This window comes from Thalassospira profundimaris, from assembly GCF_003326675.1.
GTDB lineage: Bacteria > Pseudomonadota > Alphaproteobacteria > Rhodospirillales > Thalassospiraceae > Thalassospira > Thalassospira aquimaris.
The window spans coordinates 230,687-288,357 of sequence record NZ_JPWF01000006.1; the positions used below are offsets into that span (position 1 = coordinate 230,687).

Genomic DNA, 57,671 nt, shown 5'->3' on the forward strand with positions numbered 1-57,671 from the left:
CAGGATGACCGGATCAAGATTGCCATAGTTCGACAGTTTGGATTTGTCGATCGGCTGGAAGATCTTTGCCTTGATCAGGCGTTCCGCGTCGGCCAGGGTCGGCACAACGATGTCATAGCCGGAATTGCCGGCCAGAAGCTTGGCTTCAACAACCTGGTTGCTGTCATATACGTCGTAGTTAACCTTGATGCCGGTTTCTTTCTCGAAATTGGCAATGGTTTCTTCGCCGATATAGTCAGACCAGTTGTAGATGTTCAGAACATCTTCGGCATGCGCCGCACCGGCAAAGCCGACAGACGCAAGCACGACAAGGCTTGAAGATTTAAGAAGTGATTTCATTTCGCTGAGCCTCCCATGTGGCAGCGTTTGAAAAGTTTGTGATCCTGTTGTTGCATTCCTCCAGGATCCGAGGACACGTTCAATATCCTTCGAATGCATCAGGATATTGTCAAACACAAGATGGAAAATTGTGCATTTTTCGCATCAAGTGAAAAATTAGGCATAAGTGATGCAAGAATCTTGCGCCGGGCTTCGTTTCCCGGCGCAAAATTCGATAAGCGAAATTAAACGTTCAGCAACAGGTGCTCACGCTCCCAGGCGCTGATCACGGTCTGATAAGCATCCCATTCCGCTTCCTTGACTGCAAGAACCGCGGCCGAGAATTCCTCGCCCAGAAGTTCCTTGAGCGGCTTGCAACGCTGGAATTTCGCCAGCGCTTCGTGGATGTGACGGGGCAGGGAATGTGCCCGGTCATAACCCGAACCCTCAATCGGGGATGTCGGGTCGATTTCCTCGATAATGCCCAGCAGGCCACAGGCAAGCGATGCGGCAACCGCAAGATACGGGTTGGCATCCGCACCCGGAATGCGGTTCTCGATACGACGTGCCGAAGCCGGGCCATTTGGCTGGCGCAGGCCTACGGTGCGGTTATCAAGCGACCAGTGCATGTTGATCGGGGCATCCGACCAGGGCTGCAAACGACGATAACTGTTCAGATTCGGTGCCAGAAGCGGCATGGCAGCGGGCAGGTAACGCTGCAAGCCACCAATATAGTTCAGGAACATCTTCGAGTTTTCGCCATCATCATCGGCAAACAGGTTCTTGCCGCTATCGATATCGACAAGGCTCTGGTGGATATGCATGGCACTTCCCGGATGGTTGCCCATCGGTTTTGCCATGAATGTCCCATAGACTCCGTGCTTGAGTGCTGTCTCGCGCAGCGTGCGCTTGAACAGGAACGACTGGTCGGCCAGTTCAAGCGGCTCGCCATGGTTAAAGTTCATTTCAAGCTGGGCCGGGCCGGATTCGTGGCTCATGGTATCGGCATCGATATCCATGGCTTCGCAATAATCATAAAGATCTTCGATCAGCGGATCGAACTCGTTGATCGCGTCGATGCCAAAGGCATTCGATGCACGTTCCGGGCGGCCCGAACGGCCAATTGGCGGCTCAAGCGGGTTATCGGGGTCGGTATTCTTTGCCACCAGATAAAATTCAAGTTCCGGGGCGATAACGGGTTTCATGCCGCGTTCTTCAAAAGCCTTGAGAACGCGTTTAAGAACCCCGCGCGGCGAGGTCGAAACTTCCTCGCCAGAGAAGTGATAGCAATCGCAGATGATCTGGGCAGTCGGCTCCTCGTACCACGGCACAACGCGGATGGTTTCGGGATCGGGAACCATCACGACGTCTTTTTCGGCCGGGTCAAGGAATGCATCGGTTTCTTCCGGGTATCCGCCGGTCACAGTCAGGCAGAAAATTGCTTCCGGGATGGCAAGGCTTTTGGCTTCGAGGCCGCGCAGGAACTTCTGCGTCGGCAAGACCTTGCCGCGGGCAACCCCTGACATATCCGGGACAATGCATTCGACTTCTTCGATTTTTCGCTCAGATAGCCACTTCTTGAGATCGGTGCTCATATGTAGTCGGGCGCTTTCACGCCAGTCCTTCAAAATTGCATTTTCTTGCGTTTTTCGGGCCATTCCCGACAAATTTCACAAGAAAGAATGTTGGTATTCGAAGAGTTTTGTATTTAATTTTCTTATTGGTCTTATTTTTAGAATTATAGTCGAAATATTGGTGATATCGTCGCATATATCAATTCATATGACTGGAACGGCTCCACCATATTGCGCTATAGTCTCCCCAGATTATAAGGGCAGCGTTTGGACGCTGGTCAAGGAGGTATTATGAAAATCGAACATCCCTATCTTATGTTTCTTGGTGACGCGCCGGACGAACTGGCGGCAAAAACCGCAATTGGCATCAAACAGTGGCGTCCGGAATGGTGCGTCGGTCAGCTCAGCCTTCCGGGCTGCAAGGCTGATCTTGGCCTGCCGGAAATGACCATTGCCGACGCCAAGGCCGCTGGCGTCAAGACGCTGGTTCTTGGTGTTGCTAACCGCGGCGGGATCATCGGCCCGGCCTGGATGGAAACCATTCTTGCCGCGATTGAAGCCGGCATGGATGTTGCCAACGGCCTTCATACCCGTCTTACCACGAATCCTGAACTTGCCAAAGCAGCCGCTGCCAAAGGTGTCAGCCTGTTTGACGTTCGCCATTTCGATGGCCAGGTTCCGGTTGGTAACGGTGAAAAACGTTCCGGCAAGCGCGTTCTTGCTGTTGGTACCGATTGCTCGGTCGGTAAAATGTATACCGCGCTTGCAATCGATGCTGAGATGAAAAAACGCGGCATGAAGTCCGACTTCCGTGCCACCGGCCAGACCGGTATCTTCATCGCGGGCGAAGGCATTTCTGTTGATGCCGTGATTTCCGACTTCATTTCCGGCGCTGTTGAAACCATCGCACCGGCCAATGATGAAGATCACTGGGATGTTGTCGAAGGGCAGGGCAGCCTGTTCCACGCTTCCTATTCCGGTGTGACCATGGGCCTGATCCACGGTTCCCAGCCCGACGCGCTTGTTGTTTGTCACGAGCCGACCCGTGCGCACATGCGCGGCCTTCCGGGCTACAAACTTGTTGATCTCAAGACCTGCATGGATGTCAATCTGATGCATGCCAAACTGACCAACCCGAATTGCGTGGTTGTCGGTTTTGCAATCAACACCAAGGCACTCGACGAAGCAGCAGCAACCAAGTTGCTGGCTGATATCGAAGCCGAGTTCGGTCTTCCGGCTGTTGACCCGGTTCGTACCGGTGTCGCTTCGATCGTCGACAAGCTTCAGGAGATTTAAGTTGCCCCAACTCACTGTGATTTCCGAAGTCTTTCCCCTTGCACAGGTTTTCAAAATCTCGCGCGGGGCACGGACCGAGGCATATGTGGTCAAGGTGACCCTGACGGACGGCACGCATACGGGCTATGGGGAATGCGTTCCCTATGCCCGTTACGGCGAAACTGTCGACGGTGTCATGGCTGACATCACTGCACAGGCCGATGCGCTGTCACGCGGCATGACCCGTCTTGAACTTCAGGACGCCATGAAGGCCGGTGCAGCACGCAATGCTGTTGATTGTGCCTATTGGGATCTTGAAGCCAAGCGTACCGGACGTCGCGTCTGGGAAATGATTGGTCATAAGGCACCTGAAGGTCTGGTCACGGCCGAAACGCTTAGCATCGATACACCTGACAATATGCGCGAGGCGGCACGTAAAATTGCCCATGCACCGTTGTTGAAGGTCAAGCTGAACGGCGAAAACGTTCTCGAATCCGTTCGTGCGGTTCGTGAAGGTTCGCCCAAGGCCCGTATCATTGTTGATGCCAACGAAGCCTGGTCGCTTGATCTGCTGTCCGATATCGGGGCCGAGCTTGATGCGCTGGGTGTTGAAATGATCGAACAGCCACTGCCTGCCGGGCAGGATGACGGCCTGATCGACATTGATTGCCCGGTTCTGCTTTGTGCAGATGAATCGGTTCATACGGTTGCTGACATTCCGCGTCTGGCCAACCTGTATGACATGATCAATATCAAGCTCGACAAAACCGGCGGTCTTACCGGCGCGCTGGAGCTGGCAGAAGCCGCCTCCAAGGCCGGGATGCAGTTGATGACCGGTTGCATGGTCGGAACGTCGCTTGCGATGGCGCCGGCCATGATCACCGGTGCGATGTCGCGCATTGTTGATCTTGATGGCCCGATCTGGATGGCCAAGGATCGCGAAAATGCCCTGACCTTTGATAAAGGGGTTATGGGTCTTCCTGATCGGGCTCTCTGGGGCTGATCACGGTTCGGGTTTCATCGCTTTGGTGATGTGATCTCAGGGCAAAAAATCAAAGGCCGCGTCGGTTTATCCGGTGCGGCCTTTTTTGATTTTTGCGATACCGTGGATTGGAGTGATACTTCCTGAAACTCGAAAAGGTTAAGTTTTTTCCAATTCGTTCCAAAATTTTGCGTTGAAAATTTACGTATATTTTTCAATTGTTTGCGCGATAATTTTTCCCGAAATTGTGATGTTGTTCTCTTTTTTGGGTGCTTCCACCTCTAACGGATAGTTGTATCTTTGGTTAAATAAGTGAACCATGATGATTGTAAGCAGGGACAGGTACGTCCTTGAAAATAATAATGCTGGAGCTGTTCTGCGTGCTATCCGACTCCCACAGAGATGGTAGGCGCACTGCCGGGGCTTTGCGGTGTTGCTATCGTGACTTCTTCTATACGCCTAGGCATGCCGAGCTCATGCATCTCCGGCGTAAGGAATCGATTCAGCTCTCCGCCCGTTTTGCAGCTCTTTTCGTTCTTGTGTTATTGATTGCCGCCCCGTTCTGGGATGGTGCTTTTTCCCTTGATATCTGGTCTTCGCAAACTGTCTTGATGCGCATGCTGGTTTCGGCTGTTGCGGTTGCGGTGATTACCAATCGTGCGGTCAATGCGCGGTTGCGCCGTCGTTTTCCGTATTTGCCGATGCTGATGCTTATTCTTGCGGGCTGCTTGCTTGCGGTTTTTGCGGGCAACGATGCCGGTGCAACGTCACGGATGCATTCCACGCACAGTTTCCTGATGCTGGGGCTTGTCTTGATGATTGCCATCATGCCAGTGACCCTGGTCGAGGCGGTGGCACTTTCCTTGCCGATCCTTGGTCTTTTGTTTGTCGGGGCACATGTGTCCTTGGCGACCGGGGCTGTTCCGCTTGAAATGTTGCTGGCGGTCTTGCTGCCGCTTGCGGTGTTCTCGGCGCTGGTACAGCTTTATCGGACTATCGTGGCGGCACAGGAAATTGCGATTGATCCGTTGACGGGCTGCTATACCCGCGCCTTTGGCATGGAAATGATCAAGGTCAGTTTCGACGGGGCGTTGCGCAAAAAGGCCCCCTATACGGTGGCTTTCATCGATCTTGATGACTTCAAACAGATCAATGACCGTTATGGTCATGATTACGGCGACCGTATTCTGGGCGAGGTCGGCGAAAACCTTGTGACCCGTTTCCGTCGTTCAGACCTTGTTGTGCGCTGGGGCGGGGAGGAATTCCTTGTTCTTCTGCCGGAACTGGACCGCACGCGCGCGGCCGAGGTTCTTGATCGTGTTATGGCGCCGGGATTGGCGGCCCTTGAAAACGGGCAGGTTCAAAAGGCCAGTGTCGGTTTGTCCGAGCGGATCGAAGATGCGATTGCCTTGCCGCAAAACCTGATCGAGCTTGCGGATCGTCGGATGTACGAGGCCAAGAAGCGTCGCGATCATGATGAACTGATCTCTAATGGTCTGTCTGGTCGTCGAAGCGCTGCGCGCAAGCTTTCAAGTCCTTGTGCAGCGCAAGTGCCTGTTGATCGCACAATTAACTGACGGACCTGCTTTCGGCCCCTGGCTGTGTCAGGATTTGAGCCGATCTTGGTCGTGCTGCTTTTCCCCTGTATCTTATCTCTGATTCGCGTACGTCTTCCTGTGGGGCGTGCGCTGTTTGTCTTGGTGTGTCTTGGCGGTGTGATCTGTCCGGCCATAGGGCAGGGTAGAAGGTGCCGGGGCGTTCGCCCTGTGTCCTGATGTGGAAACTGGCACGTGTTTCAGGAATCGCGGCTGTGATGTCGGGAAACTTTGGTCGGGATTCGGGATGGATTCGCGACGATTCGTGTGTTGCGGATGTCGGGGTTCTTTTCTTCGGTGATCAAAAAATAACCTCGATCTGAGGATTTCCCGAGCGATTGGCGTGCATTGTCATAAAAATGTGATGAAAAAATATGCATCTAAATTTTTGACGAAAAAATAGTCAAAAAGCTATTGCGTCCTCCCCGGCAAATGAGTAATCTCCATTTGTGCGCTGCGGTAGGACGCAGTGCATTCCGGCGAGCGACTTGTCGCTCGTTTCTTGGACGTTTCCTCCCTAGACTTGGGCCGCTGTCACAGGCGGCCTTCTTTTTTGCCTGAATTCAGCCATTTCGCGCGAATTTCCGGGCGGTAATTAACCATCACGTTAAAAATGAAAATCCGGATGTGGGTTATTGTGCGCTGCAAATCAACCCGCGGGCGTTGCGTGCATTTCCAATAGGTGTGCGCTGGGGGCGGCCGTTCTGTCTTGACATAAAAAAGGCGCTGCCGCCGGTTTCCCGGGGAAGCGCCGTTTTAAGGGCTGGGCTGTTGACGGCTTACTGTCCGCAGTCGGTCTGGCTGATCCTGAAGGTGTTCAGGTGCTCGTGATCGGTGACATAGTTTTCAACAAACACCGCACCGGCCTTCACCAGTATTTCGATTTTCGGGTCATTGCACAGATAAGCCGCGATCTGCTCGTGGGCATCGGATGTAAATTCAAAGCCCGGCTCGTAAACGATATAGGTCCGCTGCAATTCGTTCTGGGCGGCCTTGACCATCACCAGATCCACTGTTTCGCCGGTCGTAATCGGCAGCATGGGCTGAAGCTCGTCCGCGATCCGGCCAAGCTGGGCGCTTAACTGTTTCTGGTAATTCTCGGTGATCAGGGTCGTTTTGATATTAACCGACGTATAAATACCAAGCGCAAAGATCATCAGGCCAACTGCGACGCCCTTTCCACCGGATAAAAACGGGGTGGTGCCGGGGCGCAAAAATCCTGGTCGGTTACGTCCGCCTTTCAAAAGAAGATAAAGATTGGCAAGCGGGATAAATCCCAGAATTGCCAATTGCTTTTGTCCACCGATATCGATCGCCCGTGCGACTGAAACACGACCAAGGATAAATCCGGTCAGTGTGATGACAATCAGGGGATATCCCGTCGCCAGCCAATAAAGATTATGTTCGATTGCGGGCAGGGTAAAAAGCGTTCCGATCCCGGAAACTGCATTGGCAAAGGCCAAAAGCGAAAGGCTGACGAAATACTGCGCCCTGGTGATCGAAAGTTTGCTGTTACGTGATATCGCCCCCAATAAACCTGCCAGGGCAAATATCCCGAAATGGAGGACCCGGACGGTTTCATCCGGCAAGCTGGCATAGCTGGTCGCGAGATCGTTCAGCATAAAATCGTTCTTCTCCCCGTATGGTCTTCAGGCGACGGAGAATAAGAACGTTTCGGGCGTTGCGAAACTAGCTGGAAGAGTAGGTTTTGCTAATGAATGCGCGGATTTGAATGGCTCATATCCGGTATGAGCCATTCCAGGATCTGGTTTGGTCTATTTTTCGCGCTTTGGATTGCTTTCCGGGGTGGTGCCGTCACCATCGCCCAAGCCGCGCTGCATGATCACGCTATCGACCCAGCGGCCCAGTTTAAAGCCCGCCGACTGCAATGTTCCGGCAACCCGGAAGCCAAGCCGTGCATGAAGGCCGATGGATGCGACATTGGCGCTGTCGCCAATCACCGCCACCATCTGGCGATAACCAAGCGCTGTGCACCGTTTGATCAGTTCTGAAAGCAATGCGCGCCCGGCACCCTTGCCGACAACATCGGGCGCGATATAGATCGTGTCCTCGACCGTAAAACGATAGGCCGGGCGCGTCCGGTAGGATCCGGCATAGGCAAATCCTTCGACCCGTCCGTCAAGCTCCGCCACAAGATAGGGCAGGCCGCGTTCGCGCACATGTTGCCAGCGCGATGTCAGTTCGGCAATTTCAGGGGCGCGTTCCTCGAACGAGGCAAGGCCATGCAATACATGATGGCCATAGATTTCCGTGATGCGCTCGAAATCATCGGGTTCGGCATCGCGAATCACCAGATCGTGCAAAACATCGCTGGTCGCAGTATCGGTCGGGGTGGTCATTAAAACGGGTTCCCGTCGAGATCGTGGAAGGACGCGATCAAGGCAGTCATCTGATCGCGCAAAATGTCAAATCCGCGATGCGGGGTGATTGTGGCTTCATCCATATAAAGGGCACGCGACAGCTCGATCTGAAGGCTGTGCACATGCTCCTCGGGGCGGCCATAATGGCGGGTGCAATAGCCCCCGGCATAAGGATCATTATGGGCCGGGCCAAAGCCCATATCGCGAAGACAATCATCCACAAACCGCGTCAATGACGGGTGGCAGGAACTTCCATAGCAATCGCCAAGCACCAGATCAACGCGGTTTTTCATGCTGTCTGCGGAATCGCCGGGCATCGAATGGCAATCAATCAGGATGCAATAACCAAACGTATCACGCGTTTGATCAATCAGTTTCTGCAAGGCCCGGTGATAGGGATGGTAATAGGTATCAATACGTTCAAGCGCCTCTTCGACAGGCAGGCGGGATTTGTAAATCTCGACCCCGCCACTGACCACACGCGGAATCGACCCAAGCCCCGAAAGGGCCCGCATCGAATTGATTTCCGCATCATGGGGCAATTGTCCGTCAAACATGCGCGGATCAAGTTCCATCGCAGCCCGGTTCACATCGACATAGGCCCGTGGAAATGTCGCGCACAGCAACGGCGCGCCCAGCTTGGGCGCGGCCAGAAAAAGCTGATCGACAAAGGCATCTTCCGATGCGCGCAGTTCAAACGATCCGATCCGCGCATTTTCAATCAGGTCCCTGGGATAGTGGCGACCCGAATGCGGGGATGCAAACACCACCGGCAATGTTTGCTCTGGTGGCAGGATAACAGTAGCAGGCCCGCTAGAGGCAATTTCCGAAGGCAACTGGTTCATTGTCGTTCGTAATGTCCATCCCTGTATGGGTTGTTGAATATCCCGCGATCCTTCCCCTAGCATATGGTAATTGGAGCAGAATTGATGAAGATTTTTTGTCAAAATTCCATTTCTGGGGTTGCGCCTTTGTCTGCCTTGGGCTAAATACCGCCTCGCCGACGCAAACGGCACGGACCGAACCTTTCACCCTGATCGGGGCGGTCTTTTAAAAGATGGATTTGCGGGCCTATAGCTCAGTTGGTTAGAGCGTTCGCTTGACATGCGAGAGGTCACAAGTTCGAGTCTTGTTAGGCCCACCATCTTTTACACCCATAGGGGCCTATAGCTCAGTTGGTTAGAGCGTTCGCTTGACATGCGAGAGGTCACAAGTTCGAGTCTTGTTAGGCCCACCATTCCCACCCCGCCGGGTTGCCGCGCGGGGTTTTGTGTTTTAGCTCTTCCTGTACCTATCTCAATCAGATTTGAGTGAGTTTCGGTGTGGGGGCCATATACTGGATGATATTCATCATATTGGTTTGGTCGGAGGGCCGATGGCGGGAATAAAGCAGCATTACATTCCTCAGCTTCTACTCAAAGGATTCGGGCGTCCACGTGGACGAAAAGTTGTTCAAGTCGTTGTTTTCAGCCGTGAGAATGTTTTCTCCACAGCTACCGACGGAGTAGCCGCCCAAAGGTATTTCTATTCGAGGCCTGATGGAACAGGGGAAACCCTTGATGATCGTATTACGAGTTATGAGAACGGTTTGAACTCAATGCTCGTACAATTAAGAGCTACGCAGCGAATTGATGCAGGATTGAAGCTGAAGTTAGGTGAACTTGTTGTGCATCTCTGTGTGAGGGCTGCCGTAGTTCGTGAAAGCTTTGGGTTCGCTGCAAAGCGTATTGTCGGTCGTTTCGAAAGCGAATTCTCAAGCCCTGCGTTGGCCCGAAAAGCACTTGGAATAGACGCCCTTGTGCTACCGAAATTAGTTCGAGACGAATTCGACAGCATTTACGAGCGTTACTCAGTGGAGTTCTCACTAAAAGGTATTAGTAAGCTTGGGTTTCGCGAACTAGCATCACAATGGACCCGCAAAAACTTTAATGAGAACTTCCAGAGAAACTTGGGTCGTATTACCGAGGAGTTGGAAGGTATTCAGCGAGGTATCAATGAGGTCGTTGAAAACTCTCATCGTAACGTGTTGAAGCAAGGTTTGGCTCCCAGTCAGCGCGTGCGTGGTCTTGAGCGTCTGGAATGGCGGGTAGTGCCCTGTCAAAATTCTGACTTGGTACTACCTGATTGTGTCGCTATTGCCTCAGATAATGATGGGAATTGGGGGCCGTACGTATTTTTCAAACTAGATGCAATCTCGCGCGTAATCATGCCGATTTCTAATCAGTTTGCACTTTGTGGGGCTGTTAATCCATCTGATCGATGTTTACCTGAAAACTACAACAAGCTGCTTGCTAGCTGTTCGTGGCAGTTCTTTGTTTCAAGAGATCAAAACTCATTTTTAGATCAGTTCAGACCGATCATCGGAGCTGCTGTAGTTGAACAAATGCGTCACGCACTTGTTAAGCCAATTGCCTTGACATCGTAGTGCTCACCGCATCTGCGCGATGCTCTTTCTGAACCGCATGGCGCTGAATGCAAAGAACGCGCTGGCGATGATGAAGACCAAAAGAAATTCCGGCCACACCACATCAATGCCCGCCCCGCGAAACAGGATGGCTTGCGCGTATTTCACGAAATGCGTTGATGGCGCGATCTGCATGATGTTCTGAAGCGTTTCGGGCATGCTTTCAATCGGTGTGGTGCCGCCCGAAAGCATCCGAAGCGGCAGGACCACAAGGATAAACAGCAACCCGAATTGCGGCATGGATCGCGTCATGGTCGCCAGGAAAATGCCAAGCGCGGTGGCAAAGAACAGATACAGGATCGTACCCGCCATGAATAAAAGCTTCGATCCGATCACCGGCACCCCAAGGATCAGCTGAACCACGAATATCAGTGACAGCGTGCTGGCAATCAGGATGACAAGCCCGTTGGCCCAGACCTTTGCCATCATGATTTCAAACGGATCAAGCGGCATCACCAGAAGATGCTCGATCGTGCCATGTTCGCGTTCACGAATTAATGCGGCACCCGAAAGAATGATCGACAGCATGGTAATGCCATTGATGATTTCCATGGTCGCAGTAAACCACGAACTTGTGGCGTTCTGGTTATAGGCATAGCGCGTGACGATCTGGGCTGCCTGTTCGCTATTGCGTCCGGCATAAGCCGATTTGCCACCAAGCCAGGCGGTAATTTCCTGTGCGATGATGTTGCTGACATAGCCTTGACCGATCCCGGCCTGCATCATTGCCGTGGCATCGATATTAAGCTGCATTTCCGGGTTGCGTCCGCCAATCAGATCGCGCTCGAACCGGGGCGGAATGACAAGGACAAAGGTAAACTCGCCGCTATCCATCACCGCATCAATATCGCGTTCGTCAATCTGGACTGGCGTCTGGAAAAACGGGGGCAGGAACGAATCCCGGATGCGCAGTGAAATGGCCGATCCGTCCTGATCTGAAATCGCAATCGATGCGTTATGCAAATCGTGCGAAAAGCCGGTCGCTGCATTATAGATTGCAAAGGAAAACGCCCAGCAGATCAGGATCATCAAAACAATGTCACGCTTAAGGCTGTATAGCTCCTTGATGCCAAGGCGATAGATATTGCCAATCCGTCTTGCAAACATCTCTTACGCCTCCTGCTTTTTCAAAAGCAGCATCGATATGATGCTCAGTGCCGGGAAGAAAATCGCAAGCTTGATCAATTCGGGATAAAGCTCGGCAAAGCCCAGCGCCTTGGTGAATGTCCCCACACTGATCGACATGAAATGCGATGTCGGAATGATGGTCGAAAGGACGGCGGGTGCGCCGCTCAGCGTCGAGACCGGCTGCATCATCCCCGAAAACATCACCGATGGCACCATGGTAATGATTGCGGTGCCAAAAAGCGCTGCGATCTGTGTGCTGGTAAAGGACGAGATCAAAAGCCCAAGTCCGGTGGTCGCAATCACAAACAGGATCGCACCAACCAGAAGCGTCAATCCATTGCCGCGCAACGGCACCTCAAACCAGAAAAGCGCCATCGCCGTCATCAGGACAAAGTTGATCAGGCCCAGCCCGATATAGGGCAATTGTTTGCCCAACAGGAATTCAAGCTTGGAAACCGGCGTCACATAAAGATTGGTGATCGATCCCAGTTCCTTTTCACGCACCACGCCAACTGCCATCAGGACGGCCGGAATAAACATCAAAAGCAGGGCAATGACCGACGGCACCATGGCATAGATGCTTTTGAAATCCTGATTATAGAGATACCGGGTTTCGATTTGGGCGGGCAGGGTGCTGGTGGTGCTGCCGCTTTTGCGAAGCGCGCTCTCGCTCAGATAGCGCTGATGGATACCTTCGACATAGCCATGAATGGTTTCGGCGCGAAACGGCATGGTGCCGTCAATAAACGCCCCGATCTCCGGGCTGGCACCCCGGCCAACATCGCGCCCGAAGCCGGGCGGTATTTCAATGGCAAGGGATATGTCCCCCGAAAGCAATCGTGCCTCAAGATCGGCATTGCTGATCAGTGGTTCCTGTTCGCGGAAATACCGCGATCCCGAAAGGTTTTCGATATAGGTCCGGCTTTCGGGTGTCTGGTCACGATCCAGCACCGCATAGGTCAGGTTTTCGACGTCAAATGTAATCCCGTAACCAAAGACCGGCATCAGGATCGCCGTCCCGATCAGGGCAAACATCAAACGGATCGGATCACGGATCAGTTCCATGGTCTCGCGCAGTGAATAGGCCCATAACCGCCGCGGGCTGAAGATCGATGCCTTTGCCGGTTTCCAGTGATCGGGCTGAATGTCATCCCCCGCAATCTGATCTGGCTCCGGTTCGGGGGCGTTTTCCTGTTCGCCGCTGGCTTCGACCAGATAACTGATAAAGGCTTCTTCAAGGGTTTCTGATCCGCGTCCCTTGGTGATTGCGTCGGGCGTGTCGCTGATCAAAACCTTGCCGGCATGCATAAGCGAAATGCGATCACACCGTTCCGCCTCGTTCATGAAATGGGTGGAAATAAAGATCGTCACACCCTGCTTGCGCGAAAGTTCGACCAGCAATTCCCAAAAACCGTCACGCGCCACCGGATCAACACCCGATGTCGGTTCATCAAGGATCAGGATTTCCGGGTCATGAATGATCGCAACCGCAAGAGACAAGCGTTGCCGCACACCAAGGGGCAGGCGCTCGGCCAGATCATGGTGATATTCACCAAGCCCGAACCGTTCGGAAAGCTCGGCAATGCGCGGCTTGATCTGGTCATTTGGCAGGTGAAACAGCCTTGCATGCAGTTCAAGGTTCTGAAGAACCGTCAGCTCGGAATAAAGTGAAAAGGCCTGGCTCATATACCCGACCCGACGGCGAAGCTCGATATCCTGTCCGTCAACCGGCTTGCCAAAAAGCTCTGCCGTGCCTTCGGTTGCCGCCAAAAGCCCGGTCAGCATCTTCATGGTCGTGGTCTTGCCACAGCCATTTGATCCGAGAAACCCGAAAATCTCGCCTTTCTCGATGCGGAAACTGACATTGTCGACGGCGGTAAAGCTGCCAAATCGCTGGGTCAGATTTTCGGCAACAATGGCCGGTGTATCACCATGTTCGGTGCGCGGCGGAATGATCAGTTCATGATGCCCGCTGCGTTCTTCTTCGGGCAAAAGGGCGATAAAGGCGGCTTCAAGGCTGTCAGTGCCGGTACGGCCCAGAATGTCGTCGGCACTGCCGGTCGCAAGAACCTTGCCGTCATTCATCGCGATCAAATGATCAAACCGGGCGGCTTCATCCATATAGGCGGTGGCGACAAGAACCGTCATTTCACGCCGTGTCTGGCGGATCGCATCAATCAGTTGCCAGAATTGCCGGCGCGACAGGGGATCAACCCCGGTGGTCGGCTCATCCAAAATCAGGATATCGGGATCATGAATAAGCGCACAGCAAAGACCAAGTTTCTGCTTCATCCCGCCCGAAAGCTTTCCGGCGGGGCGTTCGGTAAACGGCGCCAGTCCGGTCGCCCTGGTAAGGGATGCGATCCGCTCGTTGCGTTCGCGCTTGCCCTGACCAAATAACCGGCCAAAGAAATCAAGGTTCTCGCGGATCGTCAAATCCATATAAAGGTTCTTGCCAAGTCCCTGCGGCATATAGGCAATCCGGGGCAGGGCCGCATTGCGGTGCGTGCGGTCCCCCATTGATCCACCAAGCGTTTCAACCAAGCCATCCTGAACCTTGCGCGCCCCCGATATCAGGGCAAGGGCGGTGGATTTGCCCACACCATCCGGGCCGATAAAGCCCACGGTCTGTCCTGTCGGGATTTCCAGATTGATGTGATCAAGGGCCGTGACCTTGCCATAGTGATGGCAAACATCCTGCAGCCGCACGGCATGGGGGCTGTTTCCGCTCTGTCCGGTGCCGTGATCGGGGTGCGCTTCCACGCCCGCCATTATTGCATGCTCTGACGAAGGGTGGCGTCATCGGGCACATTCGGGGTGAATTGCGGTGGCCAGTCATTGTGATCGGCCAGCATGATATAGGCCTCGCCGGGAAGGCCGGTTTTGACCCGCTTGATATGTTCGGCAAGCAATTCCCGATCAATGCGCACCTTGACCCGGAACATCAGCTTGTCACGCTCGGACCGCGTTTCGACCTCGCGCGGGGTGAATTGCGCATCATCGGCAACAAACGATACCTTGGCCGGGATTACAAAGCCCTGTGCAGCATCAAGAAGAATGCGGGCTTCGTTGCCGACAAAGGCCAGGCCTGCCTGACGGGTGGGCAGGAACACATTCATGTAAACATCACTCAGATCAATCATCGTGATCACCGGCCCGCCGCCCGACAAAACCTCGCCCGGTTCGGCAAGACGATATTGCACGCGGCCATCACGCGGCGCTTTCAGGACCGCGTCATCAATCTGAACCTGAATACGTTTCAGTTCGGCCTCGGTCGCCTCGACATTGCGCTTGGCACTGACAAGCTTTGCCTCCGATGCGCTAAGAGCTGCCTGCGCCACATCGCGGTCCGCCCGGCGCTGATCAACCTGTTCACGTGAAATATTGTTGTTTTTTACCAATTCATTGGCGCGTATCAATTGCTGCTGGGCAAAGGAAAGCTCGCTTTTGCGCTGAACAATCAATGCCTCTGCCTCGGCAATGCCCTGTTCTGCCCCGGCAACCTCGGCGCGCGCACGCGCCTGACTGGCCATCAGTTCGGCAGTATCCATACGTGCCAGAACCTGACCGGCGCTGACCATATCGCCCTCGTCAACAAGGACTTCATCAACCCGTCCGGCATATTTGGTTGCAATGCGGATTTCTTCGGATTCAATCCGGCCATTGCCCGACGCGATATAGGATGGAAGTTCGGATTGCTGCGATTTCCAATAGGCAAAGCCGCCACCGGCCGCCACAACAATCACCACAAGAACAATCAGCACAGAACGCAGGTTCTTCATTCCATTCTCCGAGAAACGGGGCCAGGGCAATTTGGCAAGGGATCTACAATCTCTGATCGTAATATCTGACCAGAGTTCGCTTACGCTTGCAATGTCCGATTTTCTGGAATGATCCTAAAGGGTTGTCCGCAGGTGTTCTTTGATGTTGCGCAAAGTATTTTATTACACTTTCGGCTGGTTGCGATCTTCCATGAAATCGAGACTGACCGATGGGCTATCAAAGAATGTATCCCACAAATGATCGACCGAGATAATTTGACCGTTTGAGGCATTCGTAGCTATCTCGACGTTTTTTGTGTCGTTTGGTAAATCGATTTCTTCCGGTGGTCGAGTAGCCGGATCGTTTTTATTTATGATTAAGGAGGTCTCTTTCATCGGAATCCTTTCGGAAGAAAGCCAAGCCTGTAATCCAAAATCTCAAAGTAATTTGTCTTGTCTGATGCTTTCTGTCGTTTTGATTGGATGAAATCCGGAAAACAATTTATGCGTTTTGTTGCCAATCTACTGCTAAATTAGGTTGTAATCCGGGATGGTTTGGAGAAGATTTGCAAAATGATTACGAGGTCGAATGAAGTTACGCCATTGGTTTTTGGCGGAGCATTGCTTGGTGTTGTTTGTTTTGGCTTGCTCGTTGAAATCTCGTCAAGAACGAACTTGATGAAATGGGTTTACGATCATGAAACACTAGCAGCCGGTGTGTTGGGCGTGTTGGCTGCTGCTGTCACTGCTTTGCTGATATTATGGCAAATTCGACAGCAATATAAAGTAGTGAATGATGAGCGAGAAAGGCAACTTGTCGCAACTAAAAGCGCAATGCCTTTGGTGATTGCTGGGCTACATGATATTTCCATAAAGTCATTTGTGACGTCTTTGGATATGTGTAAGGGGCGAAACATAAGCCCGGAGTTGCCTGAGCTGGATCCAACCTATGTTGAAGCCCTGAAAGTGTGCATAGAACACTCTGATCAAGCTCTACAGAAGTCCTTGTCTAAGTTTATTCGGGAGGTGCAAGTGCAACGATCTCGCCTAAGTCGGGCGATTTCGGAATACAAGCCTTGGCCTGTATATAAGGTTGCACAAAACCAATCTCAACAGAATGCGATAGCAGACAAAGCCGCAAGAACGAAAGGAGGTTATCTATACAGTTCTGCTTTGGTTGTGATGATGGTAGACGAACTTTGGCCGCAGGTTGGGCCGTTAGAGGGTGGCAAGGAAATCGGCAGTAGAGCTAGCAGAATTGAAAATCTATTCATTTTTCAAGGTAAAGAGCCCCCGGAAAATTGGCCTTTGTTCATTGGGCACTTTCAGCGCACAGCCGACCAGTTTCATTAGTCTAGTAGTTCCTTGATTTTTATACTTCAAGATCAAACACCACCAACCCCGCCAAACCACCGTCAAGCATCCCGACCAGTTGCCCGCCAAGTTTCTGATGTTCGGGATGTTCAAGATAGGCGTCGCGTGATGCGGCATCATCAAAGTCGATGCAGAACCCGTGGCGGAAACCCTGTTCAAGGTTTTCCGGGCTGACCGATATGCCGCCGTCAAAGCCCCGCATGCCGGGAATAAGGGTGCCAAGATTGGCAAGGGCATCAAACAGGGACGTGATGTCATCCTGTTTGATGCCCGATTGGAATTTGACCAGAACGATATGGCGGATCATGACAAGACCTTTGTGAAGGTTGGCTTTGCCTGATTTCACCTTTGTTTCGTCCGGTCTGTCAACTGATGTGAAGGTGATCAGCGACCAGTAAGGCTTGCGGCAATGCTGTCCCCGATGATCGAAATGCCAAGATCAAGTTCTTCTTCGGTAATGGTCAGGGGCGGGGCAATGCGGAACACACCGCCCATGCCCGGAAGCTTGACGATATTCATGCTAAGCCCGCGTTTAAACGCCTCGCTCGCAATCGCGGCCCCCAGATCATGATCGGGCGCACCGCCATCCTTGACGATCTCCATGCCAAGCATAAGCCCGCGTCCGCGCACATCACCCACGCATGAATACTGGTCTTTCAGTGCGGCCAACCCGTCAAACAGCCGTTTGCCCATGTGACCTGCCCGGGCCACAAGATTTTCCTCGGCCACCACATCCAGCACCGTCACGCCAACTGCGGCGGGCAGAGGGTCGGACACATGGGTTGTATAGAACAAATAGCCCTTTTCATGGGCGGTATCTTCGATTTCCGGCGTCGTCATCACAGCCGAAAGCGGCAATCCGGCCCCGATGGTTTTTGAAAGGGTGAGGATATCGGGCATCACGCCATCCCGTTCAAAGGCAAACATGGTTCCGGTGCGGCCAATGCCGGTTTGCGCCTCATCCAGGATCAAAAGCATCCCGCGTTCAACGCATTTCTGCTTGAGTGCGGCAAGGTAACCTTTGGGAAGTTCCAGCATCCCGCCGCTTGATAAGATCGGTTCGGCGACGAAAGCTGCAAGATTGCCGGTTGATTGCGCATCAATCAGGTTAAAGGCGTCATCAAGTTCGGTCTGCCAGTCAAGCGACCCGTCGGCATTTTTAAACCGCGGACGAAATGCATTGGGGGCCGGAATGGCAAGCGATCCGACCGCCGCCGGGCCATAACCCTTGCGTCCCGCACTATAGGTCGCCGATGCCGCAACCCCGGTCATCCCGTGCCAGCTTTTGGAAAACGCCACAATTTCATGCTTGCCGGTCACAAGCTTTGCCATGCGAATGGCGGCTTCGTTGCTTTCGGCCCCTGTGGACAGCAACAGCACGCGATCAAGCCCCGGCGCAAGCGCGGCCAGTCGTTCGGCCAAGGTCACCACCGGGCGGGTCAACATGCCGCTAAACAGATGGGCGACCGTTTCGACCTGGCGCTGCACGGTCTCGACAATTTTCGGATGGCCATGGCCCAGAACCGCGCTCATTTGCCCGGATGTGAAATCAAGGATTGCGCGATTATCGGCATCATACACAAACGATCCCTTGGCACGTTCAATGATGGCTGGTTCGAACGTTCCGCCATAGCGGATCAGGTGCTTTTTGGCGGCATCCCAGAATTTCGGATCGGCATTGTTTGACATGGTTGGCTCCCTGCAGGCGTGTGTCTTTGATGGATACAGGGTATCGGCTGTTGATATCTTCGTAAAATTGATAATGATGGCATTCCGGTATTGGAAAAATTGATATGCGGTGGCAAAGCCATGCAAACCTTGCTTGATCTCAAACTGCTGACGACCTTTGTGCGCGCCGCCCATTCCGGGACGCTCAGTGCCACCGCCCTTCAGGTCGGGCGCACGCAATCAACTGTCAGCATGCAGATACAGCGTCTTGAAGATGCGCTGGGCCAGACGCTTTTTCATCGCAGCGGCAGTGGCGTTACCCTGACCGGAAGTGGTGAACGGTTTCTTGGCTATGCCGAACGGATTTTGAAATTGCATGACGAGGCGGTTTTTGCCTTTTCCGACCGGGGTCTGCGCGGTTCCATGGTGTTTGGCTGTCCCGAGGATTACCTGATCGCCTTTTTCCCGGCCCTGCTTAAAAGCTTCGGGACGATCTACCCGGATGTCGAAATCAAGGTGGTTTCGGCCCCGACGCCGGAACTTCACAAAATGCTGCGGGCCCGCCAGATTGATCTGGCACTGGTCTCGGTCGCCAACCCGGACGGGGAACCCGATATCGCAAGGACCGAACAACTTGCCTGGGTCGGTGCCAAGCCGACCCTTGATCTGCATGATTTCGGTACAGGAATTGGAACCGGGATCGGAAACACTATCAGCGATGGATCAGGGGCAGGCGACAGCCCGACAACCGCCCGAACCATCCCGCTGGCCTTGCCCGCATCAAACGCCCTTGATCACAAGGCCGCGTGTGATGCCATCGAGGCCGTTCAAATTCCCTACAAGATTTCCTATGCCAGCAGCAGCCTGACCGGACTGATCGCCGTGGCCCGTTCGGGTCTTGCCATCAGTGTGATGATGCAAAAGGCGGTGCCCAATGACCTGTATATCCTCAAGGCCCCGCTGCCTGCCTTGCCCAAACTTGGCCTGAAAGTCATCGCAGGCGAGGGCACCCAAAACCCGGCCACAACCGCCTTTGCCGATCACGTCAAAAACATGCTGCCGTTTTTATAAGGGAACAGGTGTTGGGGGCTGATCAGGCCTGCAAACCAGCACAGCGTGCGGTGTTGCGGACATGGGTTTGCATTTCCTTGCGGGCGCGTTCCGGGTCATTGTCGCGCAGGGCCGCCATGATTTTGCGGTGTTCGCCAATGGATTCGCGCATGCGTTCCGGGTCGGTGATCGGAATCGGCTGGCGCTGGGTTTCGGTGATCTGGTCGCGCACGGTCTTGTAAAGATCGCGCAACATGCTGTTGCTGCATGCCGCAACGATGGTGCCGTGGAATTCAAGATCGGCCTCGACATTGGCAATAAGGTCCTGATCAGCCCAGCATTTTTCCATGCGGTTGGTGGCGTCTTCCATTGCGTCAAACTGGGTTGCGGCCAATCGCCCGCAGGCAAGGGCGGCAATTTCGCTTTCAAGGATCATGCGGGTCTGGAAAACGTCAAAAACGCTATGGGTTTCCGAATAGCGCCAGGGGGCCATATCGCCTTCTGATTTACCGCCGCCTGCGGTGACAAAGGTGCCTCGACCGGCTTCGGTCTTGATCAGGCCAAGGGTTTCAAGCGTTAAAAGGGCTTCGCGGAGCGACGCGCGACTTACCCCGAATTTCTGCGCAAATTCGCGCTGCGAGGGGATCTTTTCGCCGGGCTTCAGGGTGCCATCCTGAATCATTCCCTGAATTTCCCGCGCCACAGATTGCGGCAATAGGGTCCTGTTGAACATTGCTCTTCCCTCGTTCCTTGTTCTTAAAGCGAATACCGCGCTGGTTGTGTGCTTGTCACGATTTTTCTCCAACCCACTTGCAACGGTTTCGGATTTATGTTTCCTTGTGGTCTAACTGGTCAGACCAGTTAGACCAGTAGTTATCAGGGATAGCAAAAAACACAAGGGTAATAAGATGAAGTTCTTTTCATATGTTGCGGCGTCTGTTGTTGGTGGGGTGTTCGCGATGGGTGTCGCAAGTTCCGCCAATGCCGCCGATCTGACCGTTGGCGCCAATATCGGCAACGTTCCGTGGGAGTTCGAGCAGGCAGACGGCACCGTCGTCGGCTTTGAAGTCGATCTGGTCAACGAAATCGCCAAGCGTCTGGGTAAAAGCGTCGAATTCGTCAATATTCCGTTCAACGGTCTGTTCCCGGCAGTGCAGTCGGGCCGCATCGACATGGCGGTTTCGTCGATCACCATCACCGACAAGCGTCTTGAGTCCGTGACCTTCGCACAGCCCTATTACGACAGTGACCAGTCCCTGACCGCGACGGCCGCAGGCGGCATCACCGGCCTTGATGCCATGAAGGGTAAAGTCGTTGGCGTTGATACAGGCTCCACCGGGGATATGTGGGTGACCAAAAGTGGTGGCGAATACGGCATCGAGGATGTCCGTCGCTACGAAGGTCTTTCGCCTGCGATGCTTGATCTGACCGCGGGCCGTATTGATGGCTATATCAGCGACATTCCGGCACTGCTGTACTACGTCAAGGACAAGCCGAGCCTGAAGGTTGTTGAACGCATCACCACGGGCGAAAAATACTCGATCATGTTCAACAAGGACGCCCCGCTTGCGACCGAAGTCAATGACGTGATCACCGAACTGAAAAAAGAAGGCTTCATCGCCGGTCTGCATGAAACCTGGTTCGGCGCAACGCCGGAAGACACCACCTCGACGGTCAAAGTGCTTGATATGCCGACCCTGAAATAATCGCGCATATCGCACATCAACCCTGCCGATGATGCCCCCGATATTGGCATGCGGCTCCCGGCATTGTCGGCAGGGTGAATTTGAACTGGTGGTGAAATGGATTTATTTTCGACTTTCTTTAACATCCCCGTCCTGGTTGCCAGCCTGCCGCAATTGTTAAACGGCCTGCTTGTGACCATCGGGATTGGCGTCACAAGTATTATTGCCGGTCTGATTGGCGGGCTTTTCCTGGCTGTTTTGCGGCTTTATGCCGGGCCGGTTACCAATGCGCTGGTGCGCGGATATATCGATATCTTCCGCTCGATCCCGCTTCTGGTGCTTTTGATCATTGTTTATTACGCGCTGCCTTTTGTCGGTATTCGCCTGTCGCCGTTCTTTTCGGCGGTAACGGCGCTGACGCTGGTATCGGCGGCCTATACCGCCGAAATTTTCCGCGCCGGGATCGAAGCCATCCCCAAAGGCCAGTTCGAGGCATCCGCCGCCCTTGGTCTTTCCAGCCGCTATACCATGACCGATGTGATCCTGCCCCAGGCGATCCGCATCGTCATCCCGCCACTGACCAATAACTGTATCAACGTTCTCAAGGATACCGCGCTGGCATCGGTTGTTGCCATGCCCGACCTGCTCAAACAGGCGACCCAGGCACAGGCACTTTCTGCCAACCCGACGCCGCTGATCGGGGCGGCCGTGATCTATCTGTTGTTGCTGTTGCCGATGGTGCGGTTCGTCGCCCGCCTTGAAAAACGTTTTAGCCGCGGGAGATCATGATGAAAGCGCCCCTGATCAAAATCAAAAACCTCCGCAAGGCCTATGGCAATTTCACCGTTTTGCACGGCATTGATCTTGAAATCGCACAGGGCGAGGTCGTCTGTGTTGTCGGTCCGTCCGGTTCGGGGAAATCAACGCTGATCCGTTGCATCAACCATCTCGAACCGTTCGAAAATGACGGCGAGATCATCGTTGATGGCATTCCGGTGCGTCCCGGTCGCGATCTTGCCGATGTCAGGGCCGAAGTCGGCATGGTGTTTCAGTCCTTCAACCTGTTCCCGCACATGACCGTTTTGCGCAATGTCATGCTGGCCCCGATCCGGGTGCGCGGCATGAGCGAGGCCGACGCCGAAAAACGTGCCCGTGATTTGCTTGATCGTGTCGGCATCTCGGTTCAGGCCGAAAAATACCCCGGTCAGCTTTCCGGCGGGCAGCAACAGCGCGTGGCGATTGCCCGGGCGCTGGCCATGGAACCCAAGGTGCTGTTGTTTGATGAACCGACATCGGCCCTTGATCCCGAAATGGTCGGCGAGGTGCTTGATGTGATGAAAAAGCTCGCCGGGACCGGGGTGACCATGGTCGTCGTGACCCATGAAATGGGCTTTGCCCGTCAGGTCGCCGACCGGGTGCTGTTCATGGATGGTGGCAACATCATCGAGGCCGGCACACCCACCGAAATATTCGACGCCCCCAAAGAAGAACGCACGCGGAATTTCCTCCACGCCGTTCTCGATCATTAAAAATAGAAACCATACACCCGGAGGATGCCTTTCATGGCAAACACACGCACCCTTGATATGGAATATGTCCATAGCCAGTTTCCAGCACTTTCAAATGGCTGGGCCTTTTTTGACAATGCCGGCGGGTCGCAAATCCTGACCAAGGCGCTTGACCGTATCAACAGCTTCCTGATCAATCGCAATGTGCAGATCGGCGGTTCTTACGAGGTTTCCAAACGCGCGGCCGAGGCCCTGCTTGATGCGCGCAAAAGTGCCGCACAACTGGTCAATGCGTCCCGTCCCGAGGAAATCATTTTCGGCGCGTCGACCACCGTTCTTGTGCAAAACCTTGCACGCGCCATGCGCAGCCAGTTTGCCGCAGGCGATGAAATCGTTGTCACCATCGGCGATCATGAATCCAATATCGGCCCTTGGGTGGCACTCGAAGAATTCGGCGTAAAAGTTCGCTTCTGGGAACCCGATGCCAAGACCGGGCGTCTGCATCTGGACGGGCTTAAGGCTGTCATGACCGATCAGACTAAACTTGTCTGTGTGACCCATGTGTCAAACATCGTGGGCGAGGTCAATCCGGTCCGCCAGTTCGCCGATTACACCCATGCGATGGGGGCCAAAATCTGCATTGATGCGGTGGCCTATGCGCCGCACCGTGCCGTTGATGTGCAGGCCTTTGATGCCGATTATTATGTCTTCAGCCTCTATAAAACCTATGGTCCGCACGGGGCGATGATGTATGGGAAGTATGACCTGCTTCTCGAACTTGATACGCTTTATCATTATTTCTATGGCAAGGATAAAGTCCCCGGCAAGCTGGAGCCGGGCAATCCCAGCTATGAAATGGCCTATTCGGTTTGCGGTATTGTTGATTACCTGTGCGAACTGGGCGAACGGGCCGGGGAAACCGGATCGGTGCGCGATAAAATCGTTGCCGCCTATGATGCCATCACCATTCAGGAAAATGCCCTGACCGAACGGTTGTTGTCATATCTGCGCGGGCGCAATGATTGCGTGGTGATCGGGCAGGCCGACAATCGCGACGGCACGCGCATTCCGACCATCAGTTTCCGGTTTGATAACCGCAATGCCGAGGAAGTCTGCAAGATTATTGACCGTGAAAAAATCGCCATCCGTTTCGGGGATTTCCATTCCCGCCGTCTGGTCGAATATCTGGGTCTGTCTGATAATGGCGGCGCACTGCGTGTTTCGATGGTGCATTATAACACCATCGAACAGGTCGACCGCCTGACTGCGGCCTTTGATCGATTGCTTGATGCATCGGATCAATAAGGACCATCACGGGAAATCAGGCAGCCAGCAGGGGATGTATCATGCAGTTTGACCGCATTATCAAAAACGGCACCATCGTGACCGCCAGTGATACCTATCGCGCCGATATCGGGATTACGGATGGCAGGATTTCTGCCATCGCTGCATCCCTTGACGGGGCTGATGATATTGTTGATGCCACCGGGCTTTATGTCATGCCCGGCGGCATCGACAGCCACGTCCATATTGATCAGCCATCGGGCGATGGCATCGTCATGGCCGATAATTTCGAAACGGGTACACGCTCGGCCGCCATTGGCGGCAATACCTCGATCCTTGCATTCTGCATGCAGGAAAAGGGCGACAGCCTGCGCCATTCCTTGGATGTCTATCACGCCAAGGCCGACGGTAATTGCCATATTGATGTGGCGTTTCATATGATCGTCACCGATCCGACGCCCTCGGTCCTGGGGCAGGAACTCCCGGCCCTGGTCGAGGACGGCTATACCTCGTTCAAGGTTTTCATGACCTATGAAAACCTGCGTCTGCGCGATGATGAAATCCTTGATACGCTTGATGCCGCCCGGCGTACCGGCGCGCTTGTGCTGGTTCATTGCGAAAACGAAGACGCCATTCGCTTCCTGATCGGACAGCACGAAGAGGCCGGCGAATTTTCCGCCAAATCACACGCCACCACGCGCCCGATTGCCGCCGAACGCGAAGCCACCCATCGCGCGCTGTCACTGGCCGAAATCGTTGATACGCCGATTGTCATCGTCCATGTCTCCAACCGGCAGGCGATGGAAGAAATCGAACGCGCACGCGTTCGTGGCAGTAAGGTCGTGGGCGAAACCTGCCCGCAATATCTGATGCTGACTGCCGATGATCTGGATCAGGATGAACTTGAAGGGGCGAAATTCGTCTGCTCCCCGCCGCCGCGCGACAAGGAAAGTCAGGATGCCTGCTGGGATGGTCTTGAACGCGGGGTGTTTGACCTGTTCTCGTCCGATCATTGCCCGTTCCGCTTTAACGACCCGGAAGGCAAGCTGAATGAAAAGGGCAAGAAAAGCTTCCGCTGGATCCCCAATGGCATTCCCGGTGTTGCCACCCGCCTGCCGATCCTGTTTTCCGAAGGCGTGCAAAAGGGCCGCATCGACCTCAACCGCTTTGTTGCCCTGACATCGACCAACCACGCCAAACTTTATGGCATGTACCCGCAAAAGGGCACAATCGCGATTGGCTCGGACGCAGACCTGGCCCTTTGGGACCCCAACAAAAACGTCACCATCACCAACGACATCCTGCAACAGGGCTGCGACTACAGCCCCTATGAAGGCCTTGAAGTCAAAGGCTGGCCGGTCCACACCATCGTGCGCGGCAAAACCGTGGTGATGGATGGAGAGGTGACAGGACAGAAGGGCGATGGCAAATATTTGCCACGGCAGAAATCGAATTTGGTGACCTCGACGCCGGTCTGAGCAAGCAGAGTTAATCAGTTACACTTCAAATGATCGCACTACGCTTGGGAGATCGAAAGTTGTATCCAAGCAGACGGGCGCTGACGGGACGCTCCCCATTAAATCGATACCGCTTGCTGTTAGCTTATTTAGTTGATCTCTTTGTTTGCTAGCTAGGCGAAAGAACCAGTTGGGATTGAAAAAAATGTTCTCAGCATGTTTGGCGACCATTTGTAAGCAAGCCGAAGCTTGCGTGTCGGCTGACAGCGCTTTGATTTGATCTGCAATGACCTTTCCAGCAGAGCTGTCAATGTCTAGCCACGAGATGCAAACCATAGTGTTGGATGTGCCAGAAAATGATGAAAAGAAGATCTGTTTGAGCCGTTCATCTGCATAACCCTTCTGGATCTCATTGCCATAGAGATCAGTAAAGGGTGACCAAGCCCCAGCGAACATGAATGGTAGAGGAGCTGATAGCTCAAGAACAAGTGAACTGATGGCATCTCGTCGGTTCTCCACTAGGGAGACGGTTAGCAAATCAAAGGTAGCTTGAAGATCTCTTCGCGCAGCCTCATTCCCCAAGTTGATCTCGTCTAGTATTTGTTGAACCGCCAACTGCTCAAAAAGTTGCATGCCTTTGTCGGCGTTTCGCAATGTTTCTCGCAAATGAGCTAGAGCATCTTTTCCATAGAGCTCTCGACTCAATGTGCGGTAAGCAACTGCAAGACACTGGTCTTGTCGACCACTGAACGCTTCATTCTCTATGCAGGAAAACAGTTCCCGGTCGTGCTTGCTGCAAAAGCCATAGAAAGTTGATGCGTCTTTGATTCCAATTTTCTTTGCCGACAGAGACCTGCCGTTTTTCTTTAGATCTACGATGTCGGCCCTATACTGAATTACATGGCCGTTCTCAGCTATTTTAGTCAAGTTTGGCCCGCAGGAAATTGTATGAGCTTTAATTACTCCCCCTTCACAAGGGCCCAAACCTACTCCGTGAGCACAACATTTCTTCTGTTTGAATGCCTTCCGGTTCATCTCAATTGTAGACCAAGGGTTTTCCTTCGGCTGAGTATCTCTGTTTAGGTGACATTTCTTATACTTTTTGCCAGAACCACACCAGCAGGGGGCATTCCGGTCCCTACCTTTCATTTTTAAGCACCGTTTTCATACGTTTCTCCTGTGCTGCCGGTTTCATGATATTGTATCTACCACACCTTTTAGTGGTGGGAATACATGCTCACCGGACTCTTCACAGGCTTGTCCCTCCCGCTTTCTTTTCCAGATACGCACATACCGCTCACTTGAAGTTGCTTGATGGCGAGTTGTATAGCTACAGTCTCTGCTAAACTCAAAAGCCGCTTCCACCTAACGCCCGCGATGGCGCAGGGCGTCGACGATCACCCTGAACACCGGCAGGTTTTGGCGGCGGGTCGGGTAATACAGGAAATAGCCGTCAAAGAACGGGGACCAGTCATCAAGCACAAGCTGCAAGGTTCCCGCCGCGATGTGATGGTCGGCAAGGCTGTTGGGGACAAAGGCGATGCCGATGCTGCTTAGGGCGGCATCCATCATGGCGTATGAATTGTTAAAGGTGATCTGGCCATCAACACGGACGTTGATTTCATTTCCGTCCTTTTCAAACTCCCACGGGTAAAGACCGCCAAGCCGTTCCTGACGCATATTGACGCAGTTATGTGTCAGCAGGTCCTGGGGATGTTCAGGCACACCATGTTCGGTCAAATAGGCGGGGGAGGCGACGGCGATCATGCGCCAGTCGGGGCCGATACGAACCGCAATCATGTCCTTTTCAACACTTTCGCCAAGCCGCACCCCGGCATCAAACCCGTCTTCGACGATATTGCGAAATCCGTTATCGATGCTGAATTCGATGTTGATATCGGGATAAGCCATCAGGATCGGTTTAAGCTTTGGCCACACGACTGTTTCAAGCGCGTGATCGGATAATGTCAACCGGATGGAACCCGATGGCTTGTCGCGGAACGCCATAAGGGCGTCGATCTCGCCTTCGATTTCCTTAAGGCGGGGCGAGACGGTTGATAGTAACTGAGTACCCGCAGGCGTCAGGGCAACGTTGCGCGTTGTCCGGGTCAGAAGACGGATGCCAATATTTTCTTCCAGACGTTTGATCGCGTGGCTCAGGGTTGATTGCGCAACACCAATCCGTGCTGCCGCCCGGGTGAAATTGCGTTCCTCGGCAACGATGCCGAACCATTTCAGGTCATTGAAATCAGTATTTGCCATGGATCTATAATTAATCGATGAGATCGATTAGTCCATGCTATTTTTCCCGTCTAATCAGATTGACGAGAAGCCACTATCTTCTGGTGACGATATGTTGAACCGGAAGATATTCATGACTGACACCACCCGAACCGATCCAGCAAACAGACAAACCGCCGCATGGGGCGCTGTTTTGTCGATGTCGCTGTGCGTTGCCCTGTTGCTGGCATCCGAATTCATGCCGGTCAGCTTGTTAACCCCAATGGCAGATGGGCTGGGCGCAAGCGAAGGGGCCACAGGTCAGGCCATTTCAATCAGCGGCCTGTTCGCACTGGTTGCCAGTTTGCTGATCACAACGGTGGCCGGGCAGATCAACCGCAAATCGGTCCTGATCGCGCTGACCATGTTGATGTTGGCGTCGCTGGTGATTGTTGCGATGGCACCGAGCTTTGCGGCCTTGATCACCGGGCGCGCCATCCTTGGAATTTGCATTGGCGGGTTCTGGGCACTGGCAACCGCGATCATGATGCGGCTGGTGCCGCCCCAAGACGTGCCACGCGCCTTATCGATCATGTATGGCGGGCAGGCCATTGCATCGGCCTTTGCGGCACCGCTTGGGGCGTGGCTTGGCGATGTATTTGGCTGGCGGGCGGTTTTCTGGGCGTTAACGCCGCTGGTTGCGGTCAACCTTGTCTGGCAACTGAGCGTCCTGCCGTCCTTGCCCGCACGCCGTCGGCAAAATTTCGGAACGCTGATCGATGTTCTGGCGCGCCCCTATTTCAGGCGCGGCCTGATCGCGGCGATGCTCAGTTGGGGATCGGCCTTTACCATGTTCACCTATCTGCGTCCGTTTCTCGAACAGTTTAACGGCGCGGATGCAACGACATTGTCGCTTTTGCTGCTGGTGCTGGGACTTGCCGGTTTTATCGGAACCTGGGCTGCCGGGCGCTTTGTCGGGCAGCAGATTGCTCCGCTTTTGAAACTGCCGGCCCTGATCATGGGGGCCATCACGCTGGCACTTTTGTTCACGGGCAGCTCGACCGTTATGACGGCTGCTTTGCTGGCGGGGTGGGGCGGTATGAATACCGCACTTTCGGTGATTTTCATGACCTGGATGTCCCGGAATGTGGGGGATGCCCCCGAAGCAGGCGGCAGCCTGATGGTTGCCGCTATTCAGGGCTCAATCCTGCTGGGGGCCCTGATTGGGGGCCTGCTTCTTGACAGTTTTTCAATCACCGCAACTTTCGTTGGCAGCGTCGCGCTTGCGGCCCTTGCCGTGATCCTGATCGGTAACGGGCAGCGCCTGTTGAAGCCGGTTAAACTGACCCAAACACTCAGGAGATGGAATTGACCAAAAACATTCAAACCCATGACGCAGTGACGAAGAAGGATGCTGTTAATCTTGATCGCCGTGGCGTGTTACAGATGGCAGGTGCCGGTGTGGCTGCATTGGGCCTTGCTGCCATCGCAAATACGGCAACTGCAACTGCAAATGCAAAGGCACTTAACATGACCAGGGAATGGGACAAGGTTTTCCCGCAAAGCGATAAAGTCGACCACGAAAAAGTCAGCTTTACCAACCGTTACGGCATTACACTGGTGGGCGATCTTTACCTGCCCAAGGATCGTGCGCAGGGTGCCTTGCCGGCAATCGCGGTTTGTGGCCCGTTTGGTGCGGTCAAGGAACAGTCATCGGGTCTTTATGCCCAAACCATGGCCGAGCGTGGCTTTGTTACCCTGGCATTTGATCCGTCCTATACCGGCGAAAGCGGTGGTGAACCGCGTAACGTTGCATCGCCTGATATCAATACCGAGGACTTCATGGCAGCGGTCGATTATCTTGGCCTGCATGGTTCGGTTGATCGGGAACGCATCGGTGTGATCGGTATTTGCGGCTGGGGCGGTATGGCGCTGAATGCTGTTGCCGCGGACAAGCGCGTCAAAGCCGTGGTTGCCAGCACCATGTATGACATGACCCGCGTGATGTCGAAGGGTTATAATGACAGCGTTACACTTGAACAACGCACCCAGGCGCTTGAACAAATGAGCCGCCAGCGTTGGGAAGATGCCGCAAATGGCGCACCGGACTATGGCCCACCTTCGCTTGATCTTCAGGGTGGCGAACCGCAGTTTGTTCTTGAATATCATGACTATTACCGCACCCCGCGTGGCTATCATGCACGGGCGGTAAATTCCGGCAATGCCTGGACCCAGACCACGCCGCTGAGTTTCATGAATATGCCGATCCTGAGCTATATCTCGGAAATTTCACCGCGCCCGGTTTTGCTGATCCACGGCGAAAATGCCCATTCGCGCTATTTCAGTGAAACCGCCTATGAAGCTGCTGCCGAGCCGAAAGAACTTTTGATCGTTCCGGGGGCCAATCACACCGATCTGTATGACAAGCTTGATGTGATCCCGTTTGACCGGATGGTCGCATTCTTTGGCGATGCACTTGTCTGATAAAGCAAAACGGCCGGGGCAATATACCCCGGCCGTTTTCGTTATGATCGGATGTTGATGTGCCAGATCAGTTGGTGATCCGCTTTGCCAGATACTGCACCGGATGCTGCGGTTTCACGCCCTCGTATCGGTTGACCTGACAGCGGCACGAATAGCCGGTGACCAGCATGTTTTCGGCCCCTGTCGCATCGACCTTCTTTTTCCAGCTCAGGTCATACAACGCGCGCGAGGTTTCCTGATGGCGGGTTTCATGGCCGTAAACGCCAGCCATACCACAACATCCGGTTTTCTCGGCTGTCAGTTTAAGACCGAACGCCTCAAAGATTTTCTGCCATTTCACGCCAACATCGGGGATCGATGTTTTTTCCGTGCAATGGGGGAACAGGCTTGCCGGAACATCCATGTTAACGGCGTTATCAATTTTCGGTGCGTTCAGGCGACCGTCATTGATTTCGGACGCCAGCCATTCATGGAACAGATGCACGCGGTAATCCGGCCGATCCGAAAGGCGCTGGGCATATTCCTGGCGGTAGGTCAGGGTGACGCTGGCCTCGATGCCGACCATGGCGACACCGGATTTGGCGATGCGGCCATAAACGATATCGTTCTGTTTGGCCTGATAATCGAATTTCTTCAGGAACCCTTTGACATGCATGGCCTTGCCGTTCGGGCGATAGGGTGGGACAAACACCCGGTATCCAAGGCGTTGCAACAAATCGACATGGGCAAGGAACACGTCGGTGTCATAATGCGTGGTAAAGCAATCCTGCAAGACAATCACTGACCTGGCCTTTTCATCGGCACTCAGGCCATCAAGATCAGCCTGCCGGAATTTGCCGATGCCACGCGCACGCAAGCCCGATTTAAGGCCCCGGCTATCAAGCTTTGGCAGATCGGTCAGGCCGATGAAGCGCTTGAAAATCCAGGGCATTGGCGGGATTGATTGCAGGGCATTGAACAGGCCCGGCGCGCTTGCCAGAAGCGGGGCCATATATTCAAGTTTCGCAATGACATAATCCTTCACCGGGCGTTTGTAACGGGTGTGATAGGTCTCAAGGAACCGGGATTTCATTTCCGGGATATCGACCTTGACCGGGCATTGCCCTGCGCAGGCCTTGCATGACAGGCAACCGGCCATCGATTCATAAACATCGTGCGAGAAATCCCGCCCGTTGATCACCGCCAAATCCTGGTTCATCGGGTCGGTGCCTACCGAAAGCTGTCTGATCCATTCGCGCAGCATTCCGGCGCGGCCCTTGGGCGAATGCACACGCGACCGGGTGACCTTATAGGACGGGCACATGGCATCCATCAGATCCCAGTTAAAGCACGCCCCGTTGCCGTTACAGCGCGTGGCATTAAGGTATTCATCACGAAGGGCATCTTCGATCTGGCGATCAAGCTGCCCGCGCATCGGGGCTTCGTCGATTGCCGTGATCGGGATGTCTTTGTTGTATGGGGACGCGATCTTGCCGGGGTTTAATTGTCCTTCCGGGTCAAAGGCTTCCTTGATGCGCCTAAGAACATCATAAAGCTCCGGCCCGAAATAGATCGGGCTGTATTCGCCGCGGAAACCCTTGCCATGTTCGCCCCAGATCAGGCCGTTATAACGTTTGGTCAATTCGGCAACGCCATCCGATACCCGGCGCAGGCGCGCTTCGTCTTCTTCATCGCACATATCAAGAAGCGGGCGCACATGCAGGCACCCCACATCCACATGGCCAAACATGCCGTAATCAAGGCCCTCGGCATCAAGAAGTGCGCGGAATTCGGCGATAAAATCGGCAAGGTTTTCCGGCGGTACGGCGGTATCTTCCACGAATGGCGTGGCGCGGCGTTTGCCTTCAAGATTGCCCAGCAATCCCACCGATTTCGCCCGGATTGACCAGATTGCGGCGATCTGGCCGGGATCGGTTGCCTGCACAAAGCCGATCGGGGCATAAGCTGTATCGGGATTGCCATCAAGATAAGCGCGCAATTCGTCCTGTTTGGCAGCAACTTCTTCAGGCGTTTCGCCAACAAATTCAACGACGTTAAAGCCGCGCGTGGCGATGTCACTGTTTTCCGTACCCAAAAGCTTGCCCAGCATGTGCCAGCTTTCATCCTGCTCGGCCAGTTTCATGACCTTGTCATCGATGCTTTCAATCGCAACAGGATCAAACTTTACAAGGGCTTGCACGTGACGAAGTGCGCTATCAAAGCTGTCATAACGGACAACGGTGATGGCCTTGTGCTTGGGCAGCGGAATAACACGGAAGGTGATTTCCTTGACCATGCCAAGGCTGCCCTCGGCCCCGGCAATCAGGAAGGAAAGGTTCATATCCCCTTGATCGGAAACGGCTTCCTTAAGGTTATAGCCGGTCAATCCCCGGTTCATTTCCGGGAAAGTGGCATTGATCTGATCGCGACGCGGGGCGATTTCATCATGGACCTTGCGATAAAGCGCGCCAACCCGGTCGTCGCGGGTCATGATTTCCTTTGCTTTATCGGCACTTAGGGCCGATGTGCGGAAATCGGTGCCGTCAATCAGAACTGTGGTCATGTCATGGATATAGTGGCTGGTTTTGCCGTAAATCCGCGATCCCTTGCCCGAACTGTCCGATCCGATCATGCCGCCAACGGTCGCACGGCTTGCGGTCGAAACGGCGGGCGGGAAGAAATAACCATGGGGTTTGAGCCATGCATTAAGCTGATCGAGCACCACACCCGGTTCAACATGAACCAGTGCCTTTTCCTTATCAAAGGCCAGTATGTTATTGAGATACTTGGAAGTATCGAGAATGACGGTGTTGTTCAGCGACTGGCCGTTGGTGCCCGTACCGCCGCCGCGCGGGGTGATTTTGACCTCGCCGAATTTTTCGCGACCGGCCATTTCCATGACGATATTGATGTCATCGCGGCTGCGGGGCTGCAACACCGCACGCGGCATCACCTGATAAACGCTGTTATCGGTGGCATGGATCAGACGGGTGGGGAAATCTGCATGGATCTCGCCGCTAAATTTTCCTTCGGATTCAAGGGTTTTAAGGAAACTTAGCGTCAAACTGTCCAGCGACCGGTCCGGGGTCAGGCGGGGCAATTTGGCAATAACGCTTTTGGCGGCGGGCATGGTGATCTCTCTGTTTGCGATCCACCGGATTACGCTTCCGGTTTCGGATCAAATTCCGGGGTCAATTTACCCCATTTGACCCTATCAGGATTAATTGGACAAATTGAAAATTCCGAATGATTATTAGTTTTTGCCTAATAATCGAAGGCAGACACATGGACTGCATAAAGCCGGGATACTGACAGCTCCTGACAGAAATTCCGGGTTTTCGGCGTTAGATGCCAAAATTGGTCGTCATTTCGGGTGATTTCCGGTTTTAATTGTATGAGGATTATCTTTTCGATGAGGTGCCGTTGGCATCAGGCATGGCCGCCGGATCGTCAAAACGGGGTCGGGTGTAAAGAAAAGTTTACAGCCTGCGTCGCCCACGGATCGGGGCGTGCAGGTGCCGTCCTTTTTTTGAGGTGAGGGTGCCTGATCTGATCTCGCTTCAGTCTACCCGGATCGGCCTGATCTACTTTGATCGGGCCAGGTCGGATCGGGTCGCGTCGAACCAGTTCTGGCCGGGTCAGGTCGGGCCGGGGCGGATCGAGGCAAGTCAGGTCGGGCCAGGTCGTGGCGGGTCAGGCTAGGCCCGGTCGTGTCGGTGCTGCTTAGGTTAGGGTAGGTCGGGGTAGGTTAGGGCAGGCTAGGTCAGGTCGGGCCGGGTCGGGGTAGGTTAGGGTAGGTTAGGGTAGGCTAGGTCGGGCCGGGTCGGGGTAGGTTAGGTCCGGTTCGATTTGGTTTGGTCGGGGCAAGGCAGGGCAAGGCAAGTTCGGTCTGGGCGATCCGTCATGTTGCGGGTGCGGAAAGATCAGGGTTGCCAGCATGGGCATGGCTTCGGGTTCGGGGCGTTCCGGGCGATGTGACTGTGCATGAGGTTGGGTGTGGCAAGGTGTTGATGCCGTGCTGACGGTTTTGGTGATTATGGTGGTTCGAGGTGGCTGCGTCAGTACGGCAACGATGCAGCAATCAAACGGTCAATCTTGGCTGATATAAAGGAGTTTCGATGTTTTCATCGCTGAATATGCGCCATATGCGGTCCTTTGTGGCGGTGGCCGATCACGGGTCCTTTACGGCGGCGGCAGCCGTGCTTGGCGTTACGCCCCCCAGCCTGACCACCACCATTCGCCAGTTCGAGGATGTGACGGGGGCTGCGCTTTTTGATCGCACGACCCGGCAAGTCACCCTGACCGATACGGGGGAGCGGTTTTTGCCGGTGGCAAAACGCCTGATCGGTGATTTTGAAGAAGCACTTGGCGATCTTGATGCGCTGTCCAAGGGGATTGGCGGGAAAATCACCATTGCCGCGGCCCCGTCGGTCCTGACCCGCATTTTACCCGCCGTGATTTCGCGCTTTGTGGTCGATCATCCCGATGCGCGATTACGGCTTGATGAAATGAATGCCGGGGAGGTCCATGCAGCCGTTGCCGCCAACGAGGCCGATTTCGGCATCGCCGGGGAGTGGGAGGCACTGCCCGATATCGCGTTCCGGCCGCTGTTTTCCGACAGGTTCGGGGTGCTGTGCCGGGCCGATCATGCCTTTGCCTGCCAGTCCTTTGTGACCTGGGCAGAGCTCTCCGATCAGCCCTTTGTCGGGCTTGGCCCGGAATCCGGAACATCGGCAATGATGGCCGGGGTCGCCGGGGCGGGTAGCGGTAATCAGGCCAAACACCCCAAACAACGCGGATCGGACTTCACAAGCCCAGCCATCGAAGCGGCCGCTGCCCTTGGCATTGCCGAGGCCAAAGGCGTTATGAAGCAGGCCGAAAAGCTTGCGTCTGCACAGAACAAACTGGGTGATCATCGCACGGGAAAAGCTGAGAAATCCACAGCACAAGCAGGTGCGGGCGACGGAACTGCGGCCCTGCCGATCACTCTGCCACGCCCGACGGTGGAAACATCAAACACCCTCACACTGGCGGCCATGGTCGCGCAAGGGGTGGGGATCACGGTCCTGCCGGAACTGGCGGCAAGGGTGTCGGACATGACGCGTGACAAGGGCCTTGTCTTCGTGCCGCTGTCCGCCCCGGTCCGGCAGCGCCATATCGGCATCATCACGCGCAAAAGCAAAAGCCTGTCGCCGATTGCCAGCCTGTTTCTAAGCAAGGTGCAGGATCAGGCCGCAAGCCTTGATCTTCCGGCGGCGCTGGAGTGGTATTGACCGGTCGATTGGTGGTTCAGCACATATTGAGATCGACGGGGTTTGAGCGGGGTGATTGCTGATGTGTGCAATGCCCATGGACCGTGCCCTTGAGCTAAAGTCATGGGCAGAGACCTGCGCTGTGTTAAGGGTAGACCATGCGGCTATGTTGCGGGCGGTTTAGCTTGTGGGGGCAGAATAGATCATGCAACCCAATGCCGGGTGCATGATGGCGGTGTTGCGTAACGGACTGATATCTCAGCGCGTCGTCGCACCGAAGCGCAGGCCGTCAATCATCAGTTCGAGCATGCGGTGGGTGTGTTCGGCCCCTTCGGTGCCGCCGACCGAGGCGAGGTTGCCGATGGCGCGCAGCAGGTCATAGGCATCAATATCACCACGGATTTCACCGGCCTTGGCCGCCGATTGCAGAAGTGATTGCAGGGTCGGTTCGAAATTGGCGCGGAAATAGGCGGGCAGGGCGTCAAAGGCCGGGTCGCCGGAATACAGGGCGGCGGCCAGCCCCTTTTTGGTGACGATGAACTGGCAATAGCGTTTCAGCCAGTGGGTCAGGGCCTCGCCCGGGGAAAATCGGGTGCGGAATTCCGTCGCGGCCGTAACGCAGGCATCGACTTCGCGTTTGTAAACACCAACGACAAGATCGCTTCGTTTGGGAAAACGACGATAGAGCGTGCCGACGCCAACACCTGCCTTGGCGGCGATTTCGCGCACCGGCGCGTCAACACCTGATGCCGCAAAAATCTCTTTGGCGGCTTCGAGCAGGGCATCCTCATTACGCAGGGCATCGGCGCGGATGCTTTTTTTTTCGACGGCAGTATCGTCTGTCATCTTGTTGTTTTCCAAAGGCAAAACCGATTTTTGACGCATGGGCGGAATCCCTGCGTCAAAATTTGCGCTTGATAAACGGAACGATGTTCCATATCTGCTTTTCCATAAGCGGAACATTGATCCATTTAATGCCCATGGCGTATCGGATCAATGTTCCGTTTGGCGATATATAGGCGCAACACACGGTTTCGCCAATCGGAAAAGGATTTTGGCATGAATAATCTGATCGATAAGGCCCGGCATATTCCGGTCAATGATGCTGTTTCGACCATTTCTGTCTGTCCGGTGATTTTGGACGCACCCGGGCGGCCCAAACCGATTGAAATGCGGATCACCGCGCCGGCACAGGGGCGGAATTTGCCGATTATCCTGTTGTCGCACGGGCATGGGCCGTCGCTTTATATCCCGTCAAAGGACGGGTACGGGCCACTCGCCAATTTCTATGCGGAACACGGCTTTGTCGTGATCCAGCCGACCCATGGCAATTCCAAGGTTGCCGGATTTGGTTCCGATGCGCCCGGTGCGCCGTTCTTTTGGCGATCCCGGGTCGAGGATTTCAAAACCATTCTTGATCATCTGGGCGCAATCGAACGCGCAAGTCCGGTGATCGACGGGCGACTGGACCATGACCGGGTGGCGGCAGTCGGTCATTCACTGGGCGGGCAGACGGTTGGCATGTTGCTGGGCGCACGCCTGAGCGACAGTGCCGACCCGGATGCGCAGGATGTCAATATGATCGAGCCACGAATCAAGGCCGGGGTTCTTTTGGCGGCACCGGGCCTGGGTGGCGACAGCCTGAGCGATCATGCGCGCCGGAACTATACCGCGCTTAACCCCGATTTCGCGCATATGACCACCCGAACGCTTGTTGTGGCGGGGGATCAGGATATCAATCCGCACCTGACCACACGCGGGGCGGCATGGCACACCGACCCGTTCCATCATGCACCGGGCGGGGAGTTTTTACTGACCCTGATCGGTGGCAAGCACGGGCTGGGCGGGATTGCCGGTTATGACGCCAAGGAAACCGATGACGAAGACCCGGACCGCCTTGCGATTACCCAGCGCATGACATGGGCCTATCTGCGATCTGCCCTTTATGGTGATGATCCGGCCTGGACGGATGCCTGTGCGGTGCTTGCGACCCATGCTGGTCATTTGGCCTTTGTCGAGCAACGGGCGCAGAAGCAAGAAACTGACGCTGATTTCCCCCTTATTCATTGAGCGGACAGTTGACTTAGGAGCGGCAACATTTCCTGCAAATTTGACGTTATACGAAGAATAAGCCTGACATCTTGAAACGCACCCATAAATAGAACCAATGACAAGAAATTCCTCCCGATGTATGAGTAATGTCTTGTTTATTGAATTTTTCTCGGGGCGAGCGTTGGATGGTAAATTCGATAACCAACCTCAAATCAATGACTGATGTTGGTATATTTTCTAATCGAACAGCAAAATCACCATCGTTAGATTTTCGTAGATACAATTTGATCTATGGCTTCAACGGTTCTGGGAAGACTACGCTCTCTAGGCTCTTCGCAAATTTGGAACTAGGAAAGAAGCAAGAAAACTTCCCTGAACCAAGCTCATATGAATTAACGCTTTCTGATAACTCTGTGGTCAAGTTTCCAGATGATCTTGACGTTTTAAAAGGATGCTTGTTGGTCTTCAATGAGGACTATATAGCGAGAAATATGCAATGGTCTGCGGGACATGCCAATCCTGTATTCTTGATTGGTGAAGACCAAGGTGATGCCGCTGCGGAGTTGCGGCTTGTCGAGCAAGAAATTCTTGAAAAGAATACGCTGAAGACCATAGCCGAGACAGCTGAGAAGGCTGCGGATAAGGCATTTTCCCAGTTTAAACGTGATCGCGCAAAAATGACTGCATCGCGCCTCTATCTGGGGAACCGGAAATATGAAGCGCCTACTTTTGCAAAGGATTATGATCGTTGGAAGGCAGAAAGTATTATCGAACTTAGTGATGATCAGCTATTGGCTGCAGAAGAGTCACTTCGAGCTCGTGACCCGCTATTGGAGAAAAGGCCACTAGAGTTTGATGCCAAAAGTGTCGAAGCAGCATATCAGTTTATTTCAAATATGTGCTCGCAGTCCTTATCGAAGGTTGCACTTGATGAAGTAGAGAAATTTCCTGATATGCTGCTTTGGTTAAAGCACGGGCATCAATTCCATGAATTCAACGACATTAAGAGTTGTCTCTTCTGTGGAAACGAAATTTCGACCGAACGAAAAAATCTTTTGGCATCTGCATTTGACAGCAAATTCGATGAGTTCGTTGAAAAACTTGGGAAGACTAGCGGGCGCCTGCAAAACGTTAGTGAACGGCTTAAGAATCTAGAAGAGAACGTTCCAGAAACTGCTTCATTAGCGCCTGAATTAAGAAATGATTTCAAAGGAATTAGAGAATCCCTTTTTCAGGAAATTCATAAGGTTAGAACTTATCTTGACAGTTTGAATAAAGTTCTAATCCAAAAACAAAAAAGCCCGGCAACGCCATCTGATATGTCGGTAGTTGCGGTGCATGCTGATGTTGAGACTGCTGCGAACAAGCTAGCCGAAGCTATTGCTATGGCTAACGCTATCATTGCCAATCACAATGCCATCGCGGGTGATAGTGAGAAGCATAAGGAAAAGTCTGAATTGGCAATTCGCAAACATTTTATTGCGGGTTGCTCCAAAGAGTATGAGTCCCTTTTCAACGAACTTGAAGAATCGAAGTTGAATTCCAAGGCTTTGACAGAAGAACTTGAGAAGCTCACCTCGACAGCGGCGCAAGCTAAACAGAAGATCAAGGAACATGGTCCTGCAGCGAATGTGATTAATAAGCTGATCGCATCATATTTGGGACATGATGAACTCAAGGTGCATCCTGTCGAAGATGGCTATGAATTTCATCGCCATGGTAAATCGATACGAGGTATGCCAAGTGAGGGAGAAAAAACTGCAATCGCTATTTCCTATTTTCTGTCTTCAATCAGTTCAGATGGTAAAAAGATTAAGGACTTAATTATTGTTATTGATGATCCTGTTTCTAGCTTAGATTCCAAAGCTCTGAACTACGCGTGCTCACTGATTCTTGGGCATCTGCAGGATGCAAAACAACTTATTGTTCTTACTCATAACCTACAATGTATGAATGAGTTCCGGAAAGCTTGGAAAAGTAAGGCAAAGAGTGATAGCCCGACAGCCACTTTACTTTTTATAGATGTTACTGTGCCAGATGGAGAAAGCAGACGCTTTTCCAGTATTGGCAAAATGTCGCGACTATTAAGAGATTACGACTCAGAGTATCATTTTCTATTCAGTCACATCTTAAAATTTTCCGAGAATCCCAACGCACACGATGATCACGGTTACATGCTACCAAACGTACTTCGTCGCGTTTTGGACGTGTTTATGGCCTTTAAGGCTCCTGGGGTCTTTGGGTTGAAGCAGCAGATAGATTTTGTTTGCAAGGAGTATCAGGGGCTCGACAGAGACCGGCTTCTGGCATTGGACAGACTTTCTCAAGTAGAGTCCCATTCAGATAACTTAGATGATTTGCTAACGTTCTCCTCAATGACTGTGGAGGAGACAAGAAATGCCGCGAATGCACTCCTTGGTATGATGGAACAGGTCGACGAGAGGCATTTGTCCAGACTGAAAAGATTGTGTCGTGGCGGTTGATAGTGGCTCTTAAATATTCTGAATTAGTTGAATCTTATATTGCTCCCCTGCTTAAGAAAACAGGCTGTGCCATTTTGTGTTATGCCGTTACGGGAATGTCGAAGTTATTGCCGCCTTTCTTGTGTGCGAGGTGGGCAAGCCAGTGTCAAAAGCAATCGACGTCACTGGGGATTTCATCTGCCCGGACCAGTAATAGATCGAACTGAGGCAAGCTGTATTCCGGGGAATGCGGGGATTGAATTTTTGCGCAGCGGGGCGGACGGGTGTCGGTTTTGTTGCGGTTTAATAATAAAATAAATGGCGGAAAACTGACATTGTAAACGTTTCAAATGTTCATAAAACTGAAACGCAGACGTTATCGAACTGTCTTTTTTGTCGGCTATGGTGTTGGCCGTCAGAGGAGAGTGAATGATGACGTCGAAATCAACCATGCGCGAAGTTGCAAGCAAGGCCGGTGTGTCGATTGCAACCGTTTCACGGGTGATCAACAGCCCCGATGAAGTGCCGACGGAGACGGTTGAACGTGTCCGTGCCGCCATGCGTTATCTGAACTATCGTCCGAACATCAATGGCCGTCGCCTGAAGATGGCGCAAACGCGATCCGTCGGGGTTCTGGTGCCGACGATGGCCAACCCGGTTTTTGCGACCTCGGTCCAGGGGATCGAGCAGGCCGCGCATGAAGACGGCCTGACGGTTTTGCTGACATCATCGAATTATGACCCGCAACGCGAGTTGGGGGCTGTGTCGACGTTGCTCAATAACCGGGTGGATGGTCTGATCCTGACCCTTGCCAATGCCGATGACAATCCGGTGATTGATCTGTTGAAGGCGGAAAATATTCCGTTTGTGTTGTTGTTCAATCAGCCCGCCCGCAAGGATGTTGCATCGATCAGTGTCGATAATGCCAGATCGGCCTATGACATGACGCAGGCAATGATTGCACAGGGGCACCGATCCCTTGCGATGGTGGCGGGCCGGTTTGAAAGTTCCGACCGTTCCAAGCAGCGTTTCGAAGGATTTGGCAAGGCATTGTCCGATGCCGGACTGGGTGCTGCGCGCCTGTGTCAGGTCGGATTTGGTGAAACAGAGCTGTTTACACCGCTGAAAAGTTTTCTGACCGGCCCGGATGCGGTGACCGGTCTGGTTTGTTCCACCGACATGCTGGCAATTGCCGCCATGAGTGCATGCCGTGAACACGGCTTGAGTGTTCCGGGCGATGTATCTGTGGGCGGAATTGACGGAATTGCGGTGGGTGGGCTGATTTCACCGAAACTGTGTTCGGCCGTTCAACCCACCCAGGAGATGGGCCAGCAGGCGCTTGCATTCCTGCGTGGCCTGATAAGGGGGCAGACAAACCCGCAAAGTTTGATTCTGCCCCATCAACTTAGCACGGGTGAGTCAATCGGGCCCGCCCGGCATCCGTCATCACCCCGATTATAGGGAGATCAAAAGTGCGTTTCAAACAACTTGTACTGGGCGTTGGTTTGGCTGTTGCCGCGGCACAGCCGGCATTCGCGGAAGATGTGGCCATTTGTTATAACTGCCCGCCGGAATGGGCAGATTGGGGCGGACAGCTTAAGAACTTTTCCAAAGACCTTGGTATTGACGTTCCCCAGGATAACAAAAATTCGGGTCAGACCCTGTCGCAGCTTTTGGCAGAAAAAGAAAACCCGGTTGCCGACGTTGCCTATTACGGGGTTTCGTTCGGGATCAAGGCCAAGGAAGCCGATGTTGTCGGTGCATACAAGCCGGTCAATTTCGATGCCATCCCCGATGGTCTGAAAGACCCGAATGGCAGCTGGTTTGCCATTCATTCAGGCACGATTGGCCTGTTTGTGAATGCCGATGCCCTTGAAGGTGCGGCGGTTCCGCAAAGCTGGTCTGATCTGTTGAAGCCGGAATACAAGGGTATGGTCGGCTATCTTGATCCGTCGAGCGCGTTTGTCGGTTATGCCGGTGCGGTTGCGATCAACCGTGCAATGGGCGGGTCGCTTGATGATTTCACGCCGGGCATCGAGTTCTTCAAGAAGCTGAAGGAAAACGATCCGATTGTGCCAAAACAGACCGCCTATGCGCGTGTTCTGTCGGGGGAAATTCCGATCCTGATCGATTACGATTTCAATGCCTATCGTGCGAAATACAAAGACGGCGCGAATGTTGAATTCGTCATCCCGACCGAAGGAACTGTTGCAGTTCCCTATGTGATGAGCCTGGTTAAAAACAGCCCGCATGCAGAGAATGGCAAAAAGATCCTTGATTATGTGATGTCTGACAAAGGTCAGGCCCATTGGGCGAATGCCTATCTGCGTCCGGTGATTGCAAGTGCAATGTCCGAAGAGGCAGCAACCAAGTTCCTTCCGGCCACGGATTATGCCCGTTCGACACCGGTTGATTATGCGAAAATGGCAACCGCACAGGGCGGTTTCGCCGAGCGTTACCTGTCTGAGGTACGTTAAGGTGGCTTTGCAAAACCTTGGGGAAGGGCGTTCGCGCCCTTCTTTTTCCAGATATTTCGGGGTGTCGCGGTCGGCGATGGCCAGTCCGGCAACCTTTATGGCGTTGATGGCGCCCGGTGTTGCGATTGTTGCGGCGTTCTTTCTGATCCCGCTGGTTCTGGTGGCGATGGAAGTGGCCAACGGCCCGGACGGATGGGCGACATATTTGGTGATCCTGACCAATGCCCGGTATTTTGAAAGTCTGGTCCAGACGCTTTTGATGTCGGCAGGGGTGACGGTTGTTGCCCTGATATTGTGCGGCATTGTCGGCATGTTTCTGGTGCGTAACCGGTTTGCGGGGCGCAGTGTTCTGATCGGGTTGCTGACCCTGCCATTATCCTTTCCCGGAACGGTTGTCGGTTTCATGGTGATCATGCTGGCCGGGCGACAGGGGGCTGTGGGCGGCATCAGCAATGCGTTGATCGGTGAAAAGATCGTTTTTGCCTATGACATTGCCGGGCTGTTTATCGGCTATCTTTATTTTTCCATTCCCCGGGTGATCCTTGCGGTGATGGCATCGGCCGAAAAGCTTGATCCGCAGCTTGAAGAAGCAGCGCGATCGCTTGGTGCGCCAAGATGGCGGGTGGTGCGTGATGTGATCCTTCCGGGATTGATGCCCGGCCTTATTTCATCGGGGGCGATCTGTTTCGCGACCGCGATGGGGGCCTTTGGCACGGCCTTTACGCTGGCAACCGATATCGATGTTCTGCCGATGGTGATCTATACCGAATTTACCCGAAACGCCAATATTGCGGTTGCGGCCGCACTGAGCATCGCGCTTGGTGTGATTACCTGGCTGTGTCTGAGTGCTGTGCGGTTCCTTGTTGGTGAAAAAGCCGATGTAACGACACGGGGGGGCGCATGAGACGCGGCTGGCCGTTTTATGCGCAGCTTGGCCTGACGGTTTTGCTGTGCCTGTTTATCGTTGTGCCGATTGTGATGTCGGCACTGGCCGGAGTGACGGTCAATGTTTTCAAGGGGCTGTCATCGGGACTGACATTGCGCTGGATATTCGAGGTCTGGGACCTTTATGCGCAAAGCATCCTGTTGTCCTTGTGGCTTGCGGTCGCGTGTCTTGTGGTGACGACGCTTGCCGGGGTGCCATTGGCCTATGTTCTGGTCCGGCGTCCGAACAGACTGACACGGATGTTTGAGGAAATCCTGACCCTGCCGGTTGCCATTCCGGGGCTGGCATTGGCGCTTGCCTTGCTGATTACCTATGGCGGGTTTGGCAGTTTCAGAAGCAGCTGGGTCTTTATCCTGATCGGGCATGTTTTGTTTACCATGCCGTTTATGGTGCGCTCGGTCGCGGCTGTTATGTCGGCGATGGATATGAAAACCCTTGAAGAAGGTGCTGCAAGCCTTGGCGCCGGGTTCTGGCACCGGTTTCTGCATGTGATTATGCCAAACGCCATGCCGGGCATTCTTGCCGGCGCATTGATGGTGGTGACACTTTCGATCGGGGAATTCAATCTGACCTGGATGCTGCATACGCCGCTGACCAAGACATTGCCGGTCGGGCTTGCAGATTCCTATGCGTCGATGCGGCTCGAGATTGGCAGCGCCTATACCCTTATTTTCTTTGTATTGATCATGCCGTTGCTGATCGCAATGCAGATGCTTGCCAATCCGGGCAAAAAGCGTCGGGCAGCGTTGCAACCGGCGGAGGACGAATAATGAACGCGACCGCGATGGCGCAACCGGGCAGCCAGACTGTTCAGACTGAAAAAACGGGCGGTACCCGCATCGAGCTTGCCCGATGCACCAAGACCTTTCCCGACGGGACACGCGCGCTTTTGCCATTCGATTTGACGATCAATGGCGGTGAAACCCTTGTTCTGCTTGGCCCGTCGGGTTGTGGCAAGACAACGATCCTGCGACTGATTGCCGGTCTGGAATTTCCTGATGCCGGTGGAAAAATCACCTTTGGCGAGGATGATGTGACCCGTCAGTCGATTGAAAAACGCCGGGTCGGGATGGTGTTTCAGTCCTATGCGCTGTTTCCGAACATGACGGTGGCGGAAAATGTCGCCTATGGGCTTAAGGTGCAGAAAGTCGAACGCCGCGAACGTGATGAACGGGTGCGCGCGATGCTTGAAATGATGCATATCGATATGCTGGCTGACCGCCGGATTGATCAGCTTTCGGGCGGGCAGCGCCAGCGCGTGGCCCTTGCGCGTGCAATTGCGCTGCGCCCGCGGGTTTTGCTTTTGGATGAACCGTTGACGGCACTTGATGCCAAATTGCGGGTCAAGTTGCGCACGGAAATCAACAGCCTGTTGCGCAAGCTTGGCATCACGGCGATCTATGTCACCCATGACCAGGAAGAGGCGATGGCGCTGGGAGACCGGATTGTTGTCATGCAAAAGGGCGCAATTGCCCAGATCGGCACGCCGCGCGAAATCTACCGCGCGCCGCTTTCGCCGTTTGTTGCCGATTTCGTCGGGGCCAGTAACCGGCTTGACGGGCGGATCGAACAGAACAGCCTTGTTCTTGGCGATGTGAAAATCAGCCTGGATCAGATTGGTCATGCCATGACGGGCGACCCGATCAAAAACGGCGACAGCAATAGCAACAGCCGCTCGGGGCAGGGATTGGCCGACATTTATTTCCGCGCCGACGGGCTTGCGATATGTGCGCCGGATCAGGGGCAGATACGCGGTCGGGTCGAGGCTATTTCATATCTTGGTGAAAAGTCGCGCCTGACGGTTTCGGGGATCGGGGAAAGTGTCATCACCCTTGATGTCGATCCCGATTTTCAGATCGCGATTGGGGATGACATTCATTGCCGTTTCAATCCCGAACGTCTGACGGTTTTTGGCCGGTATCCGGATGCCCGAAACGCCGCACAGGCAATGTGACGGCACAGGCAGAAGACAGAAGCCAGACGACAGAAGACAGAACAAGAAAGATCAAAAAGCATGATAATTGCACAATTGACCGACCTGCATATCGGTGCGGGTCGACGCCTTGCCTATCGCAAGGTTGATACGGCAGGTGCGCTTGAAAAGGCAGTAGAGCGCGTCAATAACATGGTGCCGCGTCCTGATATTGTCCTGTTTAGCGGCGATATCGGTGATCTGGGCATTGATGCGGAATATGCGCTTGTTGCGGAAATCCTGACCGGGCTTGAGGTGCCCTATTTCATGGTGCCGGGCAATCATGACCAGCGTATGCCGTTGCGCCGGGCATTTCCGGACGCAACCCCGATTGATACCGACCAGAGTTTTGTCAATTACGCGGTCGAGGGGTATCCGATCCGGTTGATCGGCATTGATACGCTTGATGAAGGACGTCCGGAAGGCAAGCTTGCACCCGAGACGCTGGACTGGCTTGAAAAGACCCTGTCAGGGGACACAGAAAAACCCTGTTTGCTGTTTATGCATCACCCGCCGATCCGGGTTGGCATCACGCATATGGATGTTCAGAATCTTGGTGAAGGTGCGGCACGACTTGGCCGGATCATTGCGGCACACAAGGACCGCATCAAGGCGATTATTTGCGGGCATGTGCATCGCCCGATCCATACGCTTTGGGCCGGTGTGCCGCTTATTATCGGGCCGTCGGTTGCCCATCAGGTTGCACTTGATCTTGATCCGGTCGGGCCATCGGCATTCGTCATGGAACCGCCGGCAATGCATTTGCATGTCTGGGATCAGGAACAGGGCTGTTTGTTGACGCATCTGGCCTATATCGATGGCTATGACGGTCCGTATCCGTTTTTTGATGCGGATGGCAAACTGATTGTCTGAACCTTGCGGCATGTTGTTACTTTTGCCTGTTTCAAACTGGTAATTCGCAAAACCGGCGACATATCATCAAGATAGGTTCGGAAATCGGTCATGTGATGATCAGGGTGCAGGAGCAGGCATGAGTGCGGATGGCGTGACGAAAAAGACAGGCAAGAAGGCAAAACCGCGCAAGCATATCAGTCTGGCGCTTCAGGGGGGCGGATCGCACGGGGCGTTTACCTGGGGTGTTCTGGACCGGTTGCTTGAGGACGAGGAAATCACGGTCGAGGCGATTTCGGGCACCTCGGCCGGCGCGATGAATGCCGCCGTGGTGACATCGGGCTTTGCCAAGGGCGGGTATGAAGGGGCACGGGCCGATCTTGAAACATTCTGGCGTGCGGTTTCCGAAGCCGCACGGTTCAGCCCGCTTCAACGCAGCCCGATTGATATCCTGTTTGGCAACTGGTCGCTTGAAAACTCGCTGGCCTATATGTGGCTTGATATGAGTGCCAAGATGTTTTCGCCCTATGACCTTAATCCGGCGGGCGATAACCCGCTGGCTGCGATCCTTGAGGAGGTCGTGGATTTCAAGGCGCTTAATGAAAGTCCGGCCAAGCTTTTTATCACGGCAACCAATGTTGAAACCGGGCAGGGGCGGGTCTTTCGCAATCCTGATATCACGGTTGATGTGTTGCTGGCATCGGCCTGTTTGCCGACGATCTACAAGGCGGTGGAGATTGATGGTGTGCCCTATTGGGACGGCGGGTATTCCGGCAACCCAAGCCTTGGCCCGCTGGTGCGCGAATGCGGATCGGATGATACGGTTCTGGTGCAGATCAATCCGGTCAAACGCCCCGGTGTCCCGAAATCATCGCGCGATATTGCCAATCGGCTGAACGAGGTTTCGTTCAACAGCAGCCTGATGAAGGAATTGCGGATGATTTCGATCCTGCGCAAGGATGCGCCGGAACATGCGTGCGAGGCCGCGAAATGGGGGGCAATGCGGATGCATTGTATCGCCAGTGAAGACATGCTTGAACTTGATCAATCCTCGAAACTCAATGCGGAATGGAGCTTCATGACCATGTTGCGCGATCTGGGCCGTGATGCGGCAAGCGCGTTTCTGACCCGCCATCGCCGCGATATCGGCGTCCGGCCGTCGCTTGATCTTGATCTGTTTGCACCGGATTATTCGCTGTGACGCGCAAGGCCAAATGCGGCGCGGTTGCGCCGGGCGGTTGAGGGGCGTAGGATTTCGCACGCATTAAAAACAAACAGAAAAGCGCCACCGGAAATGTCCAAAACCGAATTTGAAAAAATGCAGGCCGGTGAATGGTATAGCTGCCTTGACCCGGAATTGACGGTGATGCGCCGTCTTGCGCTTGAAGCCAGCCACGAACACAGTCATTTGTATCCGTCAGAACGCGGCAATATCGGGCCGAGATTGCGTGCGCTGTTTGCGCAATGCGCTGAGGATGTGCGGATCGAAGCGCGGTTTCATTGCGCCTATGGCATCAATATCCATCTGGGCCATGATGTGTTTTTAAATGTCGGTTGTGTGATCCTTGATACCGCGCCGGTTCATATCGGTGATCATTCGATGCTAGGCCCCAATGTGCAGATTTACTGCGCTGATCATCACCGCGATCCCGAGCTTCGCAAACAGCATCTGGAAATCGCCTATCCTGTCACGATCGGATCGAATGTCTGGATCGGTGGCGGGGCGATTATCCTGCCCGGGATTACCATTGGCGACAATGCGATTATTGGGGCCGGTTCGGTGGTGACCAAGGATGTCGCGCCGGGCACCACGGTTGTGGGCAATCCGGCACGACCAATCGGCTAAGCCGTTCGCCAGTATACGGGAAATCAGGCCGGGCAGACCTTGGGCAGGTCATATTCGCCGCGAATTTCAGACAGGCCATCGGCCAGTTCACGGCGGCGTAGTTCGGCCGCAGTTTCATCGGAAATTTTGGGGTCCCTGGCGATGATGTCGCCATACATGGCGCGTGCGCTGCTTTCCTGTCCCTGATCGGAATAGGCAAGTGCTTCGAGCCATAGTCCGGCAAGGGCGAAATCGGCATTGGAGGATTTCTGTGCGAGATCGGCATTGGCACGGGCCGATGCATGATCACATTTGGCAAGGGCGGCAAGACCGTTAAAGGCATCATCGCCGATCTTGGCCCGGATGCGATCACGCTTTTCCTTTTGGGCAGCTTCATAGGCATCGCGTTCGGCGGTATCGGCACTGGCACCGGAAATTGCCCCTGCGGTGGCACCGGCCGCCCCGCCATAAACCGCAGACTTTGCCGCGGCCTCGACCGGGTTGCCGCCAAAGATCGCAGCGGTGACAAAGCCGCCAATCGCACCTGATATCGCGCCAATCCCGGCACCCTGACCGGCATATTCACCGGTTTTACCCGTGCAGCCCGCAAGGGTCGCAACGGAAAGCCCAAGAGCCGTGACGATAACGACAGGACGGACAAGAACAGAGCGCATGACGGTTTCGATCCGGTTTCAATTTGTGATGGCAAATCTTAACCCGAAAGCGCGCGGTCGAGAAAGCGATAAGGCCGAACAGAACAAGGATGTGGTCCGGGCAAAAAAAAGACGGCAGCCGAAAGGGGTTCAATCCGGCTGCCGCAAGGTTACGTTTATGAGGGGGTTCAAAGCGAAAAATTCAGATCTGATCAGGAGGGATCAGGGAAGGTTCCGGCACGGTGAGAAAGTCAAATCAGGCAATTCAGACAATTCAGGCAATTGCGGTCAGGCAACATCATCGGACATCGGGCGGCGTTTGCGGCCGGTGACCATGGCGCGGATCAGGTTTTCGTGGTGGCGCAGGCTTGCCAGCAGCACACCGCCAACATGAAGCAGCACAAGGGCAAGCAGGCCGTTGGCCAGAAATTCGTGGATATGTTCAACCAGGTCGGATCCCCAGAAGGCATCGGTGGTGTAAAGCCAACCGGTAAAGGCACAGCCCGACATGGCAAGCAAGAGCGCCACAATCATCGCAGCCCCGGCCGGGTTATGGCCGACATAGCGTTGTTCGCGGCCGCGCACGATATCGCGCAGATAGCCGATGGTTGCGGACGGGCTTTTGATAAACTGGGTGAAACGGGCATAGCGCGTGCCGATCAGGCCCCAGACAAGGCGGAGCGTAATCAGGCTTCCGGCGGCGTATCCGGCCCAGTGATGAAGGGTGCCCCATTCATCGGCGGTGATCCAGGCAACAAGGAAGCTTGCGGCCAATCCCCAGTGAAACAGACGGACAAACGGGTCCCAAACCTTGACGGACATTTTCATTCTCCTGGATAGTGGAATTCGGTTCTGGCGGGGACGGGGCAGTGTCGCCGCCAGAAACCCCAGGGGTCGGATCAGGCGGGACGATTAATCGTCTTCCTTGTCCTGCTTGACGATTTCAAACGAGGCCGGGTTGAAATAGGCCTCGATTTTCTTGCCATCGGCGGTGATGGCGTAAACTTCAAAGCAGCCTTCGTCTTTTTTGATCTTGCGCACGTCCCAGCCTTCGCCGGTCAGCTTTGCCTTAAGCTCGTCCGTGGTTTTCCAGTCGGCCTTGGGCACGTTGCAATAATCATCGTCGGCCATCGCCTTGGTCGAATAAAGGGCAACGGACGATCCGGCGAGCAGGGCCATGGCAACAGCACCGGCAATCGCGACAGGGAAAACAGTTCTTTTCATGGTCATATTCCTTCATAACGGACATCAGGGTGTCATGGCTGTTGGCCGATGACGTGAAGCGGGATGCGTCGAACGAGACCGAGATTGCCGCTGTTTCCTGACAGTTAACTGAAAAGGCTGTTGTTCATTGTTCAGGTGATTGTCAGGATTGAGACATAATTGGTCAGGTTTGATCCAACCTGGTGTGAGGGGACGCTTGTGCGCATTCTTTTGGTAGAAGATGAACTGATGCTGGCCGATGCGGTGCGGGATCATTTGCTGGCCGCGGGGGAAGCGGTCGACCATAGCGACAGCGTGGTTGATGCCGAGATCATGCTGCGCGGGACCAATTATGATGTGCTGTTGCTTGATCTGAATTTGCCGGACGGCAAGGGCATTGATCTTTTGCGCGACCTTCGTCGCAGTGGATCGGCAACGCCATGCATTATTCTGACCGCACAGGATCAGATTTCCGACCGGATCGAGGGGCTTAATGCCGGGGCGGATGATTATCTGGTCAAGCCGTTTGATCTGAACGAGCTTTCGGCGCGTCTGTCGGCTGTGGCGCGACGTTATAGCGGCAATCCAAATCCGTTTATCAGTCTGGATGGCGGGGTCGAGGTTGACCTTGCCGGCCGGGCCATCCTGATTGACGGGGTGCAGACCGATCTGACATCGCGGGAATGGGCGCTGTTTGATCAGATGGTGCGCAGGCCCGGCCAGACTTTATCGAAGCGTCAGCTTGAAGAAGCATTGTATGAATTCGGGGCCGAGATCGAAAGCAACACGGTCGAGGTTTATGTCAGCCGCCTGCGCCGCAAGCTTGGCAAGGAAGTGATCAAGACTGTGCGTGGTGTCGGCTATCGGGTTTAGGGTTCAGGATTTCGGACTTTATGAAAATCAAACAGCAAAACAGTCTTCAATTTGTTCTGATCAAGCGGCTGACGGTGATTGTCGCGCTGTGCTGGGTCGCGGGATCGATCCTTGCGGCATACAGCATGTATCACGAACTTGAAGAGGCGTCTGATACCGGGCTTGTTGAAACGGCGCGAAGGGGATCAACCCTGATCGAGACGTATCTTGACGCGCATTCGGACGGATCATCGGTGGTGGTGATGCCAACGCCTGCGGGCCGCATTGTTGGCAGTGACAATGACGACGATGATGACAGCGAAGACGATTATCTGATGTATCAGCTGCGTGCGGCGAACGGCGATGTTTTGTTGCGGTCCCATAACGCGGTTGCCGAACCGTTTGAAGCCCCGATTGAAGTCGGTTTTTATCAGGATGATGATTTCCGGATCTATACCGCGCAAAGCCCGGATGGCGAATTGTTCATGCAGGTGGCCGAGCCGATGGACCATCGCCATGAGGCAATCCTTGAAAGTGTCGCGGCCCAGTTCCTGCCCATCGGGCTTTTGATCCCGGCGGTGATTATCGGGATTATCCTTGGTGTACGGCAGGGATTGGTCCCGGTGCAGCGCGTACGTGACGAGATCGAGGCGCGCGGCGAAGGCAACCTGACCCCGATCGAGCAGGAAGAAGCCCCCGAGGAAATCACGACGATTGTTTCGGCGGTCAACAGCCTGATGGGCAAGCTTGAAGCCGCCCTTAATGTCGAGCGCAGCTTTACCGCCAACAGTGCCCATGAATTGCGCACCCCGATTGCCGTGGCACTGGCGCAGACCCAGCGGCTTGTTCTTGAATTGCCCGAGGGCCATGAAGCCCGCAAGCGTGCCCTTCAGACCGAGGCATCCCTGAAGCGCCTGTCGCGTCTGTCAGAAAAGCTTTTGCAGCTGGCTCGGGCCGAAGCCGGTGGCGGGTTCAGCCCGACCGGCTATAACCAGAAACTGGGATCGACGCTGGCGCTGGTGGTTGATGATTTGACCCGGGCCGGGGCGGATGGCGGTGCAATCAGGTTTGACCCGGACAATATTGAGACACTTGAAGCCAATATTGACCTTGATGCCTTTGCGATTTGCCTGCGCAACCTGATTGAAAATGCCCTGAAATATGGCAGCAAGAACGAACCGGTCGAGATCACGGTGGTGGATCGCAATATTGTACGGGTCAGCAACGGCGGACCGGCTCTTGAAACCGCGAACCTTGATGATCTGAAAACCCGGTTCAAGCGATCCCATAAAGGCGGGGATGGTTCGGGACTTGGATTGGCGATTGTCGATGCGATTGTGCGCAATACGCGGGCAGAGTTGAACCTGTATTCCCCGCGGCCGGGCAAGGCCGACGGCTTTATGGCCGAGCTTAAGCTGCATCAAAGCTGAGCATTGGCTTTTAACAACAAAGGCCGCCTTGAACGGGCGGCCTTTTGCGTTTCTGAAATGTTGCTGGCGTTATTTGCCAACCCCAACCTTGATTGCCAGTTTGCGAAGCGGGCCGATGCGGTTGATTGCCGACAGTCCGGCATAGCGCAGGTCGCGCAGCGGTTTGGGTTCAAGCATGGAGGCGCGGTTCAGCAGATCAATGCCGCCGACACGGGCCAGCGTTTTGGGAAGCTGGCGGCGTTCATAGGATTTCAAAAGCGGGGTTTCGCCGATATCCTTGCCGTGCAGCTTGGCCTTTGCCATCAGTTCGGCCAGGGTTTCGATGTCATGCAGGCTCATATTAAGGCCTTGCGCGCCGATTGGCGGCACGACATGGGCGGCCTCGGCGATCAGGGCGAGGCGGGCGGCAATCAGGCGATTGGGCACCTGTGCAATCATTGGCCAGACCGCACGCGGCGATGCAACGGTCAGCGGGCCGAACAGGTTCATGGTATCGTGGGTGATCTCGGCCGAAAGGGCATCGTTGCTCATGGCGTTAAGCTCATCGGCACGGGCGGCAGGCGTCATCCAGACTACGGACGAGCAGGGCTTGCCATCAAGATCAGGCATCGGCACAAGGGTCAGCGGACCGCCGGTACGATGAATTTCGGTCGAGATATTGTCATGCGGTTTATCGTGGGTGACGACAAAGACAATCGCACTTTGATCATAGGCCCAGCGTTTGTGTTTGATCCCGGCCATGTCGCGCAAGCTGGAATTGCGGCCATCAGCGGCAATGACGATTTTGGCGCGTACGGTTTCACCGCTTGAAAGCGTGACTTCGCCAAAGCGCGAGGTGTTTTTAAAACCCGTCACCGTGGTCGAGAACCGGAAATCAACATTGTCCAGTTCCGCGATCTTGGCCATCAGGGATACGCGGGCAGCTTTGTTCGAGACGTTCCAGCCAAAGAACCCTTGTGTGGTTTCGGCCCCGTCAAAATCGGCGGTTTCGCGCGGACGCCATTCGTCGCCGCCCGCATCGACAATGCGCATGACGCGCAATTCGGCACCGGTCGGCTTGATGGCATCCCATACGCCAGCCTTTTTTAGAGTTTCGATGCCCGGTTCGAGAAAGGCGGTGGTGCGAAGATCGGTTCCTTCGCCAATGTCGGCCGGGGCCGGGTCAATAATCATGATCTGATGACCGTCAGCAGCAAAACGTGCCGCCGCACTCATTCCGGCGATACCGCCACCAGCAATCAGAATATCGGTTTCGATCATGATCGTATTTTCCTGTCTTCGAACTCAGCGCAGGGCAGGCCCGCAATCGTTTCGGCAATGTGCCCTGTTGCGGGACTATACGCAATCTCTTTGGCGATTGGATTGATGCAGGTCGGGTGCCACTAAAACAGGTTTGAGCGCAATGAAATAATCATGTTTCGGTATGCATGGCGCTATGCGGATCGCGGGGATTGTGTCCGGGGGATTGATCGGTCATCTTGGTCCCGGCTTTGTTTGGTCATTATGTATCACCACCAAATTCACAGGATTTTTGGGATGATTGCCTGGGGTTATCTGCTTGTCGCGATCTGTCTTGAGGTCGTGGGCACGGTTTCGCTTAAATTTTCAAACGGATTTAGCGACTGGCGGTTCACGGTTCTTAGTCTGACCGTCTATGGGCTTAGTTTCTGGTCACTTTCGCTGTGTCTGCGGGTGATTCCGATCAGTGTGGCCTATGCGGTGTGGTCGGGCCTTGGTACGGCGGCCGTGGCGATCATCGGCATCATGTTCTTCAAGGAACCGATGACCGCACTTAAGGGTGTTTTCCTGTTGATGATCATTGGCGGTGTTGCGGGGCTTAAGACAATCAGCAATAACGGCTAGGCGTCGGCCAACACGCCGGCAAGGTTTCGAATATCCGCCTCGAAATCAAGATGGCGGGGATGCCAGCCCAGTTCATCCACAGCCCTTTGATTGCAAAGATGCTGATGACGGCCAAGCCCGCGGGCCCAGCCGCCCAATTGTTGCATGGCGGCGGGCAGGGACATTGGACGGATGGTGCAATCCACCCCACCGAAAGAATGCGCGACCAGTTCGGCGGTGGTCCGGTTTGAAATGCCGTTAAGGGCGACCCCGTTAAAGCAGGCACCGCGATCTGCCTTTTCCAGTGCCAGCCGATAAAGATCGGCAAGGTCATCGGCATGTACCATCGGCAGGCAGACGGTATTTCTGCTAACAGCGTTAACATAATTATGGCTGCGTGCGGTTTCGATCAGCGGGGCCAGCAGGCCGGTATAGCCGAAGGGCTCGGTGGCATAGACACAGGCCGGGTGAATGACCATGCCGTGCAGTCCCTGATCAGAAAGAACCCGTTTGATCCCCGGCACCATCCAGCGAAATTCAGGTAATGGATCAAACGCGGTTGTTTCAGTGATGGGGGCATCAGCCGTGCAAGCCGGGAACAGCCAGCTTCCGCCGGTATAGATGAATTTGACCGGGTTTGGCATCCGGTGCAGGGCCGGGATCAGATGATCGAGCAGGTTTTGATCAATCCCGGGCATGGCATCGGAAAAATCACATGCGGTGTGAATGACGCCGTTTAATCCCAGGGCCAGTTCCGATAGTTGGCTGGTCCAGGTTTCGGGCTGTGTGATGTCCCCGTAAATCGGAGTGGCGCCAAGGGATTGCAATTTCCGGGCGCTTGAAGCTTTGCGGGCCAGGGCAAAGACATCGTATTGATGGGCAACCAGATTGCGGATGATGGCCGCGCCAATCAACCCGGTACCGCCCGTGATAAAGATACGCATGATGATCCTTTGAAATCAGATGATGCGCAGATTTATCGGACCTGAAGTGCGGTTCAGGTCAAGCGGCATTGTGATGAGATTGCCATGAAAAAAGCCGGGCATTTGCCCGGCTTTGATGTGTGCGATCACAGGATCGATCAGGCAAATTCGAAAATGCCGTCAATTTCGACCGCAACACCCAGCGGCAGGGATGCGACGCCAACCGCAGAACGCGCGTGTTTGCCGACATCGCCGAAAACTTCGACCATGGTGTCGGATGCGCCATTGACGACTTTGGGCTGATCGGTGAATTCCGGGGCGGAATTGACAAAGGCGTTCAGTTTGACCACGCGGGTGACTTTATCAAGATCGCCGATGGCGGCCTTGAGCTGTGCAACCAGATTAAGCGCGCAGAGGCGGGCGGCCTTTTGGCCGGTTTCGACATCAAAATCCTTGCCGAGTTTGCCGACGAATTTCAGTTCGCCATTTTCCATGGTGATCTGACCGGAAATATGGACAAGGTTGTTGGACTCGACATAGGGCACGTAATTGGCAACCGGGGCGGTGGCCTGCGGCAGAGTGATGCCAAGCTCGGCAAGGCGTGCGTCGATTTTTCCAGCCATGATATTTCATCCCTTTTGAATTTGGTGGCGATGCTTTGTGCCCAAACTTAGCGGGCCTTCGAGAAGAACAAAACCATTTCTTTTGTGTGAAATAGAGGTCGACCGGATCGGGTTGATTGTTGAGAAAATTCGATTTGTCTTCGGCGGCAATCCATCGCACAAGAAAGCCAACGAAAATAACGTTTAAAAAGATTGGCAGGGAAACAGGAACAATGGGTGCGGCACGGTCAATGATTGCTGATTTGCATGGGGCGTGGCTTGTTCTGATCGGGGTGATGATCATCAGCCCGGATGCGCTTTTGGTGCGCATGATCAAGACCGATGACATTACGACGGCGTTCTGGCGGCTGTTTCTTTTGGGGGCGACCCTGATGCTGATTGCGCTTTGGCGCGGGATGCAGCGACGCCAGTCAATCCGGGATGCCCTTATGCCGACCCGTGATGAAATGCTGGCCGGGTTGTTTTATGGCGGGACGAGTGCGTGCTTTATCCTGTCGATCCGCAATACCGATGCGGCCAATACATTGGTGATCATTGCCGCAACGCCGTTGCTGGCAGCCCTGATTGCGGTGTTTGTGTTCAAGCGGGTCTTGCCTGCGCGCACATGGCTGGCCTCGGTCGTGGTGTTTGTGGCGCTGGCAACCATCGTTGGTGCGGGATTTGGCGGGGCCAATATGCTGGGCGATCTTCTGGCACTGGCGACCGCGATTTGCATGGCGTGCTATTTCAATGTGGTGGGGGCACGCAACCATATTGATGCGGTGCGCGCGATGATGATCGGGGCATTTTTAAGCACTCTTGTCATGGTGCCCGGTGCCAGCCCCATGATGCTTGAACCGCTTGATCCGATATGGCTGATCTTGCTGGGCTGTGTGGTTTTGCCTGGTGCGTTCCTGTTTATCACGGCGGGCGCCAAGAAAATCCCGGCGGCCGAAGCCGGTTTGATCATGCTGAATGAAGCGATTTTTGGATCGTTTCTGGTGTGGTTGATCATTGATGAGGTGCCCGGCAAAACCACGCTGATTTGCGGCACAATCGTCATCGCGACCCTGGTTGCGCACAGTTATCTTGGTATGCGCGAGGCCCGCCGCAAACGGGTGAAAGTCGCGGCATAGTCAAGATTTTTCCATAGATTTTCAAGCAGGTGATTACTGCTTTCAGGTTCCTGTCAGGTTCGCGCGTTAGGTGTGAGGGCATTGGCCGAACGGCCAGTTGCCCCGCAGGAACGATGCGCTTCCGTTGATTGATGATCAGGCGGAGAAGGTTTTTCCGGTGCGGGGTAGATGTGCCCACATGACAGGTAGCCTTCATGCCCCGTTTCCGTTTGTTGCCGCAGGTTACACGGCTTGCACCCATTGATTATCGCATTGTTCTTGTGGCGCTGGCGGCGTATTTCGCGCTGATTCTCAATACCAGGCTGCTGGGGCATTTTTACGACATTCTGGGCGGGCTTGGGGATTATGACCTTGGCTTTGCGATCAGTGCGCCGTTCGTTCTGGTCTTTGCATCGCTTGTTGTCTTTACGCCTTTTTCGTTCAAATACCTTTTTAAGCCGTTTTTCATTGTCCTGATCCTGATCAGTGCGCTTGCCCATTATGGCATGGCCAAATACGGCATCGTTTTTGATCGTGGCATGATCGAAAACGTGGTTGAGACCAACCAGACCGAGGCCTTTTCCTATTTCAGTCTGTCTGCGACCTTGTGGTTTGTTGTGACCGGGATTGTGCCGGCAATTGTGCTTTTGCTGGTGCCGGTCAGTTATCCGAAAACCGTGTTGCACGGGATCGCACAGCGCTTTGTGATGATTGCGGTGCCGTTGGTGATGCTTGGCGGATTGGCGGGGCTGTATTTCAAGGATTACGCATCGGTCGGGCGCAACAACAAGGTACTGGGCAAGGAAGTCATCCCGTCCAATTACATCACCGGCACCATTCAATATGTGAAGCGCCGCTATCTTTATGCCGATATGCCGTTTCACAAGATTGGCGAGGATGCGCGCCTTGTGAAACAGTCCGGTGATGAAAAGCCGACCCTGATGTTCCTTGTGATCGGGGAAACCGCGCGGGCGCAAAGTGTGGCGGCCAATGGCTATGACCGGCCGACATCACCGTTCACCAGCA

Annotated in this window: 52 protein-coding genes and 2 tRNA genes (2 of these 54 running past the window's edge); 32 read left to right on the forward strand and 22 right to left on the reverse strand. The window is 54.2% G+C overall.

What is annotated here, in order from left to right:
* Together TH19_RS10935 and TH19_RS10940 are read right to left on the reverse strand one after the other, a co-directional pair.
* Positions 1-339: the start of a polyamine ABC transporter substrate-binding protein gene (locus tag TH19_RS10935; protein ID WP_114102388.1), read on the reverse strand. Its footprint begins 762 nt before the window's first position; only the first 339 of its 1,101 coding nucleotides appear in the window; its start codon is at positions 337-339; its stop codon lies beyond the left edge, outside the window.
* 224 nt (positions 340-563) lie between these two features.
* A complete protein-coding gene (locus tag TH19_RS10940) occupies positions 564-1,913 on the reverse strand; it encodes a glutamine synthetase family protein (RefSeq protein WP_114102485.1) in 1,350 nt (449 codons plus the stop codon).
* Positions 1,914-2,183: 270 nt separating this feature from the next.
* On the opposite strand from TH19_RS10940, the gene dgcN reads away from it, so the two are divergent.
* The 3 genes from dgcN to TH19_RS10955 all read left to right on the forward strand — a co-directional run bounded on the left by dgcN (position 2,184) and on the right by TH19_RS10955 (position 5,726).
* Positions 2,184-3,188 (forward strand): N-acetyltransferase DgcN, encoded by a 1,005-nt coding sequence (gene dgcN, locus TH19_RS10945; RefSeq protein WP_114102389.1) that lies wholly within the window; start codon positions 2,184-2,186, stop codon positions 3,186-3,188.
* A 1-nt stretch (position 3,189) separates the two neighbouring features.
* Positions 3,190-4,170 carry an N-acetyl-D-Glu racemase DgcA gene (gene dgcA, locus TH19_RS10950; RefSeq protein WP_114102390.1) on the forward strand — a complete coding sequence of 327 codons (981 nt, stop codon included), beginning with the start codon at positions 3,190-3,192 and terminating at the stop codon, positions 4,168-4,170.
* Positions 4,171-4,625: 455 nt separating this feature from the next.
* Entirely contained in the window at positions 4,626-5,726 is a 1,101-nt protein-coding gene (locus TH19_RS10955; protein ID WP_258547915.1) for a GGDEF domain-containing protein, read from the forward strand.
* A gap of 797 nt (positions 5,727-6,523) precedes the next feature.
* On the opposite strand, the gene TH19_RS10960 is transcribed toward TH19_RS10955, so the two are convergent.
* The 3 genes from TH19_RS10960 to TH19_RS10970 form a co-directional block, all read right to left on the reverse strand.
* Entirely contained in the window at positions 6,524-7,366 is an 843-nt protein-coding gene (locus TH19_RS10960; RefSeq protein WP_114102392.1) for a hypothetical protein, read from the reverse strand.
* A gap of 153 nt (positions 7,367-7,519) precedes the next feature.
* Positions 7,520-8,104, reverse strand: coding sequence for a GNAT family N-acetyltransferase (locus TH19_RS10965; RefSeq protein WP_114102393.1), 585 nt, complete (start codon positions 8,102-8,104; stop codon positions 7,520-7,522).
* Positions 8,104-8,970: an N-formylglutamate amidohydrolase gene (locus TH19_RS10970; RefSeq protein ID WP_114102394.1), complete on the reverse strand. Its 867-nt coding sequence runs from the start codon at positions 8,968-8,970 to the stop codon at positions 8,104-8,106. The genes TH19_RS10965 and TH19_RS10970 overlap by 1 nt, the downstream gene beginning before the upstream one ends.
* 222 nt (positions 8,971-9,192) lie before the next feature.
* On the opposite strand from TH19_RS10970, the gene TH19_RS10980 reads away from it, so the two are divergent.
* The 3 genes from TH19_RS10980 to TH19_RS10990 all read left to right on the forward strand — a co-directional run bounded on the left by TH19_RS10980 (position 9,193) and on the right by TH19_RS10990 (position 10,550).
* Positions 9,193-9,269: transfer RNA gene (locus TH19_RS10980), tRNA-Val, on the forward strand.
* 16 nt (positions 9,270-9,285) lie between these two features.
* Positions 9,286-9,362 (forward strand) — tRNA-Val (locus TH19_RS10985).
* A gap of 138 nt (positions 9,363-9,500) precedes the next feature.
* Positions 9,501-10,550, forward strand: coding sequence for a DUF4238 domain-containing protein (locus tag TH19_RS10990; RefSeq protein WP_114102396.1), 1,050 nt, complete (start codon positions 9,501-9,503; stop codon positions 10,548-10,550).
* 3 nt (positions 10,551-10,553) lie between these two features.
* Here TH19_RS10990 and TH19_RS10995 read toward each other — a convergent pair whose 3' ends face one another.
* From TH19_RS10995 to TH19_RS11010, 4 genes are all read right to left on the reverse strand, one after another.
* Positions 10,554-11,696: an ABC transporter permease gene (locus tag TH19_RS10995; protein ID WP_114102397.1), complete on the reverse strand. Its 1,143-nt coding sequence runs from the start codon at positions 11,694-11,696 to the stop codon at positions 10,554-10,556.
* 3 nt (positions 11,697-11,699) lie between these two features.
* On the reverse strand, positions 11,700-14,489 hold the full coding sequence (gene rbbA, locus TH19_RS11000) for a ribosome-associated ATPase/putative transporter RbbA (RefSeq protein ID WP_114102398.1): 2,790 nt from the start codon (positions 14,487-14,489) through the stop codon (positions 11,700-11,702).
* Complete coding sequence (locus TH19_RS11005; protein WP_114102399.1) at positions 14,489-15,499, reverse strand: HlyD family secretion protein; 1,011 nt, start codon at positions 15,497-15,499, stop codon at positions 14,489-14,491. The genes rbbA and TH19_RS11005 overlap by 1 nt, the downstream gene beginning before the upstream one ends.
* 162 nt (positions 15,500-15,661) lie before the next feature.
* Positions 15,662-15,874 (reverse strand): AbrB/MazE/SpoVT family DNA-binding domain-containing protein, encoded by a 213-nt coding sequence (locus TH19_RS11010; RefSeq protein WP_114102400.1) that lies wholly within the window; start codon positions 15,872-15,874, stop codon positions 15,662-15,664.
* 177 nt (positions 15,875-16,051) lie between these two features.
* On the opposite strand from TH19_RS11010, the gene TH19_RS11015 reads away from it, so the two are divergent.
* Positions 16,052-16,831 carry a hypothetical protein gene (locus tag TH19_RS11015; RefSeq protein WP_114102402.1) on the forward strand — a complete coding sequence of 260 codons (780 nt, stop codon included), beginning with the start codon at positions 16,052-16,054 and terminating at the stop codon, positions 16,829-16,831.
* A 19-nt stretch (positions 16,832-16,850) separates the two neighbouring features.
* Here the strand turns inward: TH19_RS11015 and TH19_RS11020 are convergent, their stop codons facing one another.
* Together TH19_RS11020 and TH19_RS11025 are read right to left on the reverse strand one after the other, a co-directional pair.
* Complete coding sequence (locus TH19_RS11020) at positions 16,851-17,198, reverse strand: Dabb family protein (protein ID WP_258547916.1); 348 nt, start codon at positions 17,196-17,198, stop codon at positions 16,851-16,853.
* A 38-nt stretch (positions 17,199-17,236) separates the two neighbouring features.
* Positions 17,237-18,541 (reverse strand): aspartate aminotransferase family protein, encoded by a 1,305-nt coding sequence (locus tag TH19_RS11025; RefSeq protein WP_114102403.1) that lies wholly within the window; start codon positions 18,539-18,541, stop codon positions 17,237-17,239.
* Between the two features lie 120 nt (positions 18,542-18,661).
* Here TH19_RS11025 and TH19_RS11030 point away from each other — a divergent pair, with 120 nt between their 5' ends.
* Positions 18,662-19,591, forward strand: coding sequence for a LysR family transcriptional regulator (locus tag TH19_RS11030; protein WP_114102404.1), 930 nt, complete (start codon positions 18,662-18,664; stop codon positions 19,589-19,591).
* A gap of 22 nt (positions 19,592-19,613) precedes the next feature.
* Here the strand turns inward: TH19_RS11030 and TH19_RS11035 are convergent, their stop codons facing one another.
* Positions 19,614-20,303 (reverse strand): FadR/GntR family transcriptional regulator, encoded by a 690-nt coding sequence (locus TH19_RS11035; protein ID WP_114102405.1) that lies wholly within the window; start codon positions 20,301-20,303, stop codon positions 19,614-19,616.
* A gap of 175 nt (positions 20,304-20,478) precedes the next feature.
* Between TH19_RS11035 and TH19_RS11040 the strand changes: the two genes are divergently transcribed.
* The 5 genes from TH19_RS11040 (at position 20,479) to hydA (ending at position 25,525) form a co-directional block, all read left to right on the forward strand.
* A complete protein-coding gene (locus TH19_RS11040; protein WP_114102406.1) occupies positions 20,479-21,276 on the forward strand; it encodes an ABC transporter substrate-binding protein in 798 nt (265 codons plus the stop codon).
* Between the two features lie 96 nt (positions 21,277-21,372).
* Positions 21,373-22,044: an amino acid ABC transporter permease gene (locus TH19_RS11045; RefSeq protein ID WP_114102407.1), complete on the forward strand. Its 672-nt coding sequence runs from the start codon at positions 21,373-21,375 to the stop codon at positions 22,042-22,044.
* On the forward strand, positions 22,044-22,784 hold the full coding sequence (locus tag TH19_RS11050; RefSeq protein WP_114102487.1) for an amino acid ABC transporter ATP-binding protein: 741 nt from the start codon (positions 22,044-22,046) through the stop codon (positions 22,782-22,784). Before TH19_RS11045 ends, TH19_RS11050 begins: the two co-directional genes overlap by 1 nt.
* 33 nt (positions 22,785-22,817) lie before the next feature.
* Positions 22,818-24,068, forward strand: coding sequence for a cysteine desulfurase-like protein (locus TH19_RS11055; RefSeq protein WP_114102408.1), 1,251 nt, complete (start codon positions 22,818-22,820; stop codon positions 24,066-24,068).
* Positions 24,069-24,109: 41 nt separating this feature from the next.
* Positions 24,110-25,525: a dihydropyrimidinase gene (gene hydA / locus TH19_RS11060; RefSeq protein WP_114102409.1), complete on the forward strand. Its 1,416-nt coding sequence runs from the start codon at positions 24,110-24,112 to the stop codon at positions 25,523-25,525.
* 18 nt (positions 25,526-25,543) lie between these two features.
* Here hydA and TH19_RS11065 read toward each other — a convergent pair whose 3' ends face one another.
* The gene (locus tag TH19_RS11065) at positions 25,544-26,653 is read right to left on the reverse strand and encodes an SEC-C domain-containing protein (protein WP_114102410.1); all 1,110 of its coding nucleotides are present in this window, start codon (positions 26,651-26,653) and stop codon (positions 25,544-25,546) included.
* Between the two features lie 216 nt (positions 26,654-26,869).
* Entirely contained in the window at positions 26,870-27,766 is an 897-nt protein-coding gene (locus tag TH19_RS11070) for a LysR family transcriptional regulator (RefSeq protein WP_114102411.1), read from the reverse strand.
* Positions 27,767-27,878: 112 nt separating this feature from the next.
* Between TH19_RS11070 and TH19_RS11075 the strand changes: the two genes are divergently transcribed.
* Both TH19_RS11075 and TH19_RS11080 read left to right on the forward strand, forming a co-directional pair.
* Positions 27,879-29,096 carry an MFS transporter gene (locus TH19_RS11075; RefSeq protein WP_114102412.1) on the forward strand — a complete coding sequence of 406 codons (1,218 nt, stop codon included), beginning with the start codon at positions 27,879-27,881 and terminating at the stop codon, positions 29,094-29,096.
* Complete coding sequence (locus TH19_RS11080; RefSeq protein ID WP_258547917.1) at positions 29,093-30,208, forward strand: alpha/beta hydrolase; 1,116 nt, start codon at positions 29,093-29,095, stop codon at positions 30,206-30,208. The genes TH19_RS11075 and TH19_RS11080 overlap by 4 nt, the downstream gene beginning before the upstream one ends.
* 67 nt (positions 30,209-30,275) lie before the next feature.
* Here TH19_RS11080 and TH19_RS11085 read toward each other — a convergent pair whose 3' ends face one another.
* Positions 30,276-33,317 (reverse strand): FAD-binding and (Fe-S)-binding domain-containing protein, encoded by a 3,042-nt coding sequence (locus tag TH19_RS11085; RefSeq protein ID WP_114102414.1) that lies wholly within the window; start codon positions 33,315-33,317, stop codon positions 30,276-30,278.
* 410 nt (positions 33,318-33,727) lie between these two features.
* Here TH19_RS11085 and TH19_RS22745 point away from each other — a divergent pair, with 410 nt between their 5' ends.
* Together TH19_RS22745 and TH19_RS11090 are read left to right on the forward strand one after the other, a co-directional pair.
* Positions 33,728-33,889, forward strand: coding sequence for a hypothetical protein (locus TH19_RS22745; RefSeq protein WP_181846389.1), 162 nt, complete (start codon positions 33,728-33,730; stop codon positions 33,887-33,889).
* 416 nt (positions 33,890-34,305) lie between these two features.
* Positions 34,306-35,460 carry a LysR family transcriptional regulator gene (locus TH19_RS11090; RefSeq protein WP_114102415.1) on the forward strand — a complete coding sequence of 385 codons (1,155 nt, stop codon included), beginning with the start codon at positions 34,306-34,308 and terminating at the stop codon, positions 35,458-35,460.
* Positions 35,461-35,697: 237 nt separating this feature from the next.
* Here the strand turns inward: TH19_RS11090 and TH19_RS11095 are convergent, their stop codons facing one another.
* Positions 35,698-36,285, reverse strand: a complete 588-nt coding sequence (locus TH19_RS11095; protein WP_114102488.1) for a TetR/AcrR family transcriptional regulator — start codon at positions 36,283-36,285, stop codon at positions 35,698-35,700.
* 213 nt (positions 36,286-36,498) lie between these two features.
* Here TH19_RS11095 and TH19_RS11100 point away from each other — a divergent pair, with 213 nt between their 5' ends.
* From TH19_RS11100 to TH19_RS11145, 10 genes are all read left to right on the forward strand, one after another.
* A complete protein-coding gene (locus TH19_RS11100; protein ID WP_114102489.1) occupies positions 36,499-37,509 on the forward strand; it encodes an alpha/beta hydrolase family protein in 1,011 nt (336 codons plus the stop codon).
* A 167-nt stretch (positions 37,510-37,676) separates the two neighbouring features.
* Entirely contained in the window at positions 37,677-39,974 is a 2,298-nt protein-coding gene (locus TH19_RS11105) for an AAA family ATPase (protein ID WP_114102416.1), read from the forward strand.
* 408 nt (positions 39,975-40,382) lie between these two features.
* A complete protein-coding gene (locus tag TH19_RS11110; RefSeq protein WP_114102417.1) occupies positions 40,383-41,414 on the forward strand; it encodes a LacI family DNA-binding transcriptional regulator in 1,032 nt (343 codons plus the stop codon).
* An 11-nt stretch (positions 41,415-41,425) separates the two neighbouring features.
* Positions 41,426-42,430 (forward strand): ABC transporter substrate-binding protein, encoded by a 1,005-nt coding sequence (locus TH19_RS11115; protein WP_114102418.1) that lies wholly within the window; start codon positions 41,426-41,428, stop codon positions 42,428-42,430.
* A 1-nt stretch (position 42,431) separates the two neighbouring features.
* The gene (locus TH19_RS11120) at positions 42,432-43,334 is read left to right on the forward strand and encodes an ABC transporter permease (RefSeq protein ID WP_258547918.1); all 903 of its coding nucleotides are present in this window, start codon (positions 42,432-42,434) and stop codon (positions 43,332-43,334) included.
* The gene (locus TH19_RS11125) at positions 43,331-44,146 is read left to right on the forward strand and encodes an ABC transporter permease (RefSeq protein ID WP_114102420.1); all 816 of its coding nucleotides are present in this window, start codon (positions 43,331-43,333) and stop codon (positions 44,144-44,146) included. The genes TH19_RS11120 and TH19_RS11125 overlap by 4 nt, the downstream gene beginning before the upstream one ends.
* Complete coding sequence (locus TH19_RS11130; RefSeq protein ID WP_258547919.1) at positions 44,146-45,330, forward strand: ABC transporter ATP-binding protein; 1,185 nt, start codon at positions 44,146-44,148, stop codon at positions 45,328-45,330. Before TH19_RS11125 ends, TH19_RS11130 begins: the two co-directional genes overlap by 1 nt.
* 60 nt (positions 45,331-45,390) lie before the next feature.
* Positions 45,391-46,221 (forward strand): phosphodiesterase, encoded by an 831-nt coding sequence (locus tag TH19_RS11135; protein ID WP_114102421.1) that lies wholly within the window; start codon positions 45,391-45,393, stop codon positions 46,219-46,221.
* A 118-nt stretch (positions 46,222-46,339) separates the two neighbouring features.
* Entirely contained in the window at positions 46,340-47,401 is a 1,062-nt protein-coding gene (locus TH19_RS11140) for a patatin-like phospholipase family protein (RefSeq protein WP_114102422.1), read from the forward strand.
* Between the two features lie 93 nt (positions 47,402-47,494).
* On the forward strand, positions 47,495-48,046 hold the full coding sequence (locus TH19_RS11145) for a sugar O-acetyltransferase (RefSeq protein ID WP_114102423.1): 552 nt from the start codon (positions 47,495-47,497) through the stop codon (positions 48,044-48,046).
* Positions 48,047-48,069: 23 nt separating this feature from the next.
* Here TH19_RS11145 and TH19_RS22750 read toward each other — a convergent pair whose 3' ends face one another.
* The 3 genes from TH19_RS22750 to TH19_RS11160 all read right to left on the reverse strand — a co-directional run bounded on the left by TH19_RS22750 (position 48,070) and on the right by TH19_RS11160 (position 49,902).
* Positions 48,070-48,699 carry a hypothetical protein gene (locus TH19_RS22750; RefSeq protein ID WP_181846390.1) on the reverse strand — a complete coding sequence of 210 codons (630 nt, stop codon included), beginning with the start codon at positions 48,697-48,699 and terminating at the stop codon, positions 48,070-48,072.
* Positions 48,700-48,966: 267 nt separating this feature from the next.
* On the reverse strand, positions 48,967-49,500 hold the full coding sequence (locus TH19_RS11155; protein ID WP_114102491.1) for a cytochrome b/b6 domain-containing protein: 534 nt from the start codon (positions 49,498-49,500) through the stop codon (positions 48,967-48,969).
* 90 nt (positions 49,501-49,590) lie between these two features.
* Entirely contained in the window at positions 49,591-49,902 is a 312-nt protein-coding gene (locus TH19_RS11160) for a PepSY domain-containing protein (protein WP_114102492.1), read from the reverse strand.
* A 198-nt stretch (positions 49,903-50,100) separates the two neighbouring features.
* On the opposite strand from TH19_RS11160, the gene TH19_RS11165 reads away from it, so the two are divergent.
* Both TH19_RS11165 and TH19_RS11170 read left to right on the forward strand, forming a co-directional pair.
* Complete coding sequence (locus tag TH19_RS11165) at positions 50,101-50,754, forward strand: response regulator (protein WP_114102424.1); 654 nt, start codon at positions 50,101-50,103, stop codon at positions 50,752-50,754.
* A gap of 20 nt (positions 50,755-50,774) precedes the next feature.
* Positions 50,775-52,163 (forward strand): ATP-binding protein, encoded by a 1,389-nt coding sequence (locus tag TH19_RS11170; protein WP_114102425.1) that lies wholly within the window; start codon positions 50,775-50,777, stop codon positions 52,161-52,163.
* A gap of 69 nt (positions 52,164-52,232) precedes the next feature.
* Here TH19_RS11170 and TH19_RS11175 read toward each other — a convergent pair whose 3' ends face one another.
* Positions 52,233-53,423 carry an FAD-dependent oxidoreductase gene (locus TH19_RS11175; protein ID WP_114102426.1) on the reverse strand — a complete coding sequence of 397 codons (1,191 nt, stop codon included), beginning with the start codon at positions 53,421-53,423 and terminating at the stop codon, positions 52,233-52,235.
* 276 nt (positions 53,424-53,699) lie between these two features.
* Here TH19_RS11175 and TH19_RS11180 point away from each other — a divergent pair, with 276 nt between their 5' ends.
* Positions 53,700-54,026: a DMT family transporter gene (locus TH19_RS11180; RefSeq protein WP_114102427.1), complete on the forward strand. Its 327-nt coding sequence runs from the start codon at positions 53,700-53,702 to the stop codon at positions 54,024-54,026.
* Here the strand turns inward: TH19_RS11180 and TH19_RS11185 are convergent.
* Positions 54,023-54,949 (reverse strand): NAD-dependent epimerase/dehydratase family protein, encoded by a 927-nt coding sequence (locus TH19_RS11185; RefSeq protein ID WP_114102428.1) that lies wholly within the window; start codon positions 54,947-54,949, stop codon positions 54,023-54,025. The genes TH19_RS11180 and TH19_RS11185 overlap by 4 nt on opposite strands.
* A gap of 137 nt (positions 54,950-55,086) precedes the next feature.
* Positions 55,087-55,551, reverse strand: coding sequence for a RidA family protein (locus tag TH19_RS11190; RefSeq protein WP_114102429.1), 465 nt, complete (start codon positions 55,549-55,551; stop codon positions 55,087-55,089).
* Between the two features lie 212 nt (positions 55,552-55,763).
* Between TH19_RS11190 and TH19_RS11195 the strand changes: the two genes are divergently transcribed.
* Positions 55,764-56,666: a DMT family transporter gene (locus tag TH19_RS11195; RefSeq protein ID WP_114102430.1), complete on the forward strand. Its 903-nt coding sequence runs from the start codon at positions 55,764-55,766 to the stop codon at positions 56,664-56,666.
* A 194-nt stretch (positions 56,667-56,860) separates the two neighbouring features.
* Positions 56,861-57,671: the beginning of a phosphoethanolamine transferase gene (locus tag TH19_RS11200; RefSeq protein WP_114102431.1), read on the forward strand. Its footprint extends 902 nt past the window's final position; the window shows 811 of its 1,713 coding nt (coding positions 1-811); its start codon is at positions 56,861-56,863; the stop codon falls past the right edge of the window.

Coding starts and splice junctions, on each gene's coding strand:
- TH19_RS10940 (WP_114102485.1), bottom strand. CDS start 1,913: ATGAGCACCGATCTCAAGAAGTGGCTATCTGAGCGAAAAATCGAAGAA.
- dgcN (WP_114102389.1), top strand. CDS start 2,184: ATGAAAATCGAACATCCCTATCTTATGTTTCTTGGTGACGCGCCGGAC.
- TH19_RS10955 (WP_258547915.1), top strand. CDS start 4,626: ATGCATCTCCGGCGTAAGGAATCGATTCAGCTCTCCGCCCGTTTTGCA.
- TH19_RS10960 (WP_114102392.1), bottom strand. CDS start 7,366: ATGCTGAACGATCTCGCGACCAGCTATGCCAGCTTGCCGGATGAAACC.
- TH19_RS10965 (WP_114102393.1), bottom strand. CDS start 8,104: ATGACCACCCCGACCGATACTGCGACCAGCGATGTTTTGCACGATCTG.
- TH19_RS10970 (WP_114102394.1), bottom strand. CDS start 8,970: ATGAACCAGTTGCCTTCGGAAATTGCCTCTAGCGGGCCTGCTACTGTT.
- TH19_RS10990 (WP_114102396.1), top strand. CDS start 9,501: ATGGCGGGAATAAAGCAGCATTACATTCCTCAGCTTCTACTCAAAGGA.
- TH19_RS10995 (WP_114102397.1), bottom strand. CDS start 11,696: ATGTTTGCAAGACGGATTGGCAATATCTATCGCCTTGGCATCAAGGAG.
- rbbA (WP_114102398.1), bottom strand. CDS start 14,489: ATGGCGGGCGTGGAAGCGCACCCCGATCACGGCACCGGACAGAGCGGA.
- TH19_RS11005 (WP_114102399.1), bottom strand. CDS start 15,499: ATGAAGAACCTGCGTTCTGTGCTGATTGTTCTTGTGGTGATTGTTGTG.
- TH19_RS11010 (WP_114102400.1), bottom strand. CDS start 15,874: ATGAAAGAGACCTCCTTAATCATAAATAAAAACGATCCGGCTACTCGA.
- TH19_RS11015 (WP_114102402.1), top strand. CDS start 16,052: ATGATTACGAGGTCGAATGAAGTTACGCCATTGGTTTTTGGCGGAGCA.
- TH19_RS11025 (WP_114102403.1), bottom strand. CDS start 18,541: ATGTCAAACAATGCCGATCCGAAATTCTGGGATGCCGCCAAAAAGCAC.
- TH19_RS11030 (WP_114102404.1), top strand. CDS start 18,662: ATGCAAACCTTGCTTGATCTCAAACTGCTGACGACCTTTGTGCGCGCC.
- TH19_RS11035 (WP_114102405.1), bottom strand. CDS start 20,303: ATGTTCAACAGGACCCTATTGCCGCAATCTGTGGCGCGGGAAATTCAG.
- TH19_RS11040 (WP_114102406.1), top strand. CDS start 20,479: ATGAAGTTCTTTTCATATGTTGCGGCGTCTGTTGTTGGTGGGGTGTTC.
- TH19_RS11045 (WP_114102407.1), top strand. CDS start 21,373: ATGGATTTATTTTCGACTTTCTTTAACATCCCCGTCCTGGTTGCCAGC.
- TH19_RS11050 (WP_114102487.1), top strand. CDS start 22,044: ATGAAAGCGCCCCTGATCAAAATCAAAAACCTCCGCAAGGCCTATGGC.
- TH19_RS11055 (WP_114102408.1), top strand. CDS start 22,818: ATGGCAAACACACGCACCCTTGATATGGAATATGTCCATAGCCAGTTT.
- hydA (WP_114102409.1), top strand. CDS start 24,110: ATGCAGTTTGACCGCATTATCAAAAACGGCACCATCGTGACCGCCAGT.
- TH19_RS11065 (WP_114102410.1), bottom strand. CDS start 26,653: ATGAAAGGTAGGGACCGGAATGCCCCCTGCTGGTGTGGTTCTGGCAAA.
- TH19_RS11070 (WP_114102411.1), bottom strand. CDS start 27,766: ATGGCAAATACTGATTTCAATGACCTGAAATGGTTCGGCATCGTTGCC.
- TH19_RS11075 (WP_114102412.1), top strand. CDS start 27,879: ATGACTGACACCACCCGAACCGATCCAGCAAACAGACAAACCGCCGCA.
- TH19_RS11085 (WP_114102414.1), bottom strand. CDS start 33,317: ATGCCCGCCGCCAAAAGCGTTATTGCCAAATTGCCCCGCCTGACCCCG.
- TH19_RS11090 (WP_114102415.1), top strand. CDS start 34,306: ATGTTTTCATCGCTGAATATGCGCCATATGCGGTCCTTTGTGGCGGTG.
- TH19_RS11095 (WP_114102488.1), bottom strand. CDS start 36,285: ATGACAGACGATACTGCCGTCGAAAAAAAAAGCATCCGCGCCGATGCC.
- TH19_RS11100 (WP_114102489.1), top strand. CDS start 36,499: ATGAATAATCTGATCGATAAGGCCCGGCATATTCCGGTCAATGATGCT.
- TH19_RS11105 (WP_114102416.1), top strand. CDS start 37,677: ATGGTAAATTCGATAACCAACCTCAAATCAATGACTGATGTTGGTATA.
- TH19_RS11110 (WP_114102417.1), top strand. CDS start 40,383: ATGATGACGTCGAAATCAACCATGCGCGAAGTTGCAAGCAAGGCCGGT.
- TH19_RS11125 (WP_114102420.1), top strand. CDS start 43,331: ATGAGACGCGGCTGGCCGTTTTATGCGCAGCTTGGCCTGACGGTTTTG.
- TH19_RS11130 (WP_258547919.1), top strand. CDS start 44,146: ATGAACGCGACCGCGATGGCGCAACCGGGCAGCCAGACTGTTCAGACT.
- TH19_RS11135 (WP_114102421.1), top strand. CDS start 45,391: ATGATAATTGCACAATTGACCGACCTGCATATCGGTGCGGGTCGACGC.
- TH19_RS11140 (WP_114102422.1), top strand. CDS start 46,340: ATGAGTGCGGATGGCGTGACGAAAAAGACAGGCAAGAAGGCAAAACCG.
- TH19_RS11145 (WP_114102423.1), top strand. CDS start 47,495: ATGTCCAAAACCGAATTTGAAAAAATGCAGGCCGGTGAATGGTATAGC.
- TH19_RS22750 (WP_181846390.1), bottom strand. CDS start 48,699: ATGCGCTCTGTTCTTGTCCGTCCTGTCGTTATCGTCACGGCTCTTGGG.
- TH19_RS11155 (WP_114102491.1), bottom strand. CDS start 49,500: ATGTCCGTCAAGGTTTGGGACCCGTTTGTCCGTCTGTTTCACTGGGGA.
- TH19_RS11160 (WP_114102492.1), bottom strand. CDS start 49,902: ATGAAAAGAACTGTTTTCCCTGTCGCGATTGCCGGTGCTGTTGCCATG.
- TH19_RS11170 (WP_114102425.1), top strand. CDS start 50,775: ATGAAAATCAAACAGCAAAACAGTCTTCAATTTGTTCTGATCAAGCGG.
- TH19_RS11175 (WP_114102426.1), bottom strand. CDS start 53,423: ATGATCGAAACCGATATTCTGATTGCTGGTGGCGGTATCGCCGGAATG.
- TH19_RS11180 (WP_114102427.1), top strand. CDS start 53,700: ATGATTGCCTGGGGTTATCTGCTTGTCGCGATCTGTCTTGAGGTCGTG.
- TH19_RS11185 (WP_114102428.1), bottom strand. CDS start 54,949: ATGCGTATCTTTATCACGGGCGGTACCGGGTTGATTGGCGCGGCCATC.
- TH19_RS11190 (WP_114102429.1), bottom strand. CDS start 55,551: ATGGCTGGAAAAATCGACGCACGCCTTGCCGAGCTTGGCATCACTCTG.
- TH19_RS11195 (WP_114102430.1), top strand. CDS start 55,764: ATGGGTGCGGCACGGTCAATGATTGCTGATTTGCATGGGGCGTGGCTT.